44 protein-coding genes and 1 pseudogene (1 of these 45 running past the window's edge) are annotated in these 57,671 nt (G+C 70.9%); 12 read left to right on the forward strand and 33 right to left on the reverse strand.

Translation table 11 applies throughout. The annotated features are described in order from the left end of the window. The 31 genes and pseudogenes from K8638_RS40555 to K8638_RS40700 all read right to left on the reverse strand — a co-directional run. A partial coding sequence (locus K8638_RS40555) for a hypothetical protein (RefSeq protein WP_223760131.1) occupies positions 1–283 on the reverse strand: 283 nt, incomplete at its 3' end. Between the two features lie 61 nt (positions 284–344). Continuing rightward, positions 345–950: a cytochrome-c peroxidase gene (locus K8638_RS40560; protein WP_223760132.1), complete on the reverse strand. Its 606-nt coding sequence runs from the start codon at positions 948–950 to the stop codon at positions 345–347. A gap of 165 nt (positions 951–1,115) precedes the next feature. Then, entirely contained in the window at positions 1,116–1,631 is a 516-nt protein-coding gene (locus K8638_RS40565) for a hypothetical protein (protein ID WP_223760133.1), read from the reverse strand. Positions 1,632–1,647: 16 nt separating this feature from the next. After that, positions 1,648–4,725, reverse strand: coding sequence for a POTRA domain-containing protein (locus K8638_RS40570; RefSeq protein ID WP_223760134.1), 3,078 nt, complete (start codon positions 4,723–4,725; stop codon positions 1,648–1,650). A 20-nt stretch (positions 4,726–4,745) separates the two neighbouring features. Then, positions 4,746–8,678: a translocation/assembly module TamB domain-containing protein gene (locus K8638_RS40575; protein ID WP_223760135.1), complete on the reverse strand. Its 3,933-nt coding sequence runs from the start codon at positions 8,676–8,678 to the stop codon at positions 4,746–4,748. Between the two features lie 5 nt (positions 8,679–8,683). Beyond that, a complete protein-coding gene (locus tag K8638_RS40580; RefSeq protein ID WP_223760136.1) occupies positions 8,684–9,628 on the reverse strand; it encodes an ExeA family protein in 945 nt (314 codons plus the stop codon). A gap of 33 nt (positions 9,629–9,661) precedes the next feature. Further along, positions 9,662–12,811: a tetratricopeptide repeat protein gene (locus K8638_RS40585; RefSeq protein ID WP_223760137.1), complete on the reverse strand. Its 3,150-nt coding sequence runs from the start codon at positions 12,809–12,811 to the stop codon at positions 9,662–9,664. A 193-nt stretch (positions 12,812–13,004) separates the two neighbouring features. After that, positions 13,005–14,390: an acetyl-CoA carboxylase biotin carboxylase subunit gene (gene accC / locus K8638_RS40590; protein WP_223760138.1), complete on the reverse strand. Its 1,386-nt coding sequence runs from the start codon at positions 14,388–14,390 to the stop codon at positions 13,005–13,007. Positions 14,391–14,460: 70 nt separating this feature from the next. Beyond that, a complete protein-coding gene (gene accB, locus K8638_RS40595) occupies positions 14,461–15,054 on the reverse strand; it encodes an acetyl-CoA carboxylase biotin carboxyl carrier protein (RefSeq protein WP_223760139.1) in 594 nt (197 codons plus the stop codon). 40 nt (positions 15,055–15,094) lie between these two features. Next, a complete protein-coding gene (efp, locus tag K8638_RS40600; protein WP_223760140.1) occupies positions 15,095–15,673 on the reverse strand; it encodes an elongation factor P in 579 nt (192 codons plus the stop codon). A 150-nt stretch (positions 15,674–15,823) separates the two neighbouring features. Next, positions 15,824–16,186: a hypothetical protein gene (locus K8638_RS40605; RefSeq protein WP_223760141.1), complete on the reverse strand. Its 363-nt coding sequence runs from the start codon at positions 16,184–16,186 to the stop codon at positions 15,824–15,826. A gap of 55 nt (positions 16,187–16,241) precedes the next feature. Then, positions 16,242–16,898, reverse strand: coding sequence for a hypothetical protein (locus tag K8638_RS40610; protein WP_223760142.1), 657 nt, complete (start codon positions 16,896–16,898; stop codon positions 16,242–16,244). Between the two features lie 38 nt (positions 16,899–16,936). Beyond that, positions 16,937–19,696 carry a type IV pilus secretin PilQ gene (gene pilQ / locus K8638_RS40615; RefSeq protein ID WP_223760143.1) on the reverse strand — a complete coding sequence of 920 codons (2,760 nt, stop codon included), beginning with the start codon at positions 19,694–19,696 and terminating at the stop codon, positions 16,937–16,939. A gap of 55 nt (positions 19,697–19,751) precedes the next feature. Then, positions 19,752–20,324: a pilus assembly protein PilP gene (locus tag K8638_RS40620; RefSeq protein ID WP_223760144.1), complete on the reverse strand. Its 573-nt coding sequence runs from the start codon at positions 20,322–20,324 to the stop codon at positions 19,752–19,754. A 43-nt stretch (positions 20,325–20,367) separates the two neighbouring features. Next, on the reverse strand, positions 20,368–20,967 hold the full coding sequence (locus K8638_RS40625; protein ID WP_223760145.1) for a type 4a pilus biogenesis protein PilO: 600 nt from the start codon (positions 20,965–20,967) through the stop codon (positions 20,368–20,370). 14 nt (positions 20,968–20,981) lie between these two features. Beyond that, positions 20,982–21,665, reverse strand: coding sequence for a PilN domain-containing protein (locus K8638_RS40630; RefSeq protein ID WP_223760146.1), 684 nt, complete (start codon positions 21,663–21,665; stop codon positions 20,982–20,984). Positions 21,666–21,693: 28 nt separating this feature from the next. Next, entirely contained in the window at positions 21,694–22,776 is a 1,083-nt protein-coding gene (pilM, locus tag K8638_RS40635; RefSeq protein WP_223760147.1) for a type IV pilus assembly protein PilM, read from the reverse strand. A gap of 219 nt (positions 22,777–22,995) precedes the next feature. Beyond that, on the reverse strand, positions 22,996–24,420 hold the full coding sequence (locus K8638_RS40640) for a sigma-54 dependent transcriptional regulator (protein WP_223760148.1): 1,425 nt from the start codon (positions 24,418–24,420) through the stop codon (positions 22,996–22,998). A gap of 74 nt (positions 24,421–24,494) precedes the next feature. Continuing rightward, on the reverse strand, positions 24,495–25,616 hold the full coding sequence (locus tag K8638_RS40645) for an ATP-binding protein (protein ID WP_223760149.1): 1,122 nt from the start codon (positions 25,614–25,616) through the stop codon (positions 24,495–24,497). 16 nt (positions 25,617–25,632) lie between these two features. Continuing rightward, entirely contained in the window at positions 25,633–26,619 is a 987-nt protein-coding gene (locus K8638_RS40650; protein WP_223760150.1) for an A24 family peptidase, read from the reverse strand. A gap of 41 nt (positions 26,620–26,660) precedes the next feature. Continuing rightward, entirely contained in the window at positions 26,661–27,431 is a 771-nt protein-coding gene (locus K8638_RS40655) for an ABC transporter permease (protein ID WP_223760151.1), read from the reverse strand. Then, positions 27,428–28,390, reverse strand: a complete 963-nt coding sequence (locus K8638_RS40660) for an ABC transporter ATP-binding protein (protein ID WP_223760152.1) — start codon at positions 28,388–28,390, stop codon at positions 27,428–27,430. Before K8638_RS40660 ends, K8638_RS40655 begins: the two co-directional genes overlap by 4 nt. Beyond that, the gene (locus K8638_RS40665; RefSeq protein WP_223760153.1) at positions 28,387–29,265 is read right to left on the reverse strand and encodes a M48 family metallopeptidase; all 879 of its coding nucleotides are present in this window, start codon (positions 29,263–29,265) and stop codon (positions 28,387–28,389) included. The genes K8638_RS40660 and K8638_RS40665 overlap by 4 nt, the downstream gene beginning before the upstream one ends. Before the next feature lie 175 nt (positions 29,266–29,440). Continuing rightward, positions 29,441–30,049 (reverse strand): hypothetical protein, encoded by a 609-nt coding sequence (locus K8638_RS40670; RefSeq protein ID WP_370644239.1) that lies wholly within the window; start codon positions 30,047–30,049, stop codon positions 29,441–29,443. Next, positions 30,022–30,127 (reverse strand): annotated as a pseudogene (locus K8638_RS45470) (prepilin-type N-terminal cleavage/methylation domain-containing protein); the annotation flags it as partial. The gene K8638_RS40670 and the pseudogene K8638_RS45470, both read right to left, overlap by 28 nt. A gap of 246 nt (positions 30,128–30,373) precedes the next feature. Continuing rightward, a complete protein-coding gene (locus K8638_RS40675; protein ID WP_223760155.1) occupies positions 30,374–31,756 on the reverse strand; it encodes a sigma-54 dependent transcriptional regulator in 1,383 nt (460 codons plus the stop codon). 130 nt (positions 31,757–31,886) lie between these two features. After that, a complete protein-coding gene (locus K8638_RS40680; RefSeq protein WP_223760156.1) occupies positions 31,887–33,581 on the reverse strand; it encodes an ATP-binding protein in 1,695 nt (564 codons plus the stop codon). Between the two features lie 22 nt (positions 33,582–33,603). Further along, entirely contained in the window at positions 33,604–34,860 is a 1,257-nt protein-coding gene (locus K8638_RS40685; RefSeq protein ID WP_223760157.1) for a type II secretion system F family protein, read from the reverse strand. Positions 34,861–34,917: 57 nt separating this feature from the next. After that, positions 34,918–36,042, reverse strand: coding sequence for a PilT/PilU family type 4a pilus ATPase (locus tag K8638_RS40690; protein WP_223760158.1), 1,125 nt, complete (start codon positions 36,040–36,042; stop codon positions 34,918–34,920). 42 nt (positions 36,043–36,084) lie between these two features. After that, positions 36,085–37,785, reverse strand: coding sequence for a type IV-A pilus assembly ATPase PilB (gene pilB, locus K8638_RS40695; RefSeq protein WP_223760159.1), 1,701 nt, complete (start codon positions 37,783–37,785; stop codon positions 36,085–36,087). A 209-nt stretch (positions 37,786–37,994) separates the two neighbouring features. Then, complete coding sequence (locus K8638_RS40700) at positions 37,995–38,921, reverse strand: bifunctional riboflavin kinase/FAD synthetase (RefSeq protein ID WP_223760160.1); 927 nt, start codon at positions 38,919–38,921, stop codon at positions 37,995–37,997. A gap of 88 nt (positions 38,922–39,009) precedes the next feature. Here K8638_RS40700 and K8638_RS40705 point away from each other — a divergent pair, with 88 nt between their 5' ends. From K8638_RS40705 to K8638_RS40730, 6 genes are all read left to right on the forward strand, one after another. Then, positions 39,010–39,630, forward strand: a complete 621-nt coding sequence (locus tag K8638_RS40705; RefSeq protein WP_223760161.1) for a tRNA (guanosine(46)-N(7))-methyltransferase TrmB — start codon at positions 39,010–39,012, stop codon at positions 39,628–39,630. A 107-nt stretch (positions 39,631–39,737) separates the two neighbouring features. Continuing rightward, positions 39,738–40,781, forward strand: a complete 1,044-nt coding sequence (locus tag K8638_RS40710) for a diguanylate cyclase (RefSeq protein ID WP_223760162.1) — start codon at positions 39,738–39,740, stop codon at positions 40,779–40,781. A 56-nt stretch (positions 40,782–40,837) separates the two neighbouring features. Next, positions 40,838–41,248, forward strand: coding sequence for a hypothetical protein (locus tag K8638_RS40715; protein ID WP_223760163.1), 411 nt, complete (start codon positions 40,838–40,840; stop codon positions 41,246–41,248). Between the two features lie 295 nt (positions 41,249–41,543). Then, positions 41,544–42,506, forward strand: a complete 963-nt coding sequence (locus K8638_RS40720; RefSeq protein WP_223760164.1) for a hypothetical protein — start codon at positions 41,544–41,546, stop codon at positions 42,504–42,506. A gap of 28 nt (positions 42,507–42,534) precedes the next feature. Beyond that, positions 42,535–42,954 carry a cupredoxin domain-containing protein gene (locus K8638_RS40725; RefSeq protein WP_223760165.1) on the forward strand — a complete coding sequence of 140 codons (420 nt, stop codon included), beginning with the start codon at positions 42,535–42,537 and terminating at the stop codon, positions 42,952–42,954. A 57-nt stretch (positions 42,955–43,011) separates the two neighbouring features. Then, positions 43,012–45,942, forward strand: coding sequence for a helicase C-terminal domain-containing protein (locus K8638_RS40730; RefSeq protein WP_223760166.1), 2,931 nt, complete (start codon positions 43,012–43,014; stop codon positions 45,940–45,942). A gap of 17 nt (positions 45,943–45,959) precedes the next feature. Here the strand turns inward: K8638_RS40730 and K8638_RS40735 are convergent, their stop codons facing one another. Together K8638_RS40735 and K8638_RS40740 are read right to left on the reverse strand one after the other, a co-directional pair. Continuing rightward, positions 45,960–46,697: a sensor histidine kinase gene (locus K8638_RS40735; protein WP_223760167.1), complete on the reverse strand. Its 738-nt coding sequence runs from the start codon at positions 46,695–46,697 to the stop codon at positions 45,960–45,962. Then, on the reverse strand, positions 46,694–47,443 hold the full coding sequence (locus K8638_RS40740) for a HEAT repeat domain-containing protein (protein WP_223760168.1): 750 nt from the start codon (positions 47,441–47,443) through the stop codon (positions 46,694–46,696). Before K8638_RS40740 ends, K8638_RS40735 begins: the two co-directional genes overlap by 4 nt. 175 nt (positions 47,444–47,618) lie before the next feature. Between K8638_RS40740 and K8638_RS40745 the strand changes: the two genes are divergently transcribed. From K8638_RS40745 to K8638_RS40770, 6 genes are all read left to right on the forward strand, one after another. Next, on the forward strand, positions 47,619–49,379 hold the full coding sequence (locus K8638_RS40745; RefSeq protein WP_223760169.1) for a protease pro-enzyme activation domain-containing protein: 1,761 nt from the start codon (positions 47,619–47,621) through the stop codon (positions 49,377–49,379). Positions 49,380–49,532: 153 nt separating this feature from the next. Beyond that, positions 49,533–50,339 (forward strand): hypothetical protein, encoded by an 807-nt coding sequence (locus K8638_RS40750; protein ID WP_223760170.1) that lies wholly within the window; start codon positions 49,533–49,535, stop codon positions 50,337–50,339. Between the two features lie 25 nt (positions 50,340–50,364). Further along, positions 50,365–51,165 (forward strand): hypothetical protein, encoded by an 801-nt coding sequence (locus K8638_RS40755; protein ID WP_223760171.1) that lies wholly within the window; start codon positions 50,365–50,367, stop codon positions 51,163–51,165. A 102-nt stretch (positions 51,166–51,267) separates the two neighbouring features. Beyond that, positions 51,268–52,446, forward strand: coding sequence for a hypothetical protein (locus K8638_RS40760; RefSeq protein WP_223760172.1), 1,179 nt, complete (start codon positions 51,268–51,270; stop codon positions 52,444–52,446). A 233-nt stretch (positions 52,447–52,679) separates the two neighbouring features. Next, complete coding sequence (locus K8638_RS40765; RefSeq protein ID WP_223760173.1) at positions 52,680–55,886, forward strand: poly-gamma-glutamate biosynthesis protein PgsC/CapC; 3,207 nt, start codon at positions 52,680–52,682, stop codon at positions 55,884–55,886. After that, positions 55,883–57,671: the 5' portion of a hypothetical protein gene (locus K8638_RS40770; protein WP_223760174.1), read on the forward strand. The gene runs 851 nt beyond the window's last position; 1,789 of the gene's 2,640 nt are visible here — the first part of the coding sequence; the start codon lies at positions 55,883–55,885; the stop codon falls past the right edge of the window. Before K8638_RS40765 ends, K8638_RS40770 begins: the two co-directional genes overlap by 4 nt.

Here is a 57,671-nt window from a genome sequence, read left to right on the forward strand (position 1 = left end):
GCGCGTGGGCCAGGCCCTGCGCGAGAGGCTCGGATGCGGCTCCCTCCCGCTGAAGCTCCGCCGCGGCCGAGGGCTTCTCCCCCGCGCCACCGCCAAGCAGCAGCCAGCGCCCGTCGGACAGCCGCGTCACGCTCTGCCCCGTCTCCGCTTTGGGGCTCTCCTCCGTCAGCGCCTGTACCGCCTCGCTCGAAACCTCGGCGAAGGGGACCTCCTCCGTGCAGCCCGCAAGGGCCGCCAGCAGCAGGATGCAGGTGGCAACCTTCAAACTCTTGGCTCGAGGCATGACGCTCCTCGTTGGAATGGTGGTTGGGGTCTTGAATGGTTCGCGGGCAGTCATCGGGTGTTCACCTGGCTGTCAGCAGGCTCAAGGGATGGAAAAGGCCGCGGCCGGCCTGCCCGAGGGCAATGCCAGACTCGTCAGCGCGTGGAGGAGCTCGACGAGGTCGGCCCCGCTCGGCGGGCGTCAGGTCGCCCACCCGCAGCCCCTCACTGGACCGGTAGTACAGTTCGCGCTCGACGGATTCGGCCAGCGTGGCGACGCTGCCATCGTGCATGCAGGGGGCCGTCACGGCCACGTTGCACAGCGAATGCGTGGTGAGTGGGTCGAGCACCAGCTCCTTCAAAGAGCCACGCCGCCCGTCCCAGAACAACTCTCGAGCACGGCCTGCGCCAATCAGACTCGGCGCATTACGGGTTCCCGCCCGACCATACACGTCAGGTGTCACGGGCTGGCTGTCAGCGAATGCCGCCTCGGGCCGGTGACAGGTGGCGCAAGCCACCGTCCCATCGGCACTCAAGCAGGTATCGAAGAAGAGCGCCTCACCCAGGGCGGCAGAGGCGCGCACATCAGGGAGGGAGCCTCGCCCCTCCGCCACTGCCATCGCCGGCACGAGGAGCGCGATGCCAGCCCACACCACGGCCTGAAACAGACGCCGCGCGCGGACAGACACCCCTCCGTTGTCCTGGACGGACCCCGTCCATCCCTGCACTTGCTACTGCTCCTACCGGCCCGCCAGTTGTCTGACTATTTCAAAAATGGACAAGCAGACACGCAAGGTCAAGTCTTTTCTGACTGCTGGACTGGACGGCGCAAGAGAGTGACGCCGGCCTCGGGCTCACGGGTACGTGTCCACCACCTGGATGACACCGGTGTTGTCCTGCACGACGGAGAAGCCCTTCATCGGGCTCGGGTAGGCAATCAGCCCCTCGCCGTCCCTGTCCCAGCGCGAGTCCAACAGGATTCCGCAGAAGGGCACCGAGCCGCCGCCGCTCTCTGGCAGGAAGATGCGATCATACCGCCCGAACACCCGGTGCTTCGTCACGTACAGGCGCCCGCCGATGCGCGCCCCGGGCAGCTTCTTCTCCCCCTCGCCCCGGGGCAGTGCAATCACGAAGCTGTAGTTGTACCGGGCCGGCCCCGGGTGGTCCTGGATGGCGTCCACGATGACGGGGACCTTGTCCCCCGGCTTCAGCCCCAGCCGCTCCATCTGCAACAGGGCCCCGCGCGGGCACGCGCCCTCCGGCGGCATCCACTTCGGACGCTCCGGCTTCGCATCCGCCTCTTGCGTGTGCCGGCAGCCCGCCACCAGGGACAGCACCAGCAGCCCCGCCATCCACCCGGACCCGCGCATGCGCTCTTCCGCCTCCTCAGAACGTGCCGATGCTGAAGTGGAACTGCGTGGTCGCCTCGTTCACCGTCTCGTCCGGGTCCAGGTTGAAGCCCACGTCGAAGGCCAGCGGGCCCACCGGCGTCACGTACCGCAGGCCCGCGCCCGCCGCGTACCGCAGCCGCTCCGGGTCGAAGCGCGTCCGGTCCAGCCACAGGTTGCCCGCCTCGAAGAACAGCCCCAGGTCCACGGACGTCAGCGCCGGCAGCCGCAGTTCCGCCTTGCCCAGCGTGAACAACTCACCGCCCTGGCTCGCCGGCACCTGCCCCGCCAGCACCGCCTTCAGCTCCTCCGAGCACCCCGCCGGCGTAATCAACGCCTGGCAGTCCCGCAGCCGCTGGTGCAGCGCCCCGCGCACGTCCTCCGGCAGCACCCCGTCCTCGCGGAAGCCCCGCAGGCTCGACGAGCCCCCCAGGTAGAACAGCTTCGAGCCGATGGCCTGCGCCCCCTCCTCCAGCGGGATGATGGTCCCCGCGCGCGCCGACAGCGCCACGCTCGCCCGCCGCCCCAGGGGAATGTAGCCACTCAGGTTGCTCGACAGCTTCACCCCGTCAATCGGGTACCCCGCCACGCGGTTGCCCGCCACGTCCGTGGGCTTCACGCTCAACCCGCGGGTGAACTCCGCGCTGGAGATGAACACCACGCCCCTGCGCGGATTCGCCGGGTCGTCCCGGAAGTCCAGCGTGAGCGAGGGCCGCAGCGAGTGCAGCGCGAAGTCGCCGAACGGGTAGCGCAGCCGCTCCTGGTCCGCGCGGTTCAACAACTCCAGCACGCCCGCGCGCGAGCGCAGCCGGTTGTTCTCCACTTCGTAGGACAGCGACAGGTTGAGCCACGAGGCCGCCACCCAGTCCAGCGCCGCCGCCGCGGCGAACCGCGTGGACACATACGAGGGCCGGTGCACGCGCTCGCCAATCAGGTCCACGCGCGCGCCCACCTCCAGGGGCAGCAGGAAGTACAGCCGGGGCTGCGCCAGCGCCAGGTTGCCGCGCCCGCCCAGCCCGCTCAGCCCCTGCAACTCCGCGTCACAGCCCGGCGCCAGCGCACCGTCCGGGCCTCGCTGGCTGCAGGCGATGCGCCGGTTCTCCGACAGCGCCTCCGCGCTCCAGCCCGCGTAGTTCACCTTCCCGCGCGCCAGCAGACTCAAGCCCAGCCCGTCCATGTTGCGGTACGCCGTGTCCAGCGAGATTCGCGGACCGTCCACCAGGAAGTAGCCGCCGGACACCTCGCCATCCAGCCGGGGCCGCTCCTGCACCGTCACCAGCACGTCCTTCGTCGCCTCGCGCCGCGTGGGGTCCGTCAGCGACACCTCCACCTGCCGGAACACGCCCAGCCGCGCCAGGCGCCGCTGGCCCTCCGTCAGCTCGTCCACCGAGACGGGCCTGCCCTCCTCCAGGGCCAGGTTCGCCATCACCAGGTCCGGGTCCGTGCGCGTCAGCCCCTGCACCAGAATCTTGCCCAACCGCACCTGCGGCCCGGAGTCCGCGCGGAACACCACCGTCGCCGCCTGCCCCTCCCCGTCCACGCCCGTCTCCGTGGTGGCCCGCGCGAAGAGGTAGCCCGACTGCGCCAGCACCTGCTCCAGCGACTGCCGCGCCGCCTCCACCTTCTCGAAGCTCAGGGGCTGGCCCCGGCGCACCTTCAGGGCCACCGGAAGCAGGGACACCTCCTTCGGCACGCCCTCGAAGCGCACCTCCGACACGAGCGCCCGCGGCCCCTCCTCCACTTCGAAGTCCGCCACCGCCGTGTGGCCCGCCACGTCCACCGTCAACCCGCGGAACGAGACGGCCGCCGACAGGTAGCCCTGCTCGCGGTACGCCTCGTTCATCGCGTCCACCGCCTCCAGCCACGCGTCCTCCACGTACACCGTGGACGGGTCCGGCGGCGGCGGCGGCTCCGCCACCTCGGGGCCGTGGCGCCCCTCCACGTTCAGCGGGTCGTCCAGCATGCGCAGGTCCAGCTCCGGCCGCACCTCGCCCGCCCGCACCCGCTCCGTCAGCAGCGCGCGCAGCGCCTCCGAGGACAGCCCCTGGTTGCCGTGGAAGCGCACCTCCGTCACCCGCAGCGGGTGCCCCTCCTCCACGTCGAAGGCCAGCGCGGCCAGCGCTCCGTCCTTCCGCATCACCTCGCGCGGGCGCACGCGCGCGTCGTGGAAGCCGCGGCGGCGGTAGAAGGCCTCCACCCGCCGCGCCAGCCGGCCCGCCACCACCTCGTCCAGCGCCTCCGCCGCGTCGTGCGCCAGCACCCGCTCCAGCAGCGCCGGCGGGAAGCGGCGGTTGCCGTGGAAGCGCACCGTGTATCGCGGCCCCGCCGACAGCGGCACCGCCACCGTGGCCGCGCTCCCCTCCACCAGCACCACCGGCGTGCCCACCTGCGCGCGCCAGTGCCCCGCCTCGCGCAGCAGCGTGCGCAGCCGCTCCAGCCCCTCGTCCAGACGCGCCCGGTTGAACACCGCGCCGGGCCGCATCTCCAGCACCTCCAGCAGCCGTGGCAGGGGCAGGCCGGGGCTCCCGGAGAACGTCACGCCCCGCACCCGCGTGGGCACGCCCTCATCCACGAGGAGCGTCACCGCCACCCCGTCCGTCACAGGCTCCTGCCGCGCCGTCACCTTCGTCGAGTCGTAGCCCCGGCGCTGGTACGCCTGGAGCACGGAGGACACCGCCCCCTCCAGCTCCTCCGCGTCCAGCGGTCCTCCCTCGAGGAGGCCACTCGCGTCGATGAGCTCTCCCTCGCTCAGCTCCTGGTTGCCCTCGAAGCGCAGCCGCGCCAGCCGGGCCACGGGCGTGAGCTGGAACACCAGCCTCACGCCGCCGGGCACCTCCACCGTGCGCGCCACCACGTCCGTGAAGCGCCCCGTGGCCCACAGCCGCTCCACCGAGCGCCGCACCGCGCCCGGCGACAGCGTCTGCCCCTTGCGCACCGCCACCAGCCCGCTCAGGCCCTGCGCGTCCGCGCCGCCCGGCAGGTGCAGCTCCACCGCCACGATGTTCGGACGGGCCTCGCCGGCACCCTCGGACTGCGCCGCCGCCGCGCGCGCCAGGAGGACGCACAGCAGCGCCACCCATGCCCTGACGGCGCGGGCTACTCGACCTCCCAGCTCAGCTTCAGCTCGAGCCCGAGGTTGCCAAACGAGGCTTCGCTGTTCTCGTTGTCCCACTGGGCCTGAGCGGAGAGTCGGTCGTCGAAGCGGTACTCGGCGCGCGCCCGCGTGCCGCGTCCGCTCACCGGTTGAGTCATGCTGATCTTAAGCTGCTCGCTCAGGAACTTCGACTCCAGTTGTGCGGTGGGCTCCGCCTGCCGCGTGGCGTCGTTGTAGGTGGTCGCAATCTGGAGGGACAAATCCCGCAACACCGGGTTGCTGGGAAGAAACCGCTGGAGCTGCCGATCGAGCCCCGACACGTTGAAGAGGGCCTCGGCCGCCAGGCCGGCGCTCGCCGTGGCCGCCGTGTCCCGGTCCGACGAGGTGAAGCCCAGGGTGAGCAGGGAGACGATGTCCCCCTCCACCAGCGCCGGCTCCGAGGAGAGCTGGATGCGCGGGTCCGCCGGCTTGCCGAAGGCGTGCAGCCGCACCAGGTACTCGCGCACCTGCGTCTGGGCCTGGACCTCGAAAATGGGGTCGATGCCGGTGGCATCCTGGAACTCGAGCTGGCCCTGGCTGATGGTGAAGGGGTTGTTGCGGAAGAACGCCTGGCTTCCCTCCGCCAGCTCCACCCGCCCCAGCAGGCCCGGCCGCAGGTCCGTGCCCGTCAGCCGCACGTCGCCCAGCAGGCGGGCCTTCGCCAGGTTGTTGTCCACCCGGACGTCACCGAAGTGCACGTTCACATCCCAGATGACCCAGGGCTTCGCGACCTCCCCCGAGGCGGACGTCGTCGAGGCCGAGGGCGGAGGCGTGGTGCGCTTCTGCAGCGACTTGAGCAGCGACTCCACGTCCAGCGCCTTCTGGTAGCGCATCTTGACGATGTCCAGCCCGCCCGTGACGGTGAAGCCCCGGGGCGGGCCAATCACCTGGAGCAGGCCGGAGAACGTGGCGGGCAGGTCCTCCGTGAGGCGGTAGGGCACCTCGTCGAGCTGCACCGTGAGGCCCAGCCGCCGCGGAAGGAAGCGCTCCAGCCGCACGTCCCCGCGCGCGGACACGCGCCCCTCGTTGAGCTGCCCCTGCAGGTGCTCCAGCAGCACCCGCTGGCCCGTCATCTCCAGGCGCCCGGACATGTTGCGCACGTTGACGGGCCAGTCGCGCAGCGCCAGCCGCAAGTCGAGCAGCTCCGCGGTGCCCACCACGGACGGCGACTCCAGCGTGCCACTGGCCTCCGCGTCCACGGTGACGCGGCCGGTGGCGCGCTCCACCATGGAGGGCAGCAGCGACTCCAGCACGCGCACGTCCCACCCGCCCCGCAGCGTGACGGCCATCCCGCGAGGGCTCATCCACCCGCCCAGCGACAGGTCCACGTGCGGGCCCGTGAAGCGGAAGGGCTGCACGTCCACGCGGCCTCCCGCGTAGGCGAGGACGATGGGGCCCGCGTTCTCCCCGCGCAGGTCGTCGCGCGACAGCACCAGCCGGTCCACGGTGGCGTTCACCTGCGAGCCGGCGGGCTCCAGCAGCAGGCCCTTCGCGCTCAGCGTGCCGGAGAGCGCCCCGGAGACGCCCGCCCACAGCGGCCCCGAGGGCAGCAGCGGACGGATTTCCGGCAGCGCCAGCGAGCCCTGCGCCTCGTAGGGCCAGTTGTCCTGGACCTTGATGTGGATGCGGCCGTTGGCGTCCTGGAAGGGGTGGCCCCACACGTCGAAGTCACGGCCCACCATGCGCCCCGTGAGGTCCATGGGGCCGAGGTTGCGGTCGGCGAAGGTGACGCGCGGGGCCTTCAGCGTGGCGTCCACCACGGGCACGTCGGCGGTGCCGGACACCACGCCGTCCATCACCATCGTCCCCTCGATGCCCATCTCCCTGGCCAGCTCCGGCCCCACCACCTCGCCCAGCGACAGGCCGTCGCCGCCGAAGCGGTAGTCCAGCCCACCCGCGAAGGTGAAGGTGCCGTCCGCCCACGTGCGCCCCAGCGGCCCCTTCAGCACGGTGCGCTCCAGCACCATCGCCTTGCCGTCCACGAAGCGCAGGCGCAGGGCCCCGTCGCCCATGCGGCGCCCGAGGTACGTGGTGTCCTTCACGTCGAAGGCCACCAGCCCCTCCAGCTTCTCCACCGGGCTGTCCACCTCCACCCGTCCCGTGGCCGTGCCGCCCAGCGTCCCCCGCATCACCCCCAGCGCCGGGCTCAGCCCCGCGATGACGTCCACCAGGTCCTCGGTGCGTCCCTGCGGGACGTTCGCCTCCAGGCGCAGGCCGAGCAGCCGCCCGAAGGACACGCCCGCCTTGCCGTAGTACTGCGTGCGCCCCTTCTGGCCGGTGAAGGCGGGGAAGGCCAGCACTCCATCCGAGTAGCCCAGCTTCCCCTGCAGCACGCCCAGCGAGAGGTTCCAGAAGACGAAGTCACGCATGGACAGGCCCGCCTCCACCTTCACCTCCGAGGCGGGGCCGGTAATCGAGTACGTCGCGCTCCCCCGCCCCGCCCACTGCAGGCCGGCGATGTGGCCGAAGTCGCCGAGGTCCAGGTCGCCGTGGCCGTGGATGTCCAGCCCCAGCCCGTCGCCGATGAGCAGCGCCACGTCGCCAGACACGCGGGAGCGGCCGGACTCCGCGGTGATGTGGTTGAAGGACACGCGGTCCGGCTGAATCTTCACCTGCGCCTGGGCGCGGCCCTTGTCGAACTCCAGGATGGTGAGCCCCTCCGGCTCCGGCGCGTCGAACGCGCGCGTGGCCAGCACGAAGCGGCCGGTGCGCAGGTCCAGCGGGCCGGCCAGGGAGAAGCGCGGCAGCAGGTTGCCGGAGAGCTGCGCGTCCAGCGTGGCCGGGAAGTCCACCCAGGAGCCGTCCACGCCCGCCCGGTCGAGGATGCGCCCCAGCGACGCGTTCTCCGTCGACAGCGTCACCTCGAGCGGGAAGTTCGGCGTCAGCCCCAGCCGGCCGGTGGCGTGCACCTTCCCCGCGCCCACCGGAATCACCACGTCCTCCACCCGCACCTCGTCACCCGAGTACGACAGGCGCGCGGTCAGGTCCGTGGGGCCGAACCTGTCGTAGCCCAGCCCGCTGCCGGACAGCTCCAGCGACACCGCGGGCGACGCCGGCTTGCCGGCGATGGACACGCGAGACCAGAGGTGGCCCGTGGCCGGCTTCGGCACCAGGCGCGCCTGGGACAGCGTGCGCAGCGGGAGGAACACCTGCGCGTCCAGCGCCAGGTTCGGGTCGCACAGCGACTCCACGCGGCCGGACACGGTGGTGGTGATGTCGTCCAGCGACACCTCCGCGCGCTCCAGCTCCAGCAGCGCCTCGTCCGGGTCCACCGCGCCCGCCACCGCGAGCTGCCCCAGCGTCAGCTCCCGCCCGTCCGGCCCCAGCCGCACCAGCCCGCGCCGCGCCTCCACGTCCAGCTCGATGACGCCCCAGCGCTCCGCCCAGCGCAGGTCCAGCTCGCCCACCTCCACGCGCCGGCCCTCCGGCAGCGCCAGCCGCAGCTCCGCGCCGGTGATGTCCAGCCGCGACACGCGCAGCCGCTCCAGCGGGTCCAGGAAGCAGCCCTGTGCCTTCTTCCCCGGGTCCGCCGGCGGCTGGGACAAATCCAGCGTCACGCGGGGACGCGAGGCCCGCACCAGCGCCAGCGTCAGCCGTCCGCTGAGCGGCCGGAGGAAGCCGAGCTGCACCTCCGCCGTGTCCGCCGCCACCAGCGGCGTGTCCGTGCCCGGCAGGAAGAGGGAGAAGCCGTGCACCAGCACACGCGAGCCCAGCGGGTCCAGCTCGCACCGGCCGATGCCCACGTCCAGCCCCAGCACGTCCGGCAGGTGCCGCCGCGTCAGCGTGCAGGCCAGGTCCCACGTCGCCTGCATGCGCAACAGCAGGATGCTCCCCGACAGGACGAGGAGCAGCGCCAGCAGCGCCCTGCGCGCACCGTTGCGACCGTGAGAGGCCAAAGCCGCTACAGCTTACCCAGCCCTTCGAGGTAGCGGTCGATCTCCGCCAGGTCCACCTTGCTGCTGGCCGTCCGGGGCAGCGCCGTGACGGAGGCGCCCGCTCGCTCGCCTGCTTCCCCGGCGGGCGAGTTCACCCCCTGGAGGCCCAGGTTCTTCCCGATGCGGTGCACCAGGTCCGCGGAGACGGTGTCCTGCCGCGCGAGGAACGCCTCGAAGAGGGCGTTGTCGCACAGGGTGTTGATGACGCGGGGCGAGCCGGAGGAGTGCTCGTGCACCGCCAGCAGCGCCTCCGGGGTGAAGGGCATGCGCGGGCACCCGGCCAGCCGGAGGCGGTGCTTGACGTACGCCTCCGTGGACTCGGCGGTGAAGGGCTCCAGCTTGTAGCGCATGGCCACCCGCTGCGCGAGCGGCGGGTCCAGCTTCAGGTTCTTCTCTATCTCCGGCAGCCCGAAGAAGACGAAGGAGATGAGCTTGCGCTCCGGCACCTCCAGGTTCAGCAGCCCCCGGAACTCCTCCATCAGCTCACGCGTCTCCAGCATCTGCGCCTCGTCGATGAGGACGACGGCCTTCTTGCCGGACTCGTAGATTTGCAGGAGCCGCTGGTAGAGCTGCGACAGGAGCGCCAGCTTCTCCTGCGCCGGGTTCTCCACGCCGAGCTGCAGGGCAATGCGCCGCAGCAGCCAGTTGGCGGTGATGCCGGAGTGGATGATGACCAGCAGCGCGGCCTCGTACTCGGACTCGGGCAGCGAGTCGAGCATGCGGCGCGCCAGCGTCGTCTTGCCCGCGCCGATGTCACCGACGAGGATGGACAGGCCCTTCATGTAGCTCACCGCGTGCATCAGCCGGGTGAGCGCCTGCGAGTGCTGCGCGGAGTTGTAATAGAAGCGGCTGACCGGAGCGTTGGAGAACGGCTCCTGGGTCAACTCGAAGAAGTCCAGGTACGTAGTCATGGGCTCGCCGGACCTCGCGGGGGGGACAACGGACTAAAGGTAGCCGACCTTGCGCGCCTTGGACGCGCCTGCGGCCGGCATCGGGGTGGGCGTCACGGCGGCCGCGGGGGCGGCACCCGCCTTCACGCCATTCGCGTGGGTGGGGAGCGGGTCGTCCTCCGGCTCCACGGAAGCGGACAGGCGGGACACCTGCGCCGCCACGTCGCGGTACTTCGCGTCCGTCCCGGCCACGCGCTGGTAGTGGAAGAGCGCCTTGCCCGGCTCGCCCAGCGCCTCGTAGGCCGCCGCCAGCTCGAAGCCGAGCGCCTTGGTCTGCTCGGCCGTGGCCTGCGTGCTGCCCAGCCCCTCGCGGAAGGCCGCAACCGCCGCCGCGGCGTCGCCGCGCTGGAGCTGGAGCATGCCCGTCATGGTGAGGCAGTCCAGCTCGCGCTTCGTGCCCATGCAGCCCTGGCGGGCCACGTCGAACTCGTGGAGCGCGTCGTCCAGCAGGCCCATTTCCTTGTAGGCGATGCCGAGGTCGTAGTGCGTGTCCACGTCCTCGGGCTTCACCACCTTGGCCAGGCCCTTCTTGAACTCGGAGAAGACCTCCTCCACCGAGTACTGGAAGTCCTCCTCCGCCGCGGGCGAGGACGCCGGGTCGTCGCTCAGGTTGTCGATTTCCCCGGCCAGCTCCGCCGCCAGGTCGAACGCGTCACGCTCGCCGGCCGCATCCGCGTCCACCACGGGCTGCACGGACGGCACGGCCACCGGCTCCGCGGGCTCGGCCTCCGCGGCCTCGCCACCACCACCGGCCTCCAGCGCCTCCAGGCGCTCCATCAGCTCGGCGGCGCGCGCGTGGCCCGGGAAGGCAATCATCACCGTCTCGAGGATTTCGCGCGCCTCCTCCAGCAGGCCCTGGTCGAGGAAGAACGACGCCTCGTCGCACTCCTCCGACGCCGGCTCCTCCTCGGGCGCGGCCTCGGCGGCAGGCGCCTCCTCGGGCTCCTCCACCGGCGCGGCGGCGGGCTCGGGCTCCGCCTCCACGGCGGGCTCGTCGTCCGCGAGCGCCACGACGGCGTGCGAGGCGGTGGGCTCCTCGTACTCCAGCGGGTCGCCCAGGGCGGTGACCTCGGCCTCGGGCTCCTCCTCCACCAGCATGGAGGCATCCAGCGGGGCCAGCCCCACGCGCGTGGGCATGTCGTCCACGTCCAGCGGCGGAGCCTCGTACTCCAGCGAGGTCGCGGGCTCGTCCTCGAGCGCGGGCACCTCGTGGGTGTCCGGCGCGGCCTCCTGCAGCAGCGCCCGCGTGGGCGCGCGAATCATCGTGGGCGGCGGCGCGTCCTCGTCCCCGAGCGACAGCGTCTCCATGGACGTGGCCGTGGCCTCGTCCACCAGCGTCTCGTCCTCCAGCGAGTAGGCCGCCGTGTCCTCCGGCGCCACCAGCGGCTCGTCGTCCGCCAGCCCCAGGCCGGGCTCGTCCGTCAGCACCAGCCCGTCGTCCTCGGCCACCAGCGTCTCGTCCGACAGCGACGCCGCCGCCAGGTCCTCCGGCGCGGGCGTGCTGTCGTACACGTCGTGCTCACCGGAGGTGATGGCCTCGCCGACCAGCGCCTCCTCGCTGACGACGGCCGCGTCGCCGTCCTCGTCGATGACCTCGTCCGAGTCGCTGGAGGGCAGCGTGGTCAGCGCCAGCTCGTCCCCCGGCGGGTGCAGGAGCGCGTCCTCGGGCGGAGGGGCGACGAGGATTTCGTCGTCGCTGGAGTCCACCAGGATGGCGTCCTCCCCCACCGACTCCACCACCGCCACCGTCGGCGCCGCGACCACCGGGCCGTCCACGCGCAGCACGGACAGGAACGCCGGCACCTCGGGGTGCGCCGGGTTCTCCTGGAGGATGGTGGCCAGGTACGGCTGCGCGCGCTGCGAGTCCGCCGCGCGCGTGCACAGCCGCAGCACGTTCAGCAGCTGCTCCGACGCCTGGGCCGCGTTCCCGGACGCGACGTAGATCTGGTACGCCTTCTCATGGGCGTCCAGGTTCTCCGGGTCCACCGAGAAGACCTTGCGCAGGTGCTCCAGCGCTTTGTCGTGGAGCCCGTACTTCACATAGACGTCCGTCTCCGTGAGCAGCTTGGAGAGCTGCTCGCGGCCCATGCCGCCCTGGGGCGCCGCCGGAGCGGGCGGGGGCGCGGGGGGCGCGGGCTGGACGGGCGTGGCGTGGGTGGGCGCGGGCTGCTGGAACGCGGGCTGCGGACCGCTCCTCGATGTGGGCGGAGGTTGCGGGGCCGCCGGAGCGGGCTGCTGGAAGGCCGCCGGAGCCGGAGCGGGCGCGCGGCGCGCGAGCAGGTCCGGGTCCTGCGGGTCCAGCACTTCAATCTGCGTCCAGACGGCCTCGGCCTCGGTGAGACGGCCGCGCTCCTGGTGGATCTTCGCCAGCTCCTTGTAGACGGACACCGTCTTGGAGGTCTGCCCCAGCCCCTGGAACGCCTGGGCCAGCAGCGTGAGCGTCTCCACGTCGCGGCCGTCCGCCTTGAAGCACACCTGCAGCTTCGCCAGCGCGCGCTTCTGGTCGCCGCGCTGCAGGTAGGAGACCGCCAGCTCCTTGGCCAGCGGGAGGTTGTCCGGCTCCAGCGAGGACAGGCGCTCCGCGACACGGAGCCAGTCGTCCGCGCGGGCATTGCGCTTGAGGTACTCGGCGGCCCGCTTGAACTCCTGGGCGGCCTCGCGCGCCATTCCCTCGCGCGCGTACAGCTCGGCCAGCTTGATCTTCGACGCCACGTTCTCGGGGTCGAGATCCACCATCTTCTTCAAGGTATCGAGCGACGCCTTGGTGTCGCCGGCCTTGTCGTAGTGGTTGGCGACAATCTGGAAGTAGGCCATCGCCTCGGACATCAGTCCGAGCTGCTGGTGCAACTCCGCCAGCTTGAGGTTCACCTCCAGCAGGTTCGGATTGAGCTTGAGGACCTGCTTGTAGAGGGCGACCGCCTTGAGGAAGAAGCCGTCGGAGGAGTAGCTCTCCGCGACCTTGGTGAAGAAGTGCGCCGCCTGCGCGTTGTCGTTCTTCTTCTGGTACAGCTCCCCCATCTTCTGGAGGACCCGGATGTCCTTCGGATCGACCTCCAGGACCTTCTGGTACTCCTTGATGGCCTTGTCGTAGGCGCCCTTCGCGACGAGCTTCGCGGCGGCTTCGATGATCTTGTTCTTGTCCATCGAGCGGTGGGCTTCTTCCAGCAGGCCGAAACCCCTTGAACTACGCGGGGTTCCATCCTCAATAGCGGGGAGTGTCGGAGGCTAACGGAAAGCTCCGACGCGGGTCAAGAAACAGCCCGGCTCCCCCCGGTGCCAGATCACCTGCTCGCGCGCTCTCCCCACAGGCGGGGGAGACGCGGTAGGTGGACGTACGCTACGGCGTCTCTTCAACGGCCTTCTTCAGCCGGCGGTGTCCCGTCTCGCTCGCCAGGAGGCGCTCCACGAAGCGGGTGTCGTACTGGCCTTCCTGGAAGGACTCGTCGGCCAGCGCCGCGCGGTGGAAGGGGATGTTGGTGCGGATGCCCTCCACCACGTACTCGCCCAGCGCCCGCTGCATGCGGCGGATGGCCGTGTCGCGGTCCTCCGCGTGGACGATGAGCTTGGCCAGGAGGCTGTCGTAGTACGGCAGCACCGTGTAGTTCTCGTACGCCGCCGAGTCCACGCGCACGCCGTAGCCACCCGGCACGCTGTAGCCGGTAATCTTCCCCGGCCATGGGGCGAAGGTAATCGGGTCCTCCGCGTTCACCCGGCACTCAATCGCGTGGCCGCGAATCTGGATGTCCTCCTGCTTGAAGCGCAGGGGGTGGCCGTAGGCCATGCGGATCTGCTCGCTCACCAGGTCCACGCCGGTGACGAGCTCCGTCACCGGGTGCTCCACCTGGATGCGCGTGTTCATCTCCATGAAGTAGAACTCGCCGCGCTCATCGAGCAGGTACTCGATGGTGCCCACGTTGTTGTAGGCGAGCTTCTTCATCGCCTGCACGGACACCTCGCCCATGCGCTTGCGCAGCTCGGGCGTGAGCGCGGGGGACGGGCTCTCCTCGATGAGCTTCTGGTGCCGGCGCTGCACCGAGCACTCGCGCTCGTTGAGGTGGATGATGTTGCCGTGCTCGTCCGCGACAATCTGGATTTCGATGTGGCGCGGCTTCTCCACGTACCGCTCGATGTAGAGGTCGCCGTTGGCGAAGGAGGCAATGGCCTCCGCCTGCGCGGTGGAGAACGCCTGGGCCAGCGCGCCCGGCTCGCGGACAATCTTCATCCCCTTGCCGCCGCCGCCGGCGGCCGCCTTGAGGATGACGGGGAAGCCAATCTCCTTGGCGAAGGCCTCCGCCTCGCGAGGGTCCTTCACCGTCCCCGGGCTGCCGGGCAGCAGCGGAAGGCCCGCCTCGCGCGCCGCCTGCCGCGCCCGCACCTTGTTGCCCATCAGCCGGAGCATCTCCGGCCGCGGGCCGATGAAGCGGATCTTGCAGTTCTCGCACACCTCCGCGAACTCGGCGTTCTCCGACAGGAAGCCGTAGCCCGGGTGGATGGCGTCCGCACGGGTGATTTCCGCCGCGGAGAGCAGCTGCGGGATGTTGAGGTAGCTCTCCTTGGACGCCGGCGGGCCGATGCACACCGCCTCGTCGGCGAAGCGCACGTGCAGCGCGTTGGCGTCCGCCGTGGAGTGCACCGCCACCGTGGCGATGCCCAGCTCACGGCAGGCGCGGATGACCCGCAGGGCAATCTCCCCGCGGTTGGCGATCAGCACCTTCTTGAACACGGGGATGTCTCCGTCAGGGGCCGTCTCGAGGAGCGCTCCACCCGCGCCAGGCGGGCGGAGCGCCGGACTCTCAGGCCGGCTCGATGCGGAACAGCGCCTGGCCGAACTCCACCGGGCGGCCGTTCTCCACGAGGATCTCCGCCACGCGGCCGGTCACCTCGGACTCGATTTCGTTCATCAGCTTCATCGCTTCGATGATGCAGAGCACCTGGCCCTTCTTCACCACCGTGCCCACGTCGACGAACGGGGGCTGATCCGGTGCCGGCGTCCGGTAGAACGTGCCCACGAAGGGGCTCGTCACCATGTGGCCGGGCTTCTCCGCGGCCGGCGCGGGAGCAGCGGCCGCCGCGGCCGGAGCCGGAGCGGGCGCCGCCGCGCGGGGCGCCGCGGGGGCGGTGTACTCCACGCCGGGGCTGACGGCCACGGGGGCCGGCGCCGCGTGGTGGACGATGGTGGTCTCCGGGCCGTGGCCGCGGCGGATGAAGAGCTTCTCCTCACCGCGCTTCCACACCAGCCTCGTCACCTCCGAGGCCTCCAGGATCTCCACGATCTGCCGCAGGGCATCCACGTCCAGGGACGTGTTGCCCGCGTCGCGCGCGCCACCAGAGGCGGCCGGCGTGCCCGCGGGCACGTCCGCCCGGGTCGACTTGCGCTTCGTTGCCATACTCGCGTCCCCTCCCTCGGAAATCGCCGCTGAGACCGGGTCAGCCCGCGGTGGCCACGCGCGTCAGGTACTTGCCGTCACGCGTGTCGATCTTGAGCACGTCGCCCTCGTTGATGAAGAGCGGAACGTTGACGGTGTAGCCCGTCTCCAGCGTGGCCGGCTTCAGGGCGCCGGACACCGTGTCGCCGCGGATGCCCGGGTCGCACTTGGTGACCTTCAGGTCCACCGAGTTGGGCAGCGTCACGCCAATGGCCTTGCCGTTGTAGAAGAGCACCGAGACGTTGATGTTCTCCTTCAGGAAGCCCTTCGCCTCGCCGAGCACCTTCTCACCGATGAAGGTCTGCTCGTAGTTGCGGGTGTCCATGAAGTAGTAGTCGTCGCCCTGGGCGTACAGGTACTGCATGTCCTTCTCTTCGATGTCGGGCTTGCCCACCTTCTCGCCGGACTTCAGCGTGGGCTGGAGCACGCGTCCGGTCAGCAGGCTGCGGATCGTGGTGCGCACGAAGGCGGAGCCCTTGCCGGGCTTGACGTGCTGGAACTCGACGATTTCGAACGGCTCGCCGTCGATTTCGATCTTCAGACCCTTGCGGAACTCGGACGTATCAATGACACCGGCCATGGGGACCGACTCCTTCACACTCGAAGCTACGAAAGCTTGAAAAGTCGGGGGTGTGTAGCCCATGCCCCCCTTCCATGGGAAGGGGAAAGGAGCGGCGGGCCGCGTCGTCCGGATGACGTCGTCCGGATGCCAGCAATCCAGGGCGCGCGGCTAGAGTTCGGCGCGCACCTTGGGAGCCGTCACGCGCAGCACGTAACGGCCCTTGCCGAAGTTGCCGTCCGCGCGAAGGGCGAGCACCAGGAAGTATTCCGGTGACACCAGCCGCATCAAGGTCAGCACCTTCTCGCTGTTGACACTCACCTCGCTCACCGTGCCCGTCTTGAGGACCTCCGCGGCATGACGGAGCTGGGTGAGGAGGTTGGCGTACTCCACCCACGCGCCGCCCAGGTCCAGCTCGGCCGCCTCGTCGCGCTGGAAGGTCTCCACGGAGATGCCGTCGAAGCCCATCACGCTGCAGGCGAGGGCTCCATCCACCTGGTTGACCACCGACTCGAGGTGCGTGCGGAAGGACATGGGCTGGGGCTCTTAGGAGGCGGGCGGGCGGTGGGTCAAGCGTCGCGGGCGGGAATCACGGAGCGGGAGCGTTGGGGTCAACGCACGTCGCCTGGCCGTTCTGCCCGCCGGGCGTACCACACGGCCCCGTACGGGCGATGACTGTTCCAGTCGGGCAGCTGAAGCCCGACTTGTAGAATTCGATGGGGTAGTTGACTTCGTTCGACTCCACCGAGCCCCCGTTCGTCGTCTCGCCCACGACCTTCAGGCGGGCGTTGACGAGAACGGACTCCCCCACCCCCAACGAGTCCTGGAGTACCTGGATGGCGCCGGGACCGGCCAGGTCGACGACCAGGGTGGTTCCATCGCTGCCGGACTGGACGACGAAGTAGGCGGGATACGACTCACTGGCCAGGCTCAGCCCTTCGCGGTCCTCGTCGTATTCCACCTCGATTTCCGAAATGTAGATGGCGTTGTCATCCCCGGTGCTGCCCGACACCGGGCGGTCGTTGACCTCGATGGGAGTGTTGACGAGCGAGGACTGGACGCTGAACCCCATCAGGAAGCGGGAGGAGGTCGAGAGGTCGAGGGAGCCGGAGTAGATCGACGGCCCACCCGTATCCACGACGCATTCGGCATCCGGGACCCAGGCATTGAAGAGCTGGAGGCCCGGGGTGTTGTCGACACAGCCGGCCATGGCCAGCGCCAGCAGGAGGTAGGAGTTCTTCCACATAGGCAAGCAGGCTCCAGTAAGAGAGCGCGGTGGGAGCCCTACAGGCTCTGCGCGATGGTCTGCCGGTTGAGGATACGGGGCGTGATGAAGATGAGCAGTTCCTGCCGGTCATCGCGCTCCGTGTGGTTCTTGAAGAGCAGGCCCAGCACCGGGATGCTCGACAGGAACGGGACCCGGTTGGTGGCGGTGCTGCCCCGGCGCACGTAGATGCCGCCGATGACGGTGGTGTCCCCATCCTTCACCAGCACCTGGGTGTTGGCCTCCTTGCGCTGGATGGACGGCTGGCCGTTGGCGCCGGTGTTGCCGGGGTCCGGCTGGTTGTTGGAGGCGTTGATGGACATCAGGATGCTGCCGTCCTGGGTGATGTGCGGCGTCACCTCCAGTGACAGACGGGCCTCCACGAAGGTGGTGTTCACGCCCTGCGCGGACGTCTGGCTGAAGGGAATGGACACGCCCTGGCTGATGCGGGCGGTGTTGTTGTCCAGCGTCGTCACCTTGGGCGCGGAGATGGTCTTCACCGTGCCCTCGTTCTCCGCCGCGGACAGCCGCAGGTTGAGCTGCAGCGCGCCGCCCGCCGAGCCGAAGGTGAAGCCCAGCGCGCCACCGCTGCCCTCACCCACCGAGGCCGGCAGGTTGACCGCGAAGTTCGGGACGTCGGGCAGGCCGGCTCCGGTGCCCGGCGAGCCGCCGGTGACAGCCACGTTGTTGGGGAAGATGAGGCCGGTGGCATTGCCGGTGGCCGTGCCCGCTCGCGCCTGGCCACCCCACTGCACACCGAGCTGCCGGCTGAAGGTGGTGTTGGCCTCCACGATGCGGCTCTCGATGAGCACCTGCGGCGTCTGCGTGTCCAGGCTGCGCACCAGCGCGCGAGCCTTCTCCGTGTTGGAGCGGACGTCCTTGACGATGAGCACGTTGGTGCGCGTGTCCACGGAGACGGAGCCGCGCTCGCTCAGCACGTCCTTCACCCGCGTCGCCATGTCCGCGGCCACCGCGTAGTTGACCGGGATGAGGTTGACCAGCAGGTCCTCCTGCTGCTGGAGCGACTTCTTGCGCTCCTGGCGCAGCCGCGCCTCCTCCTCCAGCGTCTTCAAGGGGGCAATGCGGATGATGTTGCCGAACTCCTCCTTGCCGAGCTGCTTGGTGCGCAGGATGAGGTCCAGCGCCTGGTCCCAGGGCACGTTGCGCAGGCGGATGGTGACGCGGCCGCCCACGTCGTCCGCCACCACGATGTTGCGCTTGGAGATTTCAGCGATGACGCGCAGCAGGTTCTGGATGTCGATGTCCTTGAACTCGAAGGAGACGCGCTTGCCGCGGTAGCGGGCCTGCTGCGGCGCGCCCTCGGCGGCGTAGGCGGGCGCCTCGGCGGTGAAGCCCGCGGTGCGCTGGGCCACGGCCACCTGGTCCGTCTTCACGCCCTGCACGTCCAGGCGCCAGGACAGCGTGCCGCCGTTCTGCGTCACCTTCTCCTCGATGGCGCCGTCGGCGGCCACCACCACGCGCACCCGGCGGCCCTCACCCGGCACGCTGAAGGCGCTGATCATCTTCACCGGCGTCTCCAGCGCGCTGGTGTCCAGGCTGCGCTCCAGCTTCTTCGGCAGGCGCGCGTTGTCCAGCGTCAGCACCGCGCTGCGCGGGTCCGGACGGTCCACCTTCCAGGCCGCCGTACCGGACAGCTTCAGCAGCACGCGGCCGCCCGCCCCGCTCTCCTCGAAGGTCAGGTCCTTCACCTCGACCCCGGACGCCGTGACGGGCGCCGCGGGGGCGGCCGTCGGCTCGGGCACGGAGCGCATGGGCTCCACCTCGGCCACGGAAGCGACGACCTCCGTCGGCTCTGGCGCGGGCGCGGCCTTGCGAGCCACCGCGCCGCCCAGCACCACCTCCAGGCCACGAGCGGCCCGGTCCACGCGGTAGGCCGGCATCTGGCCACGCACGTCCAGCACCAGGCGCACCTTGTCCGAGTGGGCCCCCACGCGCACGTCCTTCAGCGGGCCGCTGGTCACGCGCGGCGCGCGGGCCGCGAGCCCCACGCCGTACAGGTCCACCGCCAGTCGCGGCGGGTCCGCCAGCTCCAGCACCTCGTAGCGGGCGATGTCGCCGTCCGCGCGGATGCGCAGCGTGTCGTCGGCGAAGGCAAGGCCGGTGATGCGCCGGGCCGGATGGGCCACCTCGCGCTCGTCGGCCTCGGCGGCCACCACGTTCTCCGGCAGGGCCGGCTTCGCGGCGGGCGCCGACGGCTTCTCCGCCGCCTTCGGGGCCTCGGCAACCACGGCGGCAGGCTCGGCCGGCTTCACGGCCGCGGGAGCCGCGGCGGCGACGACGGGAGCCTTCGCGGCCTCGGGCGCGGGGCGCTTTGCCTCGGCGGGCGCGGAAGGCGTGGCCGCGGGCTGCGCGGCGCCGTCCACGGAGATGACCACGCGGTTGCCGTCCGCGCGGACGTCGTACTGGGACGCCTTGTCGAGCGCCAGCAGCACCCGGCCGACGCTGGCGCGCTCGTCCGAGAACTGCGACGCGACCACGCCCGCGACAGGGCCGGCGCCCTCATGGTGACCCTTGATACCCGTCGCATCCGCCGACGAGAGGTCCACCACCAGTCGCTCCGGCCCGCTCAGGCGGAACACGGTAAAGGTGGGCGGCCGGGTCCCGGTCACCACCACCTGGGCCCCAGAGCCCGTTCGGGACACGTCCACGTCCCGCAGCGTATTCAGCTCGGCGCCATTCACCCTGGCGCCTGCAAGCACGACGGCCCACACGGCCGCCAACATCCACTTGCCCCTCGTCACAGCGCTCTTCTCGAGCATGCGTCCCCTCAACAAGTTGGAAGCGGGCGACCGCCCGCGGGAGCGCCTTGGGGCGCTACTCCCCGTAGTTCTTGCCCGTCATCATGTTGTAGGCGGGGTCCTGCTTATCGTCGGGCTTGAGCTGCAGGGTCACCGGATTCTTGATGATCTCGCCGTTGCCCGAGAAGACCTCGGTCACCGTCACCGAGTCGCGGAGGATCTGCGTCACCTTGCCGCCCTGGCGCCCCATGCGGGTGTTGCGGCGTACGATGTGGCCACGGCCCACCGGGTCCTCGACCATGGCGAGGGGGTTGGCATCACCCGTGACCACGGCCACCAGCTTGAGCTGGTCCAGGTCGAACGCGCACAGCGGCTCGTTGCACGAAGTCGCCGGGCCCGGAACCACCGGCCCGACCTCTTCCACCGGGCTGCGGAACGGGTCCCGCTTGCCCACCGGGTTGTACGTGTACACGTACGGCGGCGGGGCCGGCACGGCCTCGGCCACGGCCGCGGGGGCCTCTTCCGCCGGAGCCGCCGCCGCCGCCGCGGGTGCGGGCGCCGCCGCCGGAGCCGGCGGGGGCGCGTCGTCACAAGCGGCCAGCGCGAGCGTCAGCGCCGCGGTGGTCATGGTGGCCTTGAACGTCTTCATCCTCAATCCCCTTGTCGCCCTACTTTCCGGGCGGATCAAGTTTCTAGTTCTTCGGAGCCTCGGTGTTCGCCGTCTCGATGAACCGGAAGGTCGTCGCCAGGAAGTTGCTCTGGAGGACGACCTTCTCGTTCTTCAAGGTAGGCGTATCGAGCTTGATGTTGTTGACGTTGACGATGCGGCGCATGTTCGCCATCTCCTGCAGGAAGAGGGCGATCTCATGGTAGTTGCCGCTCACCGTCATCTTGATGGGGATGCGGGCGAAGAACTCTCCGCCGCCCACGAACTCGCGGTCCGGCTCGACGCGGGAGATCTCCAGGCCGCTCTTCTTGCCGATGTCGTTGATCTGCGCGAGCAGCTCCTCGATGTCCTTCTTCTCGGGCAGCTCCGTCAGCGCCTCGGCGAGCTTCTGCTCCAGGACGTCCATCTCCCGGCGGCGGTCGTTGAGGTTCTGGGCGATTTCGCTCTTCTCGGCCAGCTCCAGGTCCAGCGTGCGGCGCTGGGCCATGTACGCCTTGATGGAGTCCTCGGCGGGCTGGATGAGCAGGAAGAAGTTGGCGACGGTCATCAGGAGCACGACGATGCCCAGGCCGCCGAACTTCGTGGCCGGGGGCGCCTTGACGAATTGATCCAGATACTTGTCCATGGCGTGGGGCCCCGTCAGATGGCGTAGTTGGACTGAAGCGTGATCTTGAAGTCGACCAGCGCCGGCGCGGTGGACTGAGCGCCGCCCGCCCTGCTCTGCGCGGCGCTCGTCAGGTCGATGTTGGTGAAGAAGGGGGTGACCTCGGCCGCCGGGAACTCCTCGACGATGGCCTCCGCGGTGAGCAGCTCCACGCGTGTCGTCTTGCTGTCACGGCGCGCGTCCACCAGGCGCCCCATGCCCTTGGGCGTCCACACCACGCCGTTGAGGCCGCGCATGAACTCGGCGACCTCGTCGTGGCTGATGGCGGAGCCGTCAATGGCCACCGAGTTGCTGCTCTCGGTGAAGCTCTTCAGCCACACCTTCTTCGGCGTGGCGGAAGCGAGCGCGTCCAGCATGCGCACCGGCCCGTTGCGGCCCTTGCGCAGGGAGTCCAGCACGGCCAGCTTCTTCTCCACCTCGGCCTTGCGGGTGTTGATGTTCTTCACCTCGCCGATGACCTTCTCCAGCTCGGCGATCTTCGCGCGGGTCTGCGTGATGCCCGCGCGGTGGCGCTTGAGCTCGGCGTCACGGTTCGCGTACCAGTAGTAATTGCCGCCGCCCGCGGCCAGCAGCACCAGGGCGAACAGGACCAGCACCTGCCGGCCCATCTCCCGCTTCTTCACCGCCCGGACGGGCAGCAGGTTGATGCGAATCATCATGTGCGTCGTCTCCTAGGGGTGGAACCGGTCAGGCCATCTTGTCGCCCGGGCGCCGCAGCGCCAGTCCCACGGCCACCGCCGCCATGGGCGCCACGTCCATGATGAACGCGGGGTCGAACTTGCGGTTGTCCACCTCAATCTTGCGGAACGGGTTGAGGATCTCCACCGGCACCCCGGTGCGCGCCTCGATGGTCTTGAACAGCGCGGGAATCTTCGCCGTGCCGCCCGACAGGTAGACCTTGCTGAAGTTGGAGTCGGCGGCGGTGCCCGCGTAGAAGTCCAGCGAGCGCTGGATTTCGCCGGCCACCTGCTCGGCCACGCTGGAGAGCACGCGCTCCACTTCCTGGGGCACCACGGCGTCCGCGTCCGAGCTGTTGCCGCCGATCTTCAGCGCCTCCGCCTCCTCGTAGGAGACGTTGAGCTGCTTCTGGATCTCCTCGGTGAACTGGTTGCCACCGATGGTGACGTCACGGGTGAAGACCGTCACGCCGTTGGCGATGATGTTGATGTTCACCACCGAGGCGCCCGCGTTGATGAGCACCACGGTCTCCTTCTCCGGGAGGTCGTAGTTGACGGAGAACATGTTCTGGACGGCGAAGGCGTCCACGTCCACCACCACCGGCGCGAGGCCCGCCTCGGAGACCACGGTGGTGTAGTCGTTGATCATGTCCTTCTTGGCGGCCACCAGCAGCACGTCCATCTGCCCGGTGGCGTCGTTGCCGCCGCCGTCGAGAATCTGCGTGTCGATGTTCACGTCCTTCACATCGAACGGGATGTACTGCTCGGCCTCCCACTGGATGCTCTCCTCGAGCTCATCCTGGGACATGCGCGGCATCTGAATCTTCTTGATGATGACCGAGTGGCCGGACACGCCGATGGCGACGTCCTTGGCCTTGATCTTCAGCTCGGACATCAGCTCCTGCACGGCCTGGACGATGGCCGTGGAGTTCATCAGCGCGCCATCGACGATGGCCTCCGGAGGCAGCGGCTTCATGCCGAAGCTCTGCAGCGCGTAGCCGACCTCGCCGCGCTTGCGCTGCTCCTTGAGGAGAATCATCTTGATGGACGTCGATCCGATATCCAGGCCGAGTGCCAGTTTGCCCTTCGCCATGCTTGACTCCGTCGAGAGGCGGCCAGCGTAACACCGGCCGTCAACCCCTCCTAAAAAGTGCCTGGAGCCCGCCTGCCCTCCGGACGGACGGGAGCCTCGCACCACCGCAGCGCCGGGCCCCTCCCCACCGTCGCGAAGGCCCGATTTTCCGGCCCCGGACGCGTCCCGTCAAATGCAGGCGGGCAGGCGGTACCCGCCCCGGGACCGGCTCCCCGCGCCTCAGCCCCGCTCCGCCTCGGCGTCCGGGTCGATGCCGTACTCCTTGATCTTGTACAGCAACGCCCGGTGGCTGATGTCCAGCAGCTCCGACGCCCGGGTCCGGTTCCCCTTCGTCTTGCGCAGGGCCGCGCGGATGTAGGACTCCTCCAGCTCCCGGATGGCGCGCTTGAGCGACAGGTCCGTACCGTCCTGTAGCACCGGGGCCCCCGCGGACGCCGCGCCCGTGGGTCCGGGTGGGGACGCGGCCCACAGCCTGTCGGGGAGGTTGGCCGGAAGGATGAGGGGCCCGTCGGCCAGCAACACCGCGCGCTCCATGGCGTTCTCCAGCTCGCGCACGTTGCCCGGCCACGCGTAGGCCGTCAGCAGGGCCTCGGCCTCCGGGGACAGCCCCTCCACGGGCGGCTCGCGGTTCAGCTCGCGGTTGAAGCGGGAGATGAAGGCGCGCGCCAGCAGCGGCACGTCCTCGCGGCGCTCTCGCAGGGGCGGCATCCGCAGGTTCACCACGTTGAGGCGGTAGTAGAGGTCCTCGCGGAACTCGCCCTTCTCCACCAGCTTCGACAAATCCCGGAGCGTGGCGGCCACCACGCGCACGTCCACCTTCTCCACCCGGCTCTCCCCCACCGGGCGGATCTCCCCCTCCTGGAGCACGCGCAACAGCTTCACCTGGGCGGACAGGGGCAGCTCGCCCACCTCGTCCAGGAAGAGGGTGCCGCCGTCGGCCTCCGCGAAGAGGCCGCGCTTGGCGGTGCGCGCGTCGGTGAAGGCGCCCTTGGCGTGGCCGAACAGCTCGCTCTCGATGAGGCCGGAGGGAATGGCGCCGCAGTTGACGGCGACGAAGGCCATGGGAGCCCGGGGGCTGCGCGAGTGCAGCTCGCGGGCGATGAGCTCCTTGCCGGTGCCGCTTTCCCCGCTGATGAGCACGGTGGTGTCCACCGGGGCCAGGCGCGACACCTGCTTCAGCACCGACTGCAAGGCGGCGCTGCCCCCGAGGATGTGGCCCCCGGGAGCGGCGGGGAGGCTGGCCTCCTTCAGGCGCCGGTTCTCCCGCCTCAGCCGCTCGCGCTCCTCCGCCTTGCGGAGGACGAAGACGATTTCCTCCGGCTTGAAGGGCTTCTGGACGTAGTCGAACGCGCCGGCGGAGACGGCCTCCAGGGCCTGCTCCTGCGAGCCGTAGGCGCTCATCACCACCACGGTGAGGCCGGGGTGGACGGCCAGCGCCTCGCGCAGCACGGAGAGGCCGTCCTTCTTCGGCATCCGCACGTCGCTCAGCAGCACGTCGTAGTCGCGCGCGGCCAGCTCGCGCAGGGCCTCGTCGCCGTCCGACACCGCGCGTACGTCATAGCCGCGGTCGGTGAGCACCAGCGTGAGGATGTGGCGGATGGAGGGCTCGTCGTCGGCGACGAGGATGGTGCGGAACAGGGACATGGCCGTCTCCAGGCATCATCCCCCAGCCCGGTGGGAGCCGATAGCTCCTGGCCGGTAGGGGACGCCTTTTCTCCTCAAGGCGCGGGCAGCGCCACGGTGAAGCGGGCACCGCCCCCCGGCGCGTTCTCCGCCAGGAGCCGGCCCCCCATGACCTGCGTCAGGCGCAGCGACACCGCAAGGCCCAGGCCGGTGCCCTCCCGGCCCTTGGTGGTGAAGAAGGGCTCGAACAGGCGGGGCATGACGTCCGGGGGAATGCCCGGCCCGCTGTCCTCCACCACCAGCCGCGCCTCGCCGTCCTCGCGCCGCGTGATGACACGCACGCTCCCCTGCCCTCCCATGGCCTGCGCGGCGTTGAGCAGCAGGTTGATGATGACCTGGGACAGCGGCCCGGCGTCCGCCCGAGCGAGCAGCCCCGGCTCCAGCCCCAGCTCCACCGACACGCCGGCAAGCTCCGGCGCGGCGCGCACCAGGCGCACACACGTCTCCACCACCGCGCCCACCTCCACCGGCCCCAGCGAGGCCGTTCCGGGACGCCCCAAATCCAGCAGGCCGCGGATGATGCGGTCGATGCGCTGCACCTCGTGGTCGATGCGCTCCAGGAAGTCCTTCAGCTCCGGCGTATTGGCCTTCATCCGCGCCAGGGCCACGTAGCCCAGGATGCCCGCCAGCGGGTTGCCCACCTCGTGCGCCACGCCCGCCGCCAGCCTTCCCACCGTGGCCAGCCGCTCCGAGGACACCAGCTCCGTCTGCGCGCGCGCCAGCCGCGCGTTGGCCTCGCGCAGCGACTCCATCTGAGAGCGCGTGAGGGCCTGCTCCGTCCGAAGCGCCTCCGCCATGCGCTGCAGCGCGCGCTGGATGCGTGACAGCAGCGGACCGCCCTGCGTGGGCACCAGGTGCGGGTCCAGCTCCAGCCGGCCGAACTGCTCCACCACCGCCTCCGTGCTGCGCAGCGGGCGGCCCACCGTCAAATCCAGCACCACGTACGCCAGCACCGTCAGCGCCACCAGGTCCAACCCGAGCAGCAGCGGCAACAGCCCCTGCACCCGCGCCAGCGTCTCCGCCTCCGCGCTGCCGGGTGGGGCCAGCCGGCGGACCCCGTCCAGGAGCCGGATGAGGGCCGGCTGCACGGACAGCCAGGTGAGCCCCGTGGACAACGAGCCCAGCAGGAACGCCACGCTGGCGATGCGCCACTTCACCGCGGGCCCGCCCCCGTCATGGCTGGCCTCCCAGCATCAGCGCGATTTCCGGCGGCAGCACCCTCGACAGCCAGGGGCCCAGCAGCAGCAACTCCAGCCCCGCCAGCGCCAGCCAGGGGCCGAAGGGGATGCTGGTGCGGTCCGGCACCCAGTCCTCCTCCTGCCCCTCCTCGTCCAGCGGCGCGTCGGGGATGGGCTGGGTGAGCAGGGCCCAGGGCACCAGCAGCAGCCGCTTCCAGACGGGAAGGCCCGGCAGGGTGAACTCCCAGGTCATCGTGAGCGGGGGCGGCTCCTCGCCGGGAGCCTCCTCGGGGACCTCCTCCCCGCGAGGCCCGGCACGGCCCGTCACCAGCAGCATCACGATGCCCACCACCGCGCCCTGCATGGAGGCAAAGAGGAGGATACCGAGCAGCGCGCGCCAGGTCAGGAACGCGCCCAGCATGGCGACGAGGTACTTGTCCCCTGCCCCGAGCGCCTCCTTCTTGAAGACCTTCCAGCCCACGTACTCCATCAGCCGGAAGGTCAGGAAGCCCACCGCCGCGCCGATGAGCGCGTCCCAGAAGCCCTCCATCCCCAGGGGCAGCGCGAGCACCAGCCCCACGAGGGTGCCGGGCACCGTCATGGACAGCGGCAGTATCCAGTGGTCCAGGTCGATGAAGGTGAGCGGCACCAGCAGGCTGACGAGCACCAGCGCGGGCACCAGTTCGTACGTCCAGCCGAAGCGCCGCAGGCACGCGAACCACAAGAGCCCCGTGAGCAGCTCCACCAGCGGGTAGCGCACGGAGATGGGGGCACCGCACCCGCGGCAGCGCGCCCGCAGGGCCAGCCAGGACACGAGCGGGATGTTCTCGTACCAGGCGAGCACGTGCCCGCACTTCGGGCAGCGCGAGCGCGGGCGGACGATGCTCTGCTCCAGCGGCACCCGCGCGATGACAACGTTGAGGAAGCTGCCCACCACCAGGCCGGTGACGAACAGCCAGGCGGCGAAGAAGCCTTCCACCATGGACCCCTACCTACGGGCGGGGAGCCAGGGCCCCGCCCCGCTCACTTGAAGTCGCGCCGGCTGAAGATGAAGACGGCGAGCGCCACCATCACCCCGGCGTAGCCGATTCCATAGGCCGCCGACTGCAGGATGTCCATGGCCGGCGTCACCACCTCGTACGATGCCTGGGGCCGGAAGTTGAGCCGCGCCAGGTTGGGGAGGACGTAATAGACGCCCTTGCCCACCCACTGGATGAGGCCCGACTCCGAGCGGCTCGCCAGGTTGTAGATGTCCGCCGACAGGTGGCCCGCGAAGTACACGCCCGTGGTCACCACCGCGGAGACGAGCTGACTGGCGAAGCTGGACATGGCGAAGCCCACGCTGGAGATGACGAGCAGCTCCACCCAGAGCATGCCGGCCGCCACCACCTGGGGCCGCGTCACGGCCATGCCGTAGAGCGCCTCCTGCGTGAAGAACACCACCGACATGGCCAGCAGCAGCACCGCCAGCGTCAGCATGTTGCCCGCCAGCCGCCCGACGATGAACAGGGCCCGCGACACCGGCTTGGACACCACCAGGAAGATGGTCCGCCGCTCGATTTCGCGGGTCAGCAGGCCGCTGGAGAGGAAGATGGCCAGCAGCACCAGGGTGACGGCCATGGCCCCCAGCCCCACGTCCGCCAGCACGCGCTGGAACGTGTACACCGTCACGTCGGTAACGAGCGTGGAGGACAGCAGCAGGCCCAGGGTGAAGACGGCCACCACCACGCTGACGCGGTTGCGCCGCGCCTCGCGGAAGCCATTGAGGGTGAGAGCACCGAACTCGCGAATCATGAAATCTCTCCTCCCACCGTGCCGTGCCTCGCCTCCTTGAGCGCGTCCAGGAAGAGGTCCTCCAGCGAGTAGCGGGTCGGCTGCACCTGCGTCACCCGGCCGCCGGCCTGGAGCGTCTGCTGGAGCAGCAACTGCGCGGCCTGGTCTCCGGTGCGCAGCAGCACGCGGTCACCGAAGTCCTGCGCGTACGTCAGCTCGTGACCGAACCCCTGGAGCTGCCCCAGCGACAGCCCCTCCACCGTCATCTCCACCACGGGCGCCTGGCCCGACAGCAGCTCGCGCACGCTGCCCTCGCGCACGCGGCGGCCCCCCACCAGCACCACCACCCGCTCGCAGAGCGCCTCCACGTCCGAGATGATGTGCGTGCAGAAGAGGATGGTGGTACCCCGCTGCCGCTCGGCGAGGATGAGGTCGCGCACCTGGCGGCGGCCCACCGGGTCCAGCCCCGAGGTGGGCTCGTCCAGGATGAGCAGCTTCGGCCGGTTGACGATGGCCTGCGCCAGGCTGATGCGCTGAATCATGCCCTTGGAGTAGCGGCGAATCTGGAGCTTCGCGGCACGCTCCATCTCCACCATGCCGATGACTTCCTTCACCCGCTGGTCCAGCTCGTGGCCGCTCATTCCGGCCAGCTTTCCCGCCAGCGTCACGAACTCCGCGCCGGTGAGGTACTCGTAGGGCGCGGGGTTCTCCGGGAGGAAGCCCACCTGACGCCGGGCCTCCTCGTCCGTGGGCGGCAGACCGAAGAGGCGCGCGGTGCCCTCGGAGGCCTGCACCAGGTTCATGAGAATCTTGATGGTGGTGGACTTGCCCGCGCCGTTCGGCCCGAGCAGCCCGTAGACCTGCCCGGGCTGCACCTCCAGGTCCAGGCCCTGAAGCGCCCGGACCTGGCGGTTCATCCAGAAGCCCAGGCGGTATGTCTTGGCGAGCCCACGGACTTCGATAGGCAGACTGCTACTCACGGCGACTCCTCCATGCTCGTGCGCGCGAAATCGGTCAGGCGCTTCTCCTGCGCCGTCGAGTGACCGCGGCCCTCCGCGTCCAGTTGGATGACACCGCCCAGCGGGTCTTCCGGAAGCCGCGGCAGGTCTCCCGCGTCGACCAGGGCCTGGACACCCGAGGGCAGCCGGCCCTCGCGTTGCCGATACGCCTGGACCGCGGCGTCGACCCGGCTCAGCTCGCGCTCCAGCTCCAGCTCCATCACCCGCCGCTCGAAGAGCTCGCGCGTCTCGGGTTCGTCAGAGGACTCGGCCAGCGAGCGCGCCAGCTCCAGCCCCGCGTCGAAGTTCCCGGCCTGGGCATGAAGCCGCGTGGCCAGGCCCGGCAGGTACTCGGGGGCGTCCGGCAGCTTCGAGGCCTCCTCGAGGATCTTCGCCGCCCGCTCGTATTGCTGATGGAACGTGCTCAGGTTGTAGGCCAGGATGATGCGCAGGTAGACGTAGTCCGGGAAGTTGCGCAGGCCCTTCTCCAGCAGCCGCGTCGACTCTTCCGTGTTGAACCACTTGCCGTTCCGCCCGGTGAACGGGATGGCCACGCCCGCGAAGACGTAGACCTGGCGGAACTTCGGGTCGAGCTCCGTCACCATGTCCGCGTAGTCGTAGATGTCACGATACTCGTGGCGGGTGCTGGCCTTGCCCACGGCCTGGATGGTCTGAATCCAGAAGTAATCCGTGACGAGGTGATGGATGGGAGCCCCCACCGCGCGCACCACCTCCAGCCGGGGCAGCAGCGGAGGAAGGTGGCCCTGGCGGCTCGAACGCCGCGGGGGCGCGGCGAATGCCGCGCACAGCGTCAACGACACGGCAAGGACCGAGGACCAGAGAAGACGACTCGACATGGCAGGGGCGGCCATTATCGCTGGTGGACGCTTCGGAAGTCAGCAGGCGCGTTGAGCCGAAAGCGATGCCTGCCTGGACTGGGAGAAACCAAAGAAGAAGGGGAGGACGGGCGCGTGGCCTGTCCTCCCCCCGAGCTTCAATCAAGCGATGGCGGGAACCGGGTCCCGCCCGGAATCACGGGCCAGCGGCAGGCTCGCAGTTCACGTCGTTCGCCATGTTGAAGGGCACGCCCTCCGCGGCGTTCAGCTCGTTCGCGTCGTAGGCATTGCAGGCGTCGGGGGTCACGGGAGCGGACTCCGACGAGATGAACCACTGGTCGAAGGAGAGACCGGTCGTGCCCGCGATGTCATTGTCGATGTTGCCCACCGCGGTGTGCATGAAGTGCGACTTGCCGCCGGCCTGGTAGAGGCCCTGCACGCCGCCGTTCGGCACGCCACCCGTCTGGTCGAAGGTCGGGTTCGGCGGGTTGGCCGCGCCGCTCGGCATGACCGGGTACTTGAACGTGTCGACCGTGATCTGGTGGTTCTGGCCCGGCGCGATGGTCGCCGCGTTGCGGGCCTGCACCGTGGAGCCGCCCACGGCCGCCGCAGCCAGCCAGTAGGTGTAGCGGTTGCCGCGCTCAGGAGCGAAGCCGATGGCGCCGGCGATGGGCGAGTACCGGTCCTTCTCCTGGAAGTACGACTTCTGCGAGGTGAACAGACCCTTGAGGTTGGACTTCGCCTCGGACTGCTTCGAGCGCGCCTGGAACTTGATGAAGTTCGGGATGGCGATGGCCGCCAGGATGCCGATGATGGCGACGACGATCATCAGCTCGATGAGGGTAAAGCCGCGGTTGCGGGGGTTGAAACGGGAGACGCGCATTGGGAGTGTCCTCAGGGGGTTTCGACTTCGAGGGCGTGCTGCCCTGCCTGGGGTTCTTAGCACATGCAGTGCCAACCCCGTGAAGCTCCCTGTACCGCGCCAACGCCGCGAAATTCCGATCGCCCCCCGCGTCCAGGCCCGCCAGCCCGCTTCTCAGGTGCCAAAAAATGGCACCCGGAGGTGACCAGAACTGTCGATCCGGCCCTCCACCCAGCCAGAGTGAAAACCCCAGACGCGACAGGGAGTTCAGGGCTCCCGGGACTCCTCCAGGTCATCCACCAGGCCGTGCTTGGCGAGGCGGTACCGGAAGGAGCGGAAGGACAGGCCGAGCAGCTCCGCGGCGCGCGTCTTGACCCCGTCCGTACGCTTGAGGGCGGCCAGCAGGTAGCGCCGTTCGCTTTCGTCGAGGTAGCGCTCCAGGTTGAAACCCGCGGGGAGCTGCACGTCTCCAGCGGGGGCCGCGGGCTCGCCGCGCAGGGTCGCCGGCAGCGTCTCCGGCCCGAGCGCGTCCCCGTCCGACAGGGTGACGGCGCGCTCGACGATGTTCTGGAGCTGGCGCACGTTGCCGGGCCACGCGTAGCGCTGGAGCACCGCCAGCGCCTCCTGGGTAAACCGCAACCCGGGCCGGCCCAGCTCGTCTCCCAGCCGCTCCAGGAAGTGCGTGGCCAGCAGGGGGATGTCGTCGGCGCGCTCGCGCAGAGGCGGTAGCTCCAGGGTGATGACGTTGAGCCGGTAGAGGAGGTCCTCGCGGAAGCGGCCGGCCTTCACCTCCGCCTCGAGGTTCCGGTTGGTGGCGGCGACGAGGCGCGCCTGGAAGGGCACCTCCTGGCTGCTGCCCACCGGCTTCACCTTGCGCTCCTGCAGCACGCGCAGGAGCTTCACCTGGGTGGCGGGCGGCACCTCGCCAATCTCGTCCAGCAGCACCGTGCCCTCCCCCGCCGCCACGAGCAGCCCCGCGCGGTCGCTGGTGGCGCCGGTGAAGGAACCCTTCACGTGTCCGAACAGCTCGCTCTCCAGCACGCCCTCGGAGAGCGCGGCGCAGTTGACGGGCAGGAAGGGGTGGCCGGCGCGAGGGCTCTTCAGGTGCAGCGCCCGGGCAATCAGCTCCTTGCCGGTGCCACTCTCTCCGGAGATGAGGACCGTGGTGCGCGAGGCGGCCACCTTGTCCACCAGGGCCATGACGGACTGCATGCGCGGGCTGCGGCCCACGGCGAGCAGGCCGGCGCCCGGCACGAGCTGCGCGCGAAGGGTGAGGTTCTCCCGCCGGAGCGCCTTCTTCTCCAGCGCCTTCTGGACGAGCAGCCGGAGCTCCTCGTTGTCGAAGGGCTTGCAGATGTAGTGGTAGGCCCCCTCGCGCATGGCCTCCACCGCGGAGGCCGCCGTGCCGAAGGCGGTGATGACGATGACCTCGGGCGCGTCCTTCAGCGCCCGCGCGGCGCGCAGCACCTCCATGCCGCTGCCGCTGCCGAGCTTCATGTCGGTGAGCACGAGGTCCACGGGGGTATTCGCCAGCGCCGCGCCCGCCTCCCTGACGCTGCCCGCGCAGGTCACCTGGAAGCCGGCCCGGGTGAAGAGCACCTCCAGCACGTCGCGCATCGACGGCTCGTCATCCACCACCAGAATGTGCATGGCGCGCAAGGTACCAGACGGACCGGCCCCCATGGACGGGCTCGTGGTGTCCGCCCACCGGGGAGACAGTCAGCCAGGGCTCGTGAACCCGCCCGCCCTCCTCCGAGCGGAAGCCGGGTGGCGAGGGACCTCAGTGCGCCCGGGAGAGCGCGGGTACGGCGGCCGGGGCTCCCGCTCCCGCCTGCTCGGCGCGAGTGCCGGAGGAGGACGGCGGCCCCTCGGCGGGCGGGGACTCCGGCCTCTCTAACGAGGCGGGAAGGAGGACGTCGAACCGCGTGCCCGCCCCCTCCTCGGAGTGGACGCGGATGTCGCCTCCGTGCGCGCGGACGATGGAGTGCGCGGTGGCCAGCCCCAGGCCCGTGCCGCCCTCGCGGGTGGTGAAGAAGGGCTCGAACAGGCGTGGCAGGTCCGCGCGCGGAATGGGCGCGCCCGCGTTCCACACGCTCAGCGCCACCTCCCCACCCTCTCGCTTCAGCACCACGCGCACCAGCCCCTGCGGCCCGGTGGCCTGCAGGGCGTTGCGCGCCAGGTTGAGCAGCACCTGCTGGAGCTGGTCCGGGTCCAGCAGCGCGTGCACCGGCTCCCCACCGACGTCCACCTCCAGCCGCACGTCGCGGGCCAGCGGGTCGCCACGGAGCATGTCCATCGTCTCCACCACCAGCCGCTCCAACCGCACCTCGCGGCGGGACGGCGTCGGGGGCCGCGCGAAGCGCAGGAAGTCCTCCACCAGCCGGGACAGCCGGTCCGCCTCGCGCACCAGCACGCCGGTGAGCTTCACCGTCATGGCATCCGCCGCCCGGTCCTGCCCCAGGAGCTGGGCGGAGCCCTTCATGGCGGCCAGCGGGTTGCGAATCTCGTGCGCGAGCTGCGCGGACATCGTCCCGAGCGCCGCCAGCCGGTCCGCGCGCCGCAGCCCGTCCTCCATGCGCCGCAGCTCCGTCAGGTCCTGGAAGACGATGAGCAGCGCGCCCTCGCTCTCGTCCGCCAGCGGGGTGATGCTCAGGCCCAGGATGCGCTCACCCGCCGACGTGCGCACCGTCAGCTCGCGCCGGCTGGTGCGCCGCCCCAGGTGGAGCACCCCGGGCAGCAGCTCCTCCAGCATCCGCCCACGCCCCGCCTCTCCGATGCCGAGGATGGCGCCGGCGGCGCGGTTGACGAAGGTGACGCGGCCCCCGGCGTCACAGGTGACGAGCCCGGAGGGCATGTAGGCCAGAATCTGTGCCTGCAAGGACTCCAGGCGATGGAGGTCCTTCTCCCGCGCGGACAGCGCGCCGCCCGCGGCCGACAGCTGCCGGCTGAGGTAGCCGGCCAGCACGGCCACGAGGAACATCGCCAGGACATGGGAGACGAGCAGGAACGACGTGTGGCGGGTGAGCTGCAGCCCGCCCGCGGGCAGCCCCTCGTGCAGCCCCAGCACCACACCGGCGTAGACGAGCGAGCCGCCCGCCGCCAGCGCCAGCGCGCCCCGCCGCTCCATCAGGATGGCGCCGCTGATGACCGCCAGCGAATAGGTGAAGGTGAAGGGAGAGTCCCCGCCGCCGGTGAGCATCACCAGCCCCGTGGCGATGACCAGGTCCCCCAGCACCTGGATGAACACCGCGGGCGTGGTCCACCGCCCCCGCCGCACCGCCACCGCGGTGACGAGCGACAGCAGGTAGACGAAGCCGATGATGGAGAAGGCCGCCCAGTCGCCGCGGGCCGGCTCCGAGGGAGCCTGGGCCAGCAGCCGCAGGACGACGGCCACCAGCGAGAGGCTGGTGGCGACGATGCGGAAGGCGGTGAGCCAGGTCAGCTTGCGGCGCAGCTCCTCCTTTCTGGAGGGCACGCGCTCGCCAGCCGAAGGGGCACTACTTGATGGCACCGGCAATGGAGAAGATGGGCAGGTACATGGCGATGAGGAAGCCGCCGACCACGCCGCCGAGGAACACCATCAGCAGCGGTTCAATCATCGACGTGAGCGCGCTCACCGCGACGTCGACCTCGTCGTCATAGAAGTCGGCAATCTTGTTGAGCATGGTGTCCATGGCACCGGTGGCCTCACCGACACCAATCATCTGCACCACCATGGAGGGGAACACCTTGGTCTCCGACAGCGGCCCGGCGATGTTCTTGCCCTCGGAGATCTTCCCGCGCACGTAGTAGATTGCCTCTTCCACCGTGCGGTTGCCGGCCGTCTTCGCGGTGACGTCCAGCGCGTCGAGGATGGGCACGCCGGAGGAGAGCATGGTGCCCAGCGTGCGGGTGAAGCGCGCCACCGCCACCTTCCGCAGCACGGGCCCGAACAGCGGCATCTTCAGGAAGACCTTGTCCCAGAACTTGCGGCCCTTGGGCTGCCGGTAGCTCCAGGTGAAGGCGACCACCACCACGACGATGGTGGCGACGGCGTGGAAGACGTACTTCTGCGCGAAGGCGGAGAAGTCCACCACGAACTGGGTGGGCGCGGGCAGCGCGGAGCCGAAGTCCGCGAACATCTTCGCGAACACCGGCGTCACCTCCAGCAGCAGCAGCGCCGTCACGCCGATGGCCACCAGGATGACGATGGCCGGGTAGGTCATCGCGCCCTTGACCTTGCGCTTGAGCTTCTCGCTCTTCTCGCGGTAGGCCGCGAGGCGGTTGAGGATGGAGTCGAGGATACCGCCCACCTCACCCGCCGCGCACAGCTGGGTGTAGAGCTCGTCGAAGACCTTGGGGTGCTCCTTCAGCGCGTCCGCGAAGGTGCTGCCCTGCTCCACCTTGCCCTTGATGGCGAACAACACCTTCTTGAAGGCGGGGTTGTCCATCTGGGACGCCAGGATGTCGAGGCACTGCACCAGCGGCAGGCCGGCGTCGATCATCGTGGCGAACTGGCGGGTGAAGACGAGGATGTCCTTGCCAGTCACTCCGCCGAAGCCCGGCAGGGAGATGCCCGCGTCGAGGGCGCCCTTCTTGCGCACCTTCGTCGGGTTGAGGCCCAGGGACTTGAGGCGCGCGTTGACGGCCTCGACGTCCGAGGCCTCCATCTCGCCCTTCTTGGTCTCTCCGCCCTTGGTCTTCGCCTCCCAGAGGAACTGGGACACGTTCTTCTTGGGGGCTACAGCCTTCTGCTGCACTGCGGGTGCTGCCATGACCTGGACCTCCGCGGACGTCGCGCGAGTCTAACCCCTGATTCCGAATTCCGGGAACTAACGACCGCCCGCTCCCCCGGCCGGCCGCTGCGGCATGCCCGGGAGGCCCTGGCCGCCTCCGCCCGTGGCCAGGATGTTGCGCAGCTCCTCCGGGTCGCTGGAGCGGCCGAAGGCCTCGTCCTGGGAGATGAGCCGGCGGAGGAGCAGCGCCGCCAGGGCCTGGTTGAAGGTCTGCATGCCGAACTTCGCCTGGCCGACCTGCATGGAGGAGTAGATCTGGTGGACCTTGTCCTCGCGGATGAGGTTGCGGATGGCGGGGTTGGGCACCATGACCTCGAGCGCGAGGATGCGGCCCGGGCCGCCCGCCTTGGCCAGCAGCGCCTGGCTCATCACGCCCTCCAGCACGAAGGAGAGCTGCGCGCGCACCTGCGGCTGCTGGTACGGGGGGAACACGTCCAGCACGCGGTTGATGGTCTGCACCGCGCTATTGGTGTGGAGCGTCGCGTAGCAGATGTGGCCCGTCTCGGCGATGGTGAGCGCCGCTTCAATCGTCTCCAGGTCGCGGAGCTCGCCGACGAGCACCACGTCCGGGTCCTGGCGGAGGATGTACTTGAGGGCCGTCTTGAAGTTCCGCGTGTCCGCGCCCACCTCGCGCTGGTTGACGAGGCAGTTCTTGTGCGGGTGCAGGTACTCGATGGGGTCCTCGATGGTCATGATGTGCTCATGACGCTCGGTGTTGATCTTGTCGATCATCGAGGCCAGCGTGGTGGACTTGCCCGAGCCCGTGGGCCCCGTGACGAGGATGAGGCCGCGGGGCTTCTTCACCAGCTCCGCCACCACCGGGGGCAGGCCCAGCTCCTGGAAGGTCAGAATCTTGAAGGGAATGGTACGGAAGGCCCCGGCCACCGCGCCACGCTGCATGAAGATGTTGGCGCGGAAGCGGGACAGGCCCTTCACGCCGAAGGACAGGTCCAGCTCGTTGTCCTCCTCGAACTTGTGCTTCTGGGCGTCCGTGAGGATGGAGTAGCAGAGCTGCTTGGTCTCCACGGGGGTCAGCGGCGCCGTCTTCAAGGGGACGAGCTCGCCGTCCACGCGGAGCTGCGGCGGGGAGCCGGTGGTGACGTGGAGGTCGGAAGCGCCCTTCTCGACCATCGCCTTGAGGAGCTGGTGCAGGTTGGCCACGGGGGGATGTCCTTCGGGTGAGGCGGTGGGGGGGAAGCGTGACTAGAAGCGGTCCGGGGCGGTGTTGGCGACGACCTCTTCCAGGGTGGTGGCGCCGTCCATCATCTTCCTCAGGCCGGACATGCGCAGGCTGCTCATGCCCAGGCGGATGGCCTCCTGCTTGAGCTCCGCGGCGGAGGCTCCGTTGATGACCAGCTCCTTGAGGCCGTCCCAGAAGGGCATGACCTCGTAGATGGCCACGCGGCCACGGTAGCCGCGGTCATTGCAGTCCCGGCAGCCGACCTTCTCGTACATGGTGAAGGTGCCAATCTTGTCCGGGGGCACGCCGGCGTCGATGAGGGCCTGCTCATCCACGTTCTCCGCGGGCTTCTTGCAGGCCGGGCACAGGCGGCGCGCCAGACGCTGGGCGAGGATGAGGTTGAGCGAGGCCGTCACGAGGAACGGCTCGATGCCCATGTTGAGCAGACGGCTCACCGTGCCCGGGGCGTCGTTGGTGTGCAGCGTGGAGAGCACCAGGTGGCCGGTGAGCGCCGCCTTGACGCCGATTTCCGCCGTCTCGAAGTCGCGGATCTCACCAATCATGATGATGTCCGGGTCCTGGCGGAGGAAGGAGCGCAGCGCGGCGGCGAAGTTCAGGCCGATGTCTTCATGCATCTGCACCTGGTTGATGCCGGCGAAGTTGAACTCGACCGGGTCCTCCGCGGTGGAGATGTTGGTGTCCACGCCGTTGAGGCTGGCGAGCGCCGAATAGAGCGTCGTCGTCTTGCCGGAGCCCGTGGGGCCCGTCACCAACACCATGCCGTAGGGCCGGTCGATGGCCTCCTTGAACCAGGCCAGCGGCTGCGGATCGAAGCCCAGCTTCGTCATGTCCAGCTGGAGGTTGCTCTTGTCGAGCAGACGCATGACGACCTTCTCGCCGAAGAGCGTGGGACACACGCTCACGCGGAAGTCCATCTCCTTGCCGCCGCCCATTTTAATCTTGATGCGGCCGTCCTGCGGCAGGCGCCGCTCGGAGATGTCCAGCGAGGCCATGATCTTCAGACGCGACGTAATCGCGTTGCGCAGCTTCATGGGCGGGCGCATGACCTCGTACATGACGCCGTCGATGCGGAAGCGGACGCGGAAGTCCTTCTCGTAGGGCTCGATGTGGATGTCGGACGCGCGCTTCTTGATGGCGTCCATGAGGATGAGGTTCACCAGCTTGACCACCGGCGCGTCGTCCGCGGCCTTGGTCATCTCGTCGAGGTTCTCCACCTCCTCCTTGGCGACCTCGATGTCGTCGGACACCTCGCCGACGATTTCCTCCATGGAGGGGCCCTTCTCCGCGTAGTAGCGCTCAATCGCCTCGCGGATGGAGACCTCGGAGGCGACCACCGTCTCGATGTTGTAGCCGGTGAGGAACTTCAGGTCGTCCACCGCGAAGATGTTGGACGGGTCGCACATGGCGACGATGAGCGACGGCCCGGCGCGGTTGACGGGGATCACCAGGTGCTTCTCGGCCACCTCCTTGGGCACGAGCTTGATGATCTCCGGGTCGATGTCGAAGTCCTTCAGGTTGATGGCGGGCACGCCGTACTGCTTGGAGAGGAAGTCGGTGAGCTTCGACTCCTCGATGGCGCCCGTCTTGACGAGGGCGGTGCCGATGCGCGTGCCGTTCTTCTGCTGCTCTTCCTGGGCCTTGCGAAGCTGCTGGACGGAGATGAGGTTCTCGCGAACCAGCAGTTCACCGAGTCGACCGGACATTCGTTGAAGCCTCTTCCTTGAGGAACGAAGAAGGAAACGGGCGGGGGCCCGCCTCCGCGTACAGGAGACAGTCGGAAGATGCCAGGTGGCCACGGGGGCTCCTGGCATGGTTCCTGATGGCGGATTAGAGGGGAGCCACGCGCGCGCGTCAAGGCGCCCCCACGTGCTCCCTTGCCAGGTCAACCCGTTGAAGAGACACGGGAAAACGCTCAGTCCCCCACACCGGCGATGACAGTGCGCGCGGCCTCCACGTCCCGTTTTATCTGCCCGACGAGCTCCGCCACGGAGCCGAAGCGCTGCTCGGGGCGCAGCCGCTCCAGGAACTGCACCCGCAGCTCCTTCCCATAGAGGTCTCCGGTGAAGTCCAGAAGGTGGGCCTCGATGGTGACCTCGGTGCCGCCGAAGGTGGGCTTCACCCCGATGTTGGCGGCGCCCGCGTGCCATGTGCTCCCGGGCTCGCCGGGCAGGTGCACGCGGACGGCATACACGCCGGGCGCCGGGCGCAGCTCGTTCTGGGTGTCCACGTTGGCGGTGGGAAAGCCGATGCCCCGGCCCCGCCCCGCGCCGGCCACCACCGTGCCGTCCAGGTCGAAGGGGCGGCCCAACAGCCGCCGCGCGGCGGACACCCGGCCCTCGAGGATGTACTCACGCACCCGCGAGGACGAGGCCACCACACCGTCCACCGTGACGGGCGGCACCACGTGCACCCGGGCGCCGCGGCGGGCGGCCGCTTCCCGCAGGGTGCCCACGTTGCCCGCGCGGGCCGCGCCATAGGTGAAGTCGCTGCCCACCACCACGTGCGCCACGCCGAGCGCGTCGAAGAGGGCCGCCTCGAAGTCGGAGGGCGGCGTGCGCGCGTAGTCCCGGGAGAAGGACTGCACCACGGCGGCGTCCAGGCCGCACTCGGCGAACAGCTCCAGCTTCCGGGGCAGCTGGGTGATCAGCTTGGGGGCCAGCTCCGGCTGGAGCACCTTGCCGGGGTGGGGGTGGAAGGTGAAGGCGGCGGCGGCGCCATGGCGGCGGGCCTCGGTGAAGAGGGCCTGGTGGCCCACGTGGACGCCATCGAAGTTGCCCAGCGCGAGCGCCTGGCCGGCCAGCGACCGGCCCGCCTCCGCCACCGAGTGGAAGACCCTCATGGCGCTCCGTATACCCCAGCCGGAGGAACCCGGCCCGCGCGTTTTTCCCTGGCCAAACCCGGCACCGCCATGGTTGGACGCCCCGCCCATGTCTCGTCCCCGTCTGCTGCCCGAGCCCGTCGGGCTCAAGTTCGTCACCCAGGAAACGCCACCGGACTGGGACGCGGAGTTCGGCTTCGCCGGTCCCCTGGAGCTGGAAATCGGCTCCGGCGCCGGAGGCCACGCCCTGGAGTACTGCCGCCGCCACCCCGAGGTGCGCTTCGTCGCCTTCGAGTGGCGCAAGAAGTACGCGCGCGACACCCAGGCCCGCGCGGAGAAGGCCGGCATGAAGAACCTGCGCGTCATCGAGGCCGACGCCCGCTTCGTGGTGCCCCGCATCTTCGCGCCCGGCTCCCTCGCCGCCATCCACCTCCAGTTCCCCGACCCCTGGTGGAAGCGCGCCCACGCCAAGCGCGCCGTCATCCAGCCCGCCTTCGCCCAGCTCCTGTACGACAAGCTCGCACCGGGTGGCCTCTTCGACATGCGCACGGACGTGAAGGACCGCGGCGAGTCCATGCTGGCCATCCTGGAATCCGTGGGTTTCCAGAACCCCCTGGGTTCAGGAGTCTTCCACCCTTATGACCCGGAGGAGGTTCCCTCCACGCGGGAGCGCCGCTACCTGGCGAGCGGGGAGCCGGTGTACCGGGCCCGGCTGCGCAAGCCGCGCTGACGTCCGGAAGACGGGCACTTGCCCGGCCCCTTGGCTTCGCCACCTCGGCGGGTGAGAATTGCAACCATTCCCGCGCCGCGGGAGTATTGCACCGGGGGCGAAACATCATGGCGGACGGCGAACGGAAGAGGACGCTGGAGGTAGCCCGCCGTACCGCATCCGGCGGTGAGCTCAGCGGCCGCACGGTGCTCATCGTGGATGACGACCCGGCGCATGTGCGCCACGTGCGCGACGGGCTGGCCCCGCACGGCTACCTGTTCAAGGAAGCCCATGATGGGACGCAGGCGCTGTCGGCCATCCGGCAGGCGCGGCCGGACCTCATCCTGATGGACGTGGAGATGCCGGGGCTGGGCGGCGTGGAGGTGTGCCGCATCATCAAGGCGAACGCGGGGGAGGACGGCTTCGGCTTCATCCCGGTGATTCTGATGACGGCGCGGCAGGCGGCGGGGAAGGTGGAGGGGCTGGAGCTGGGGGCGGACGACTACCTGGTGAAGCCGTTCGACATGCTGGAGCTGTCGGCGCGGGTGAAGTCGATGCTGCGGCTGAAGGCGCTGCAGGACGCGCTGGTGGAGAAGAACCGGGAGCTGGACCGGGCCAACAAGGAGCTGGCGCGGCGGCGCGAGGAGCTGCTGGCGCTCAGCCGCACCGACGCGCTCACCGGGCTGTTCAACCGGCGCTACTTCGAGGAGCGGCTGAACGAGGAGTTCGCGCGCTCGCGCCGCTACGGCTCGCCCCTGTCGCTGGTGATGCTGGACATCGACCACTTCAAGCGCATCAACGACACCTTCGGCCACCCCTTCGGGGACCAGGTGCTGAAGGCGGTGGCGCAGACGGCGCGGGCGCGGCTGCGGGAGGTGGACCTGCTGGCGCGCTACGGCGGCGAGGAGCTCATCGCCATCCTCCCGGAGACGGGGCCGGAGGACGCGCTCAAGGTGTGCGAGCGCGTGCGCGAGGCCATTGCCTCACTGGGGCTGGAGCAGCCGTCCCCGGACGGGCCGCCGCGGGAGGTGCGGCTGACGGCGTCGCTGGGCGTGGCCACGGCGCCGGCCGCCGGCCTGACGAGCGCGGAGGAGCTCTTGAGGGCGGCGGACGTCAGCCTCTATGCGGCCAAGGGAGCGGGCCGCAACCGCGTCCACCAGCACGCCGCGTGAGTCGGTTGCAGCTCGGGCTTTCCCCCGGCGGCGCTTTGACCTAAATCCCTGTTTCCATGCGCCCGTCCGTGAAGATGCCCTGGCTGGTGGCCCTGCTCCTGCTCGCGCTGGGCGGCTGCGACCGCGCCAGCACACCGCAGGACGCCTACCGGTACTTCCACCAACAGGTGCGCAAGGGTGAGCTGCAGAAGGCCTGGGGGGTGCTCTCCAAGCCCACACAGGACGCGCTGACCGAGCGGGCCCGGGCGGTGAGTGAAGCCTCCGGCGGCACGGAGAAGCCGGAGCCCCTCAATCTCTTCTTCGCGAATGTCCCTCCTCCTCCGGATGTTACGGAAGTCTCCCTGGTCAGGGAGGAGGGCAACGAGGCAACAGTTCTCGTACGCTCGCCCGGAGGCGACCACGAAGTCCGGATGGTCCGGGAGCCGTCCGGGTGGAAGGTGGACCTTTCAGCCTCTCTCCAGCCGTGAAGCCGGGCATGCCCGGAAAACTCGCATCAGGTAACGTACGACTGTGAACGACAGGAAGACACGGCGGGTGGTCCCCGCGGTCGAAGTCATCCGGCGCCCGGCCACCACGCCCGGCAGCGCTCCCGTGACGCCGACCCCTTCGGCATCTCCCACCCCGGCGCCCACGCCGCGCCCCACGCCCACGCCACGGCCCGCAGCCGCGGCGCCCACGCCCACTCCCGCGCCCCGGCCGGCTGGCATGGCCCCGGCTCCCTCGCCGGCTCCCACGCCCCGGCCGGCCGCTGGCGCGGCTCCGATGCCCACGCCACGGCCCACGCCGGCCGCCGGCACCGCGCCCACCCCCGCGCCCCGGCCGACGACGACCGTGGTGCCGGGCGCGCGGCCCATGGCCCCGCGTCCCGGCGGTCCCCCGAGGACGGGCCCTGGCGCCGGACCGAGGCCGGGTGGCTTCGGAGGACGTCCGGGCGGATTCCGTCCCTCCACGCCGCGCCCACCGCCCACGCCGGAGCAGATCCAGGCGCTGGCGGCGCGCGAGCACGTCCCCGCCCGCATCGCCAAGGGCGAGCTGGAGGGGAAGATGAAGTGCCGCGTGTGGCGCAAGCTGCACGCCGAGGAGGCGAAGCGGTTCGACCAGGTCTACGAGCTGATGGGCCAGACGCCCGGCCTGTCGCTGGGTGACGCCTTCGGCGTGCTCCAGAGCGGCATGACGGTGGCCGAGTTCATGGCGCGCAAGGAGCGCACCCAGCGCAAGGCCGCCATCAAGCAGGCCCGTGGCGAGGTGGACAACGCCGTGGTGGCGGAGTTCCTCGCCAGCCTCATCAACGGGAAGGCGGAGGTCTCCGTGGTGCTGGCGGAGCGCTCGCTGCTGGACACGCTGGTGACGGAGGAGCCCATCGCCTTCACGCTGGAGCGCACCGGGCGGCTGGAGAAGCTGCAGGTGGTGCTGCTGGCCCGCCGCGCGGACTGGGAGAAGCTGCTGCCCGGCCTGGAGCGGGACGCGAAGCTGACGCAGAAGCCGGCGGCGGTGGCCCGCCAGCCGGACAAGCGCCCGTACTCGGACCCACGCGCGTTCCTGGACCACCTGGGCGACACGGTGCGGCTGGTGCTGCGCAACGGCATCACCCTGAAGCTGCCGTTGATGCACGTGGGCCGGTTCGACCTGCTGCTCGGCGAGACGGGGCACGAGGTGTTCGTCCCGCTGCACGCCCTGCTCCGCTTCGAGCCGGACTCCGAGGCTGCTCCCGCGAACGAGGCCTGAGGGCCCTTCCTCCCCACCGAGAGATTCCATGCGCCGCTTCATCTCCCGCATCATCAAGCCCTGGCTCGCCCTGGCCGCGACGGCCGCCATGGTGGGCGCCACGCAACAGGGCTGCTCCAAGGACGCCTCCACCGCCAAGGCGCCCGAGGCCGCCGCCGCGCCCGAGAAGCGTGAGGGCGGCGTGCGCATCGTGGAGCTGTCCGTGACGGAGAAGGGCTACGAGCCCAGCCCCGTGAGTCTCAAGAAGGGCGAGCCGGTGAAACTGGTGGTGACGCGCAAGACGGACCACACGTGCGCCACCGAGGTCGTCATGGACGGCTACGGCATCAACACCCCGCTGCCGCTGAACCAGCCGGTGGAAATCACCTTCACCCCCAAGGAGTCCGGCAAGCTCGTGTACGGCTGCGCCATGGGGAAGATGATTTCCGGCGTTTTCATGGTGGACTGAGGACGTAGGCCGAAATCTGTCCTCCGCGGCGGGGCGGGCTTAGGCTCGGCCCCCTGCATGGGCGGCGCGGCGGACCTCTTCACCCGGCATGTCTTCCTGGACCTCGAGACCACGGGGCTGGACCCACGTGTGGACGAGGTCATCGAACTGGGGTGCCTCTTCTACGAGAACGGGCGCGAGGTGGACCGCTTCGCCCGCCTGTATTCGGCGTCGAAGCCCCTGCCCCTCACCATCCGGCGGCTGACGGGCCTGACGGACGGGGACCTGGCGGGCAAGCCCCGCTTCGGCACGGACCTGGCCGAGCTGCGCGAGCGGCTCACCGGCTGGACGGTGGTGGCGCACAACGCGCCCTTCGAGAAGGGCTTCCTGCCGGACCTGCTGGGCCCCATCCGCGCGCCGGTGCTCGATTCGTGCGAGCTGATGCACTACCTGCACCCGGAGCTGCCCAGCCACTCGCTGGAGTCGCTGCTGCGGTGGGCGGGGCTGGCCCTGCGCCAGCCGCACCGGGCCGTGTCGGACTGCGAGTCCGTGCACGCGGTGCTCGTGCGCGCCATGGAGCGCTGCGTCCGCGAAGGCCGTGGGGACGACGTGGCGGACCTGCTGGCCGCGCTGGACCCGCGCCCGGGGCGTGAGCACGGGGGCGGAGCCTTCGACTACGAGGAGTGGCCGCTGGTGGACCTGCTGTCGCGGCTCCACGCGGCGTGCCGGGCGGTCTCCGCTCCGCTGGCGCTGGAGACGCAGGGCTTCCTTCGCGGGCGCCCGGAGCGGCGCCGCGCGGGAGGCGTGACGGCCCTGCCCGAGCCGGACGCGGACACGCCGGTGCTGCCGGTGCGCCCGGAGGAAGTGACGGCGGTGCTGGGCGCGGGTGGCGCGCTGGAGCGCATGGAGGAGGGGTTCGTCAGCCGGCCCGCGCAGCTCGAGGTGGCCCAGGCGGTGGCCCGCGCGCTGTCGGACGGCGGGCAGGTGGCGGTGGAGGCCGGGACGGGCACGGGCAAGTCGCTGGCGTACCTGGCCCCCGCGGCCCTCTTCGCCGCGCGCAACGGGCGCAAGGTGGGCGTGGCGCCGCACACGAAGACGCTGCAGGACCAGCTCCTGGAGAAGGACCTGCCCCGGCTGCACCGGGCCCTGAACGGCGCCTTCGGCTACGCGCTGCTCAAGGGCCAGACGAACTACCTGTGCCGCCGCCGCGCGCTGGAGGCCACGCGGGTGGAGCCGGGCATGGGCCACTCCGCGCGCGCGCCCCGGGCCTACCTGCGCGCGTACCTGCGGCGCAGTGGCGAAGGTGATTTGGACCGGCTGAGCCACTGGTTCCGCGAGCGCTTCCCGGTGCTGCTGGGGCTGGTGCCGGCGGTGCGCTCGGAGGCGGCGACGACGCTGGGCGACAAGTGCCCGCACTTCCACCGGTGCTTCTACCACTCGGCGGTGGCCCAGGCCCGCGAGGCGGACGTGCTGGTCATCAACCAGTCCCTCGCCTTCGCGTGGCCCGCGCGCTACCCGAAGCTGGAGCACCTGGTGCTGGACGAGGCGCACGAGGTGGAGGACGTGGCCACCACCGCGCAGACGGTGGAGCTGTCGGACGGGGCCTTCCAGCGCCTCACCGAGCGGCTGCACGGACGCGACGGGCGGCACGGCCTCTTCGCGGAGCTGCGGCGGGCCCTGAGCGCCTCGCGGCGGGAGGATGCACGCGCGCTGATGGGCGAGGTGGAGGACGGGCTGCGCCGGCTGCTGGACGAGGCGCGCGGACTGGGCATGGGGGTGACGGAGCTGTGCGAGCCGTCCGCCACCGCCGTCGGAGAGGACGCGGACGAGGGGGCCTACGCGCCGGAGCTGCGGGTGACGGCGGCGGTGCGCGCCCTGCCCGCCTGGGAGCCGGTGCGCGACGGGCTGGAGGCGGTGCGGGGCGCGTTGCAGGCGCTGCACACGCTGCTGGCGGTGCGGGTGCTGGCGGCGCTGCCGGAGCTGGCGGCGCGGATGCCGGCGCTGGAGCGCGAGCTGTCCGGGGCCACCACGGAGCTGGGCGAGCTGGCGCTGCTGGCGAGCGAGTTGTCGGGCGAGCCCGCGCCGGGGCGGTGCTACTCGGCCACGGCGGAGCCGAAGCGGCAGCGGTGGAGCGTGAGCGCACAGCCGGTGGACGTGTCCGGGTACGTGTCGCGAGACTTCGCGGCGAGCAAGCGCTCACTGGTGCTGGCCTCGGCCACGCTGGGCCCGGGGGACGGCGTCCCCTTCGTGCTGCGGCGGCTGGGCCTGGACGGACGCGGGGAGCAGCCCGCGCCCCGGCTGGTGCGGGCGCCCTCCCCCTTCCGGCTTCGGGAGCAGGCGCTGGTGGTGCTCGTCACCGATGCGCCGCGCGCGCACGAGGAGGCCTTCGTGGAGTGGGCCGCGCTGCGGATTTCGGGCCTGGCGCGCACCATGGGCGGGCGGCTCCTGGGGCTGTTCGCCTCCACGCGGCGCATGGAGCGCGTGGGCGCGGAGGTGCGGGCGCGGCTGGAGCCGCTCGGAATCGAAGTGATGCGGCAGTCGCGCGGGCACAGCCGCTCGCTGGCGGCACGGCAGGAGCGCGACACGGGCACGGTGCTGCTGGGCACCAAGAGCTTCTGGCAGGGCGTGGACATCCCCGGCCGGGGCGTGGGCTGCGTCTTCATCGACAAGCTTCCGCTGGAGCCCGCGCTGCGCCCGCTGGTGGCCGCGCGCGAGGAGCCGCTGTCCCGTGAAGGCGGCGAGTACCTGGGCTTCCTCCAGTACCGTCTGCCCCGCGCGCTGCTGCTGCTGCGCCAGGGCGTGGGCCGGCTCATCCGCTCCACCACGGACCGGGGCGTCGTCATCCTCGCGGACCCGGGCCACCCCAGCTACCGCGGGCACCTGATGAACGCGCTGGACGGCTACCGCGTGGAGGCGCTCCCGTGGGCCCAGGCGCGCCTGCGCATCCATGGCGTGCTGAAGGAGACGGGCCTCACCGTGGACTCGGCTCCCGAGCGCTCCTGGGGCTGAAGCGGGGCCGAGCGCCCCTACTGCTCCAGCCGCGTCCGGTAGCGGGCCTCCAGCGCGCGCAGGTCCGCCACCACCTCGGCGGAGGCCCCGGAGTGCTCCGCGGCCCGCAGCGCCTTCTCCAGCGTCCGCGCGTCCTCCTCGTGCTGCTCGCGGAGCCGCTGCACCATCTTCCGCACCGCCTCGAAGAGGTCCTGCAATTCGTCGCCGTCGCGCAGGCCGTACTGGGGCGGGCGCAGCCTGCCGTCGTGGACCTCGTTCACCATGCGCCGGATGCGCAGCAGGGGGCCCGCCACCCGGTGCGTCACCACGATGGTGCCCAGCGCCACCACCAGCGTGAAGCCCGTCAGCAGCCCGCCCAGCACCCACCACGTGAGCCGCTGCTGCCGCTCCAACTCCGCGCGCTGGGCGACGATGGCCGAGCGCTCCGCCTCGTACGCCGCGTCGATGGCGCGCGCCTTCTCGCGGAAGGTGGCCTCGAAGGCCGGGTCGTCCATCCGCTCCAGCAGCTCGTTGGACAGCGTGGCGCCGGACAGCTCGCGGCTCACCTCCGCCGCGCGCGAGCGGGCCTCCACCGCCGCCGCCGTCTCGTGCATCAGCGCCCGCGCCGCCCGCACCAGGAACACGCCCAGCAGCGCTGACAGCACCAGCGTCACCATGACGATGTACGCCGTCAGCTTGAGCTGGAAGCTCGTGTCCAGCAGGAAGTTGCGCCAGCGCCGCTTCGCCGGCGCCACCGGCGCCGTGGTCGTCGTCATGTCTCGCTGCTCCACTCGAAGGTCTCCTCCGCCTCTTCCACCGCCTTCGGCACCAGCGCCTTGAGGAGGTCCGCGGGCCCGGCGCCCGCGGCATTCACTTCCACCTGCCCCATCAGCGACAGGTCCGGATACGTCATGCAGACGATGGCCACCCGCAGCCCACCGCTCTCCGTCGCCTGTATCTCCGGGGTGATGCGGTAGCCCGGCACGCCCAGCTTCTTCAGCGCGCCCTTCGCCGCCGCCTTCGACTCCTTCGCCGGGGCCAGCCGCGCCCCGCGGCGCATCAGCCGCGAGCGCAGCCGGGCCTCCGTCGCCTTCACCAGGTCCGCCGGCAGCTTCCCCGTGCGGTCCTTCAGCCCATCCATGGCCACGTAGATGCGAGGAGGACGCTCCTGGTACGCCTTCAGCGCGCCCACCGCGTCGCTCACCGCCTCCTTCACCGCCGCGTCCGCTTCGCCCTTGTGCGCCTGGAGGCAGCCGAGCGCGGAGGGCTCCATCAGCTTCGCCAGACTCTTCGCCGCCGCCGCGCGCACCAACTCGCTCGCGTCCTTCAGCCCGGCACAGAGCAGGGCCACCGCTTCCGGGTCCTCCGTGGCGCCCAGCACCAGCGCCGCCTGGGAGCGTGTACGTGGGTCCTTGCCCTGCTGGAGCTGGCGCCCGAGGAAGGCAAGACGGGAGTCACCCTGGGCCAGGGCCGCGCCGGGCGCGAGAAGCAGGAGGACGAGGAGGGAGGGCAGCAGCCGCATGGGAGGGGGAGGCGTGCGTGCACTCTAACCGGGACTGCCCGTTCGCGAACAGTTGCACACCCCCCCGTGTCGCACCCACCTTCCCTCCGCGAAGTCGCACGGAGGGTCCTCCACGAGGGGGGGCGGGATGGAAGGCGGCCGGGTCGGAGCCGCCACGGGCCGGGGGAGCCACAGCATGAGAGCAAGCATCCTTGCGGGCGTACTTCTTCTTCTGACGGCGCTGGGAGGCGCGGGGTGCCGCGACTCGGACAAGCTGGTGTCGGTGGGCAGGCCCAGGGCAGCCGGCCCCGAGCCCACACCGCCCCTGCCCGAGCCACAACCGGCGCCCACACCCCCACCGCCCCCCGCCGAGACGCCACAGGACACGGACGGCCCGCCGCCGCTGCCGGACAACCTGGACCGCACGCCCGCGCCCACACCGGATGGCGTGCCCGGGCCCATGCCGGGCGTCTACACGGACCTGGGCCCCGCGCCGAACACGGACGTCATCCGCGGCCTGGTGGCGCTGCCCATCCGCAACAAGGCGGAGCTGGAGCGGACCCTCCGCGAGCTCTATGACCCGGACAGCCCGCGCTTCCGCCGGTACATGACACCTCAGGAATGGAATGCCCGTCACGCTCCGTGGGAGCAGGACGTGAAGCTGGTGTCGGACCACCTGGAGTCGGTGGGCCTGAAGGTGGAGCGCGTCGCCACCAACCGGCTGCTCATCCACTTCACCGGCACGGTGTCCCAGTTCAATGAGGCCTTCGGCGTCCAGCTCATCGTGCTGGAGCGCAAGTCACCGCAGGGAGGCAATGACCCGCACAACGTGTACGGCCTGCCGCCCAACACGGAAATCAAGGCGCCCCAGTTCGTGAAGGAGCGCATCGCCTCCATCGTCGCGGTGGACCTGCCCACCGACCCGGGCCCGCTGCCCGGCGAGTTCGGCGAGGTGCCCACGGCCCAGCCCCAGCCGCTGAACGCGGCGCTCACGCCTCAGCAGGTGGCGAGCGCCTACGGCCTGACGCCCCTCTACCAGCGCGGCATCCGCGGCAGGGGCGTGAAGCTGGGCGTCACCATCGGCGCGGGCTTCCGGTGGAGGGACCTGCGCGCCTTCTGGAAGATTTTCGGCATCGAGCGCGCGGACCCCACCGTGGTGCAGACCATGGAGCCGCCCGGCACGCGCTACCGCGAGGGCCAGCTCGACATCGAGTGGGCCAGCGTCATGGCCCCCGAGGCGGACATCGTCGTCTACATGGGCCCGGACGCCCGCAACACGTCGATGATCTACACCTTCAACGAGGCCATCGCCCGGGGCGAGGTGTCCGTCATCACCGACTCGTTCGCCCACCGCGAGGACTCGGAGCCACGGGCGGTGCACGAGCAGTACAGCGCCTCCGCGATGATGGCCGCCGCGCTGGGCATCACCGTCATCGCGGCCGGCGGTGACTCGGCCGGCGTGGACGTGCCCTCCTCCAGCCCCTACGTCACCTCCGTGGGCGGCACGCAGCTGCGGATGAACGGGAACACGGTGGCGGCCGAGGTGGCCTGGCTCTACTCGGGCTCGGGCATCAGCATGACCTTCCCCACGCCCGAGTGGCAGCAGGGCCTGCCCCAGGTGCCGCGCCGCCGCGCGGTGGCCGACGTGGCCCTCAACGCGGACACCGGCTACTGGTACACGTGGCTGGGCAACACCGTGCCCAACACGGGCACCTCGTTCGGCTCGCCCATCATGGCGGGGCTGATCGCGGTGGTGAACAGCGCGCGCGCGACGCAGAACAAGCCCGCCGTCGGCTGGCTCAACTCGCAGCTCTACACGCGGCCCGACGTGCAGGCCACCTTCCGGGACATCACCCAGGGCGTCACCGACCGGCAGTACGCCGCGGGCCCCGGCTGGGACATCCCCACCGGGTGGGGCGCCCCCAACGCCCAGGGCCTGTTCAACACGCTCCCCTGACGGGGCCCTCGGTTCCAAGGCGCGGGTGGGAGGCGGCCCGTCGGGCCCCTCGCCCCCCCCGGTGAAGCAGGAGCGGAGAGGCCCTTCGCCGTCCGCTGATCCGGAAATCAGCCGTCCTGGGGTAATGTGCGCCGCTCCAGGAGGGCTCGCCAGGTGTCTTTCACTTCCCGGTTGGAAGGTCTGCTCCATCACGTGGGGTTGGGCGGTGTCGTGGGTGAGGTGCGCGCGAAGCTGGGGCTCGCGCGAGAAAAGGCTCCGGCCCGGAACGAGGTGGTGAGGCACGCTCCACCGCCTCGCCCGCCCCCGGAGCCGGCGAAGACCGTGGTCGAGCGCACGCCGCGCCCGAGGCCGCTCGCCGGGAGCGAGCCCGCTTCCGAGCCCGTGGCCGCGCTCGAGCCCCGGGTCGAAGCCGTCGCGCCCCCGGCGGAGTCTCCGGCGCCGAAGGCCGCCGCGTCCAAGCGCGCGAAGGTGAAGAAGGCCCGCGCCGCGAAGGGCGGGAAGGCCGCCGCACGGGACGCCACCGAGGCCGCCCCGTCGAAGAAGGCGCGCAAGAGCACGTCGAAGGCGCGTCCGAAGCCGAAGAAGGCGGCGCGCGCCAGCGGCGAGGCCGTGTCCCAGGATGCGTCCGAGGCCGTGTCCCGGCTGGTGGAGGCGCTGCGGGCGCATCCCCGGCACGAGGCGCTGGTCTCCGCGGGCAAGCAGAAGGACCAGCTCGTGCGCTCGCTCATCCCGCTCTACCTCGCCCGCGCCGTGGACACGGACCTGGAGGTGACGTCGGGCACCACGTCGCGCTTCTGGGGCGAGCTGGGCGTCACGTACGCCGCGCCCAACGCCGCGAAGGCGCTCCGCCTGCACAGCGGCTACGCGCAGGACACGAAGAAGGGCAAGGCGATTACCGCCCGCGGCATCCAGTACGTGGAGGAGGCCCTGGAGCGCCTCCGCGAACCTGCGTCCCGGTAGGCGCCGTCCCTGGAGGGGGAACACCATGTCGATGCGTGCATTCGTGCTGGCGTCGTTCGCGCTGGCGCTGGCCTGGGCCCCGCTCGCGCGGGCCGAGGAGGCCGTGGCTCTCATCTGGAAGGGCTCGAAGAAGAAGGCGGAGGTGGAGGGCCTGAAACCCACCTGGGAGCCGCTCGGACAGCTCCTCGCCGACGGGGGCGTGGTCTTCCCGGAGGGGTTCCCCACGCTGGTCGAGAGCCGCACCATCCGCGGCCTCAAGCCCGGCTTCTGGGTCTGGGTCGTCGGCTTCTGCCCCGCGGATGACAGCGGCCGCGTGCTGGAACTGCTGAAGGCCGTCGCCCCCGACACCTACGCGCGCGATGTGAACATCCCCGGCAAGAAGCTGGCGTGCCCCGAGGCCGGCAAGGCGACCCTGAAAGAGGACTCCCGCTCCTTCAAGCTGAGCGGGGGCCGGCGGCTGCGCGTCCTTACCCACGAGGAGTCCAGCCAGCCCGAGGGAGATGAGCCCGGCGACTCGTACACCCGCACCCGCTACACCTTCGTCCTCATGAGCAAGTCGGGAGAGGTGCTCGACACCACGAGCGCGGTGGGCGAGGAGACCTTCTCCGGCGACCCTCGCAACGGCCCCTCGGCCTACCGCTGCCTCGTCTCGGACCTCAGCGCCGGCGACGACGGCAGCGTGGAGTTCATCCGGAGCTGCCAGGCCGCCGTCGCGGAGTGCGGCTCGCTGGTGAGCGCTGACGAGGTCACCCTCCTCACCGTGTCCGGAGACGAGCTGAAGAGCCACGAGGAGCGCCGCAACGAGGAGTACATGGAGTGCGGGTAGGCCCCGCTGGCAGCCTGCTGGCGGGCCAGCGCCCCTCGGGCCGTCCCGTGCCAACAGCCCTGGGGAGAATCGTCGCCTCCCACCGGCTGTTCGGCTCGGACAATGACGTCTTTCATCAAGCGCACGCTCGCCACCTCGCTGGCCATCCTCTCCGTCGCCGGATGCATGGGCTCCGGCGGAAGTGACGGGTCCTCCGACGCGCCCGGGACTGGCCAGACTCCGGAGGCGACGTCGCCTACCCCTCTTGGCTCTGATGGCGCGACTCCCTCGCCGCTCAGTGCCTGTGCCCTGCCCGCCGGCCTTCCGTCCCAGCAGGGGAGCCTGCGCACCTGGCTCCGCCAGGCGTCCATCACCGCGCCGGACAGCGAGGGCTTCCGTGAGCCGAGCGGCACCGAGCTCATCGCCTTCGAGAGGGCCTTCAGCGCGCTGCTCTCCACCGGTCCTTCCGCGGAGCGCGTGGCCGACTTCGCCCAGCTCGGCTTCTCGCTCTCCGCCTATCGCGACGAGGACAACGGCAACGGCTGGCTCGTCCTGAGCGACCTCATGCAGGGGCGCGGTGGCGGCACCTTCATCGTCAACCTCACGCCCGCGCGCGACCTGTGGCTGGAGACCCCGCACGCCGACTCCGACGAGGGCACCCTGAGCCAGGGCGCGGAGCAACTGATGACGCTCGGCGCGCGCGCGCTCCTCATCACCGGAGCCAACCGCTGCGCCGGTGCCGCGGTCAGCCCGTGCAGCGGCTCCACCCGTGTCTGCGGCACCACCGGCCAGCGCGTCTCCGACGCCGCGCACTACGCCAACAACTTCTTCACAGCCGCCCACCGCGCCCTGCGCGCCACCTACCCTGACGGCATCGCGGTCAGCGTCCACGGCATGGAAGCCTCCGAGGACGGGCCCGAGGCCGCTGTCGTCAGCGACGGCACCGCGAAGGACCGCGCCACCTCCCTGTCCGTGCGCCTGCGCGATGCCCTCAACCAGCGCCTGCCGGCGAGCCCGCGCCGCGTCTTCTCGTGCAACGCCCCCGACGACTCCGGCAAGCACCGCACGCTGTGCGGCACCACCAACATCCAGGGCCGCATCGACAACGGGGCCGGGGACGCCTGCTACTCCGAGGCCCCCGCCGCCAGCGACCGCTTCCTCCACCTGGAGCAGACGTCCCCGCTGCGCGGCACCGGCCCCGAGGCGGACGCCGTCATCGGGGCGCTCGCCGACACCGTGCCGTGCTCACTTCCGGGCAGTGGCCTGGGCTGCCCGGCCGCCGCCGCCACGGCCTGTCGCTGATCCTCCCCGCGCGCGGTGCGTGCACGCACCGTGCCTTTGAGAAGGTGTCAACGCTCCGCGGTGCCCCCGTGGGCGTGACGGTGCGGCCCGGGTACGGTGGCAATGTCCACCGGCCGCCACTCGGGACCGCACCGGAAGGGGCCCAGGGTTTCCTGGCCGACGCTCGCCCTGTACCCCAGGGTGTGTGACTGGCCGGTGAGAAGAGGCTCCCTAGATTGGCCCGGAGCGACGTCATGGCGCTCCTCTCCACATTGACACTCTTCCCGGCTTACAGCCTCGACACCTCCATTCTGGCGGCGGTGCTCGTGGGCGTGCTCATCCTCGCCCTGCTCACCGAGACCTTCGGCTGGGTGTTCGTGGGCCTGGTGGTGCCCGGCTATCTGGCCTCGGTCTTCGTCATCCACCCCGAGGCGGGCATCACCGTCGTGGTGGAGGCGGTGCTCACGTACGCGCTCGCGCTCGTGCTCTCCGCCGGTATGAGCCGCACGGGAGCGTGGAGCGAGTTCTTCGGAAGAGACCGCTTCTTCGCCATCGTCCTCTCCAGCGTGCTGGTGCGCGCGCTGAGCGAGGCGGTGCTGCTGCCGCACGTGGGCCGCTGGCTGGACGCGCGGTGGGGCACGTCGTTCGCCCTGGACCGCAGCCTGCACAGCATCGGCCTGGTGCTGGTGCCGCTGACGGCCAATGCCTTCTGGAAGCTGAAGCTGCGTCGAGGGCTGTGGCAGGTGGGCGTGCCGGTGGTGCTCACGTACGCGCTGCTGCGCTTCGTGCTGCTGCCGGCCACCAACCTGTCCTTCAGCAGCCTGGAGCTGATGTACGAGGACGTGGCGCAGGACTTCCTCGCCAGTCCCAAGGCGTACATCATCCTGCTCACCACGGCGCTGCTGGCCGCGCGCTTCAACCTGAACTACGGCTGGGACTTCAACGGCATCCTCGTCCCGGCGCTGCTGGCCCTGACCTGGCTGGAGCCGGCCAAGCTGGTGGCCACGCTGCTGGAGGTGCTGCTGCTGGTGCTGAGCACCCGCGCCCTGCTGGCCATGCCGGGCCTGCGCACCCTCAACCTGGAAGGGCCGCGGAAGACGGTGCTCGTCTTCTTCCTCGGCTTCGTCGTGAAGTGGTGCATCGGCTGGGCGCTGGGCGGCCAGATGCCGGGGCTGAAGGTGACGGACCTGTTCGGCTTCGGCTACCTGGTGCCCACGCTGCTGGCGGTGAAGATCCTCCAGAAGAAGGCGGTGGCCCGGGTGATGCTGGCCACGGTGCACACGTCGCTGGCGGGCTTCGTGGTGGGCAGCCTCGTGGGCTTCGGCCTGGCGCTGGTGGAGCCCCGCCCCGCCACCGCGCTGCCCCTGGAGACACCGCGCGCGCGGGTGCCGGGGCTGGGGCTGGACCAGAGCCCCCTGGGCGTCATGGCGCTGGCGCACGCCACCGCCCGCGAGAGCAACGCCAGCGGCCTGCCACTGCGCCGGCGCAACGGCGAGCTGCGCCAGTACGCGTCGCTGTGGCGCGCGGCGGGCGCGTGGCTGGAGACGCAAGACGCGGACGCGCGGCGCGTGGTGCGCGAGCGCGCCGAGGCGCTGGGCCTGGAGCTGCGCGCGCTGCCGGGCACCTCGGAGGGAGCGCCCGAGCGCTTCGTGCTGATGGAGCGCGAGCGCGCCGAGGGGAAGCTGGGCTGGGACACCGCGATGCTGGTGCCGGGCGCGCCCGGGCCCGTGCTGGAGGTGCCACGCCCGCTGACGGAAGCCCCGAGCGCCGAGGCCGCCGCCGCCCTGTGCGAGCGCGTGCGGTGCCGCGCCATCATCGTCAGCGGCGTGGACACGTCCGGCGCCGGCCTGCGGCCCGGTGACGCCCTCAACGAGCCGGGCACGCCCCTGAACAGCGCCCATGCCGTGCTGTCCTCGCTGGAGCGGGTCCAGGTGCGCGCCGACGCGGCGCTGGCGCGCGGCAGGGCCCTGCTCCATGTCCCTGGAGGCCAGGTGCCCCAGGCGCTGACGTCCCTGTGGCCCGGCATTCCCGTCACGGACGCGCCCCCGCCCGAGCCCGGCCTGAGCTGGGGCGAGGACCGGCTGAGCGTGCTGCGGGCGCACCCGCATGACCTGGCCACGCTGGCGCTGGAGGGAATGCCGGAGCTGCCCGCGCCCCTCACGCAGGCGCAGCTCCGCTCCGCGCTGCTGTCGCCCCGGGAGTCCGCGACGTACGCGGAGGGCGCGGCGCCACGGCCCACCGACGCGGAGCTGCTGGTGCTGGAGCAGCAGGTGGCCGCGCCGCTGCTGGGCGGTGGCGGGGCGACGGTGCCGGAGCCGCTGCGCGCGCGCTGGGCCTCGGCCATGGCGGGACTGATGGGCCTGGCGGTGCTGCCCGTGGAGGGCTGCGCGGACACGGGGCCCTGCTGGTGGGTGGCGGACGCGGAGGGCCGGCACGGCCGCGCCGGCGCGGCGCTGCTGGTGCGCCCGGATGGCGGACCGCTCGCCTTCGACGTGCCCGTGCCGGACCGCGAGCAGGGCACGCTGGCCGTGGCGCTGGAGGCATGGCAGGAGGCGCGCGCCCGCGCGTTGGTGGTGGCCACACCGGGAGCCCCGATGGCGGTGCAACACCCGGCCACCCAGGGCCACCTGCGCACCCCCTTCCAGGCCTTCCACCAGGCCGTGCACCGGGCGCTGCCCGGGGAGGCGGGGCGGGTGCTCCAGGTGCGCGGCTACTCGGGGAGGCCGGCGGTGAACGCGGACGTGCTGGTGGACGTGGGCGGCCCGGTGCTGCGGCCCGACCAGCGCCCGGCGGATTTGGAGCGGCTGCTGGCGAAGAGCGGGCCACTGGGGTGGCTCTCCTCGCGCGTGCGCTACCACGACGGCTCCCCGGAGCTGGCGGGCCTGTCGGACGCGAGCCCGCAGGGGACCTTCTCCCGCACCTTCGGCGGGGCGCGCATCGCCACGTTGTGGCTGTCCGAGCCGCTGCGCGGCGCCTTCGTGGGCCCGCGCCTCGTCGCCTCGGAGCTGGCCCTGGCGGGCCTGGCGAAGCCGGCGCCAGCCGAGAGCTCTCCCCTTCAGGCCCTGCTGAAACCGGGACTGGCGGTGTCCTCGCGGCCCGCGCCGGCGGCCCTGCGGGAGCACTTCGCCGCGCTCACCGCGAGCGCCGAGCGCTACCTGGTGCAGCAGGACGTGCACGAGCTGCGGATGCTCGCGAGAGCGGGCCGCGCCGGGCCGGTGACGCAGTCGGTGCGCGCGGGCTACAGCGCGGTGCACGGGCTGCCCTGGCTGCTGGTGGAGGCGCGCCAGGGACGGCACGTGCTGCGCGGCGTGTACTTCCTCCAGCAGCACCCCTCGCCGCTCAAGCGGGTGGAGCTGGTGGCTGGAGTCAAGGGGCTGGAGGCGGCCGTGGAACAGGCCCTGCGCCACCGGCGCCCGGTGGTGCTCACCGGAGAGCTGACGTCCTCGGAGGGACGCCGATGAAGACGAGGACCCGCGCCCTGCTGGCCGCGTCCGGACTGGCCCTCGCCCTGGTGGTCATCTGGGCCGCCAGCGCGAGCGTGGTGCACAGCGCCAGCTCCACCGCCGCCCTGCGCGACGACAAGTTCGTCCGGGCCGAGCGGCTCGCCTTCTACCGGCTGAAGCCCGGCGAGGAGATGCGCGTCAAGGTGCCCTCGGACGCCGAGGAGCTGCGCGTGGTGACGCACCTGATGCTTCCCGAGGGCACCACCTACGCGCCGGAGCGCCAGTACCAGTACGGCCTCAAGCTGCTCCTGCGCAGTCCGGAGCGGGTGCTGATGGAGCGGCCCCTCTTCACGCGCACGCGGCAGAGCAAGGCGCAGCCGCAGGAGGACGGCACCTTCCTGCAGGAGAGCGCCTTCGCCACGGACCCCAACGTCCAGGTGACGGACGAGCGCGAGTTCCTGGTGCGCCTGCCGCCCCCGCCGCGCCCGGAGCACTCGGTGATGTACCTGAAGCCGGCCGGCATCCACGGCACGCTGCTGGTGCGCGTATACGTGCGCACCCAGCGGCGGCTGCCGCTGCTGTCCTCGCAACGCGTGGCCGAGCAGCGCGCCGAGGAGCGTGTGGAGAGGGCCACCTTCCTTCCCTTCGAGAAGCTGTCCGCGGAGACGCGGCACCGGCTGGCCGAGGAGAAGTGGGAGCGGCTGAGCGCCGAGGGCGAGGCGGGCACCGACTACTTCATCGAGCCCGTCTATCGCACCCCGTTCCGCCTGCCGCTGGTGGAGGTGGCCGAGTCCGCACAGGAGCGGCTCGGCGCCGGGAGCGCGGTGGCCCTCAACGTCACCGGCCCCACCCAGGCGGTGCTGTGGCTGTGGAGCACCGCGCAGGACACCGAGGGCGGCACGCCCACGCCCGCGGGCCCCGTCACGGTCCGCGCGCTGGGCCCCACGGGCGCCGAGCGCACCTGGGAGCTACCCGCGCTCGGCGGCGGGGCGCCGGTGTCGCATGTGCTCGACGTGCCGGGGGGCGTGCACACGCTGTCCGTCCATAACGTGGGGACGGAGGACGTGCGCTACACCATGGAGGGCCCCTCCGGAGCGTGGCTCGCCCCGCCCGAGCTGCATCCCACCACACAGCCCGACGCGCGCATCGCCTGGCTCCCCGACACGCGCCGCACGGAGGCCTTCGTCACCGGCCCGGGCTGCGCCACGCTGGAGCTGGAGGTGGACGCGGCGATGGACTCGGCCGGGCGCCTGCTGCGGCTGGACGCGCGGCGGCTCGGCGTCACCGGGGCGGCGGACGAGAAGCCGTCGAACGTGCTGCTCACCGTACTGGACGCGCGGGGCCGCGTGCTGAGCCAGACACGCATGGACGTGGCGCCCCAGCCCGCGGCCTTCGAGAGCGCCGACCTTCCACAGCTTCCGGAGCGGCGGCTGCCCTGCACGGCGGGGCGAGTGCCCTCGGCGGACGCAGGCACGGGAGAGGTGACGGACCGGCCGACGCCGGTGTCCGTCCCCACCAGCGCGCGGGTGTTCCTGCCGGCGGGGGGGCGCCGGGTGCGCGTGCACGCGTCGCAGCCCACCGCGGTGCACCTCTTCACCTTCCTGCCCTCCCAGGGCGAGCTGACGGGGCTGGCGCCCTACCTCGAGGACGGGCTGCAAGGAGTGCGCTGGCGCCACGCTCCGCTGGACAAGCGGAGCTGGCACCCGGTGCGCCCGGCCAACGTGCTGGAGCTGACCCGGCGCGGTGCACGGCTGGAGCTGATGAGCCAGGTGCGCCTGGAGCCAGCGGGGCTGGAGACGGTGC

This window comes from Myxococcus sp. RHSTA-1-4 (assembly GCF_020037125.1).
Lineage (GTDB): Bacteria > Myxococcota > Myxococcia > Myxococcales > Myxococcaceae > Myxococcus.

What these genes read in the sequence shown, in the direction of transcription:
- efp (WP_223760140.1), bottom strand. Translation starts at nt 15,673, where the DNA reads ATGGCCGGTGTCATTGATACGTCCGAGTTCCGCAAGGGTCTGAAGATC.
- K8638_RS40675 (WP_223760155.1), bottom strand. Translation starts at nt 31,756, where the DNA reads ATGCACATTCTGGTGGTGGATGACGAGCCGTCGATGCGCGACGTGCTG.
- accB (WP_223760139.1), bottom strand. Translation starts at nt 15,054, where the DNA reads ATGGCAACGAAGCGCAAGTCGACCCGGGCGGACGTGCCCGCGGGCACG.
- K8638_RS40625 (WP_223760145.1), bottom strand. Translation starts at nt 20,967, where the DNA reads ATGGACAAGTATCTGGATCAATTCGTCAAGGCGCCCCCGGCCACGAAG.
- K8638_RS40745 (WP_223760169.1), top strand. Translation starts at nt 47,619, where the DNA reads ATGAGAGCAAGCATCCTTGCGGGCGTACTTCTTCTTCTGACGGCGCTG.
- K8638_RS40720 (WP_223760164.1), top strand. Translation starts at nt 41,544, where the DNA reads ATGCCCACGCCACGGCCCACGCCGGCCGCCGGCACCGCGCCCACCCCC.
- K8638_RS40620 (WP_223760144.1), bottom strand. Translation starts at nt 20,324, where the DNA reads ATGAAGACGTTCAAGGCCACCATGACCACCGCGGCGCTGACGCTCGCG.
- K8638_RS40605 (WP_223760141.1), bottom strand. Translation starts at nt 16,186, where the DNA reads ATGTCCTTCCGCACGCACCTCGAGTCGGTGGTCAACCAGGTGGATGGA.
- K8638_RS40650 (WP_223760150.1), bottom strand. Translation starts at nt 26,619, where the DNA reads ATGGTGGAAGGCTTCTTCGCCGCCTGGCTGTTCGTCACCGGCCTGGTG.
- K8638_RS40700 (WP_223760160.1), bottom strand. Translation starts at nt 38,921, where the DNA reads ATGAGGGTCTTCCACTCGGTGGCGGAGGCGGGCCGGTCGCTGGCCGGC.
- K8638_RS40760 (WP_223760172.1), top strand. Translation starts at nt 51,268, where the DNA reads ATGACGTCTTTCATCAAGCGCACGCTCGCCACCTCGCTGGCCATCCTC.
- K8638_RS40665 (WP_223760153.1), bottom strand. Translation starts at nt 29,265, where the DNA reads ATGTCGAGTCGTCTTCTCTGGTCCTCGGTCCTTGCCGTGTCGTTGACG.
- K8638_RS40640 (WP_223760148.1), bottom strand. Translation starts at nt 24,420, where the DNA reads ATGTCCCTGTTCCGCACCATCCTCGTCGCCGACGACGAGCCCTCCATC.
- K8638_RS40730 (WP_223760166.1), top strand. Translation starts at nt 43,012, where the DNA reads ATGGGCGGCGCGGCGGACCTCTTCACCCGGCATGTCTTCCTGGACCTC.
- K8638_RS40655 (WP_223760151.1), bottom strand. Translation starts at nt 27,431, where the DNA reads ATGATTCGCGAGTTCGGTGCTCTCACCCTCAATGGCTTCCGCGAGGCG.
- K8638_RS40705 (WP_223760161.1), top strand. Translation starts at nt 39,010, where the DNA reads ATGTCTCGTCCCCGTCTGCTGCCCGAGCCCGTCGGGCTCAAGTTCGTC.
- K8638_RS40580 (WP_223760136.1), bottom strand. Translation starts at nt 9,628, where the DNA reads ATGACTACGTACCTGGACTTCTTCGAGTTGACCCAGGAGCCGTTCTCC.
- K8638_RS40610 (WP_223760142.1), bottom strand. Translation starts at nt 16,898, where the DNA reads ATGTGGAAGAACTCCTACCTCCTGCTGGCGCTGGCCATGGCCGGCTGT.
- K8638_RS40710 (WP_223760162.1), top strand. Translation starts at nt 39,738, where the DNA reads ATGGCGGACGGCGAACGGAAGAGGACGCTGGAGGTAGCCCGCCGTACC.
- K8638_RS40765 (WP_223760173.1), top strand. Translation starts at nt 52,680, where the DNA reads ATGGCGCTCCTCTCCACATTGACACTCTTCCCGGCTTACAGCCTCGAC.
- pilQ (WP_223760143.1), bottom strand. Translation starts at nt 19,696, where the DNA reads ATGCTCGAGAAGAGCGCTGTGACGAGGGGCAAGTGGATGTTGGCGGCC.
- K8638_RS40585 (WP_223760137.1), bottom strand. Translation starts at nt 12,811, where the DNA reads ATGGACAAGAACAAGATCATCGAAGCCGCCGCGAAGCTCGTCGCGAAG.
- K8638_RS40715 (WP_223760163.1), top strand. Translation starts at nt 40,838, where the DNA reads ATGCGCCCGTCCGTGAAGATGCCCTGGCTGGTGGCCCTGCTCCTGCTC.
- K8638_RS40685 (WP_223760157.1), bottom strand. Translation starts at nt 34,860, where the DNA reads ATGGCAGCACCCGCAGTGCAGCAGAAGGCTGTAGCCCCCAAGAAGAAC.
- pilM (WP_223760147.1), bottom strand. Translation starts at nt 22,776, where the DNA reads ATGGCGAAGGGCAAACTGGCACTCGGCCTGGATATCGGATCGACGTCC.
- K8638_RS40755 (WP_223760171.1), top strand. Translation starts at nt 50,365, where the DNA reads ATGTCGATGCGTGCATTCGTGCTGGCGTCGTTCGCGCTGGCGCTGGCC.
- K8638_RS40740 (WP_223760168.1), bottom strand. Translation starts at nt 47,443, where the DNA reads ATGCGGCTGCTGCCCTCCCTCCTCGTCCTCCTGCTTCTCGCGCCCGGC.
- pilB (WP_223760159.1), bottom strand. Translation starts at nt 37,785, where the DNA reads ATGTCCGGTCGACTCGGTGAACTGCTGGTTCGCGAGAACCTCATCTCC.
- K8638_RS40565 (WP_223760133.1), bottom strand. Translation starts at nt 1,631, where the DNA reads ATGCGCGGGTCCGGGTGGATGGCGGGGCTGCTGGTGCTGTCCCTGGTG.
- K8638_RS40735 (WP_223760167.1), bottom strand. Translation starts at nt 46,697, where the DNA reads ATGACGACGACCACGGCGCCGGTGGCGCCGGCGAAGCGGCGCTGGCGC.
- K8638_RS40725 (WP_223760165.1), top strand. Translation starts at nt 42,535, where the DNA reads ATGCGCCGCTTCATCTCCCGCATCATCAAGCCCTGGCTCGCCCTGGCC.
- K8638_RS40630 (WP_223760146.1), bottom strand. Translation starts at nt 21,665, where the DNA reads ATGATGATTCGCATCAACCTGCTGCCCGTCCGGGCGGTGAAGAAGCGG.